General features: G+C 66.4%; 51 protein-coding genes (2 of these 51 only partly in view). 41 read left to right on the plus strand and 10 right to left on the minus strand.

What is annotated here, in order from left to right:
• The 19 genes from ACQR1D_RS20435 to ACQR1D_RS20525 all read left to right on the plus strand — a co-directional run.
• Positions 1–350, plus strand: partial view of a nickel-dependent hydrogenase large subunit gene (locus ACQR1D_RS20435; RefSeq protein ID WP_315802059.1) — the 3' portion only. Its footprint begins 1,090 nt before the window's first position; 350 of the gene's 1,440 nt are visible here — the last part of the coding sequence; its start codon lies beyond the left edge, outside the window; it ends in the stop codon at positions 348–350.
• A 234-nt stretch (positions 351–584) separates the two neighbouring features.
• Complete coding sequence (locus tag ACQR1D_RS20440; protein WP_315802060.1) at positions 585–1,688, plus strand: hydrogenase small subunit; 1,104 nt, start codon at positions 585–587, stop codon at positions 1,686–1,688.
• A 21-nt stretch (positions 1,689–1,709) separates the two neighbouring features.
• Positions 1,710–3,500, plus strand: coding sequence for a nickel-dependent hydrogenase large subunit (locus ACQR1D_RS20445; RefSeq protein WP_315802061.1), 1,791 nt, complete (start codon positions 1,710–1,712; stop codon positions 3,498–3,500).
• 16 nt (positions 3,501–3,516) lie between these two features.
• Entirely contained in the window at positions 3,517–4,260 is a 744-nt protein-coding gene (gene cybH, locus ACQR1D_RS20450) for a Ni/Fe-hydrogenase, b-type cytochrome subunit (protein ID WP_315802062.1), read from the plus strand.
• Between the two features lie 13 nt (positions 4,261–4,273).
• Entirely contained in the window at positions 4,274–4,861 is a 588-nt protein-coding gene (locus ACQR1D_RS20455; RefSeq protein ID WP_315802063.1) for a HyaD/HybD family hydrogenase maturation endopeptidase, read from the plus strand.
• Between the two features lie 22 nt (positions 4,862–4,883).
• Positions 4,884–5,174 carry a HypC/HybG/HupF family hydrogenase formation chaperone gene (locus tag ACQR1D_RS20460; RefSeq protein ID WP_434839337.1) on the plus strand — a complete coding sequence of 97 codons (291 nt, stop codon included), beginning with the start codon at positions 4,884–4,886 and terminating at the stop codon, positions 5,172–5,174.
• Between the two features lie 236 nt (positions 5,175–5,410).
• Positions 5,411–5,857: a hydrogenase accessory protein gene (locus tag ACQR1D_RS20465; protein ID WP_316181767.1), complete on the plus strand. Its 447-nt coding sequence runs from the start codon at positions 5,411–5,413 to the stop codon at positions 5,855–5,857.
• Positions 5,854–6,717 (plus strand): hydrogenase expression/formation protein, encoded by an 864-nt coding sequence (locus ACQR1D_RS20470; protein WP_315802065.1) that lies wholly within the window; start codon positions 5,854–5,856, stop codon positions 6,715–6,717. Before ACQR1D_RS20465 ends, ACQR1D_RS20470 begins: the two co-directional genes overlap by 4 nt.
• Positions 6,714–6,926, plus strand: a complete 213-nt coding sequence (locus ACQR1D_RS20475) for a rubredoxin (protein ID WP_315736715.1) — start codon at positions 6,714–6,716, stop codon at positions 6,924–6,926. Before ACQR1D_RS20470 ends, ACQR1D_RS20475 begins: the two co-directional genes overlap by 4 nt.
• A complete protein-coding gene (gene hybE, locus ACQR1D_RS20480) occupies positions 6,923–7,432 on the plus strand; it encodes a [NiFe]-hydrogenase assembly chaperone HybE (protein WP_434839336.1) in 510 nt (169 codons plus the stop codon). Before ACQR1D_RS20475 ends, hybE begins: the two co-directional genes overlap by 4 nt.
• Positions 7,429–8,535: a nickel-dependent hydrogenase large subunit gene (locus tag ACQR1D_RS20485; RefSeq protein ID WP_434839335.1), complete on the plus strand. Its 1,107-nt coding sequence runs from the start codon at positions 7,429–7,431 to the stop codon at positions 8,533–8,535. The genes hybE and ACQR1D_RS20485 overlap by 4 nt, the downstream gene beginning before the upstream one ends.
• Positions 8,528–8,869: a hydrogenase maturation nickel metallochaperone HypA gene (gene hypA, locus ACQR1D_RS20490; RefSeq protein ID WP_434839334.1), complete on the plus strand. Its 342-nt coding sequence runs from the start codon at positions 8,528–8,530 to the stop codon at positions 8,867–8,869. The genes ACQR1D_RS20485 and hypA overlap by 8 nt, the downstream gene beginning before the upstream one ends.
• The gene (gene hypB, locus ACQR1D_RS20495) at positions 8,869–9,834 is read left to right on the plus strand and encodes a hydrogenase nickel incorporation protein HypB (protein ID WP_316181649.1); all 966 of its coding nucleotides are present in this window, start codon (positions 8,869–8,871) and stop codon (positions 9,832–9,834) included. Before hypA ends, hypB begins: the two co-directional genes overlap by 1 nt.
• Positions 9,831–12,095 (plus strand): carbamoyltransferase HypF, encoded by a 2,265-nt coding sequence (hypF, locus tag ACQR1D_RS20500; RefSeq protein WP_434839333.1) that lies wholly within the window; start codon positions 9,831–9,833, stop codon positions 12,093–12,095. Before hypB ends, hypF begins: the two co-directional genes overlap by 4 nt.
• The gene (locus tag ACQR1D_RS20505) at positions 12,095–12,331 is read left to right on the plus strand and encodes a HypC/HybG/HupF family hydrogenase formation chaperone (protein WP_315802071.1); all 237 of its coding nucleotides are present in this window, start codon (positions 12,095–12,097) and stop codon (positions 12,329–12,331) included. Before hypF ends, ACQR1D_RS20505 begins: the two co-directional genes overlap by 1 nt.
• Positions 12,328–13,455, plus strand: a complete 1,128-nt coding sequence (gene hypD, locus ACQR1D_RS20510) for a hydrogenase formation protein HypD (protein WP_434839332.1) — start codon at positions 12,328–12,330, stop codon at positions 13,453–13,455. The genes ACQR1D_RS20505 and hypD overlap by 4 nt, the downstream gene beginning before the upstream one ends.
• The gene (hypE, locus tag ACQR1D_RS20515; RefSeq protein WP_315802073.1) at positions 13,452–14,492 is read left to right on the plus strand and encodes a hydrogenase expression/formation protein HypE; all 1,041 of its coding nucleotides are present in this window, start codon (positions 13,452–13,454) and stop codon (positions 14,490–14,492) included. Before hypD ends, hypE begins: the two co-directional genes overlap by 4 nt.
• A gap of 8 nt (positions 14,493–14,500) precedes the next feature.
• Positions 14,501–15,958 (plus strand): sigma-54-dependent transcriptional regulator, encoded by a 1,458-nt coding sequence (locus ACQR1D_RS20520; protein ID WP_434839331.1) that lies wholly within the window; start codon positions 14,501–14,503, stop codon positions 15,956–15,958.
• Entirely contained in the window at positions 15,933–17,300 is a 1,368-nt protein-coding gene (locus ACQR1D_RS20525; protein ID WP_315802075.1) for a sensor histidine kinase, read from the plus strand. Before ACQR1D_RS20520 ends, ACQR1D_RS20525 begins: the two co-directional genes overlap by 26 nt.
• A gap of 136 nt (positions 17,301–17,436) precedes the next feature.
• Here the strand turns inward: ACQR1D_RS20525 and ACQR1D_RS20530 are convergent, their stop codons facing one another.
• Both ACQR1D_RS20530 and ACQR1D_RS20535 read right to left on the minus strand, forming a co-directional pair.
• Complete coding sequence (locus ACQR1D_RS20530; protein WP_434839330.1) at positions 17,437–18,123, minus strand: GntR family transcriptional regulator; 687 nt, start codon at positions 18,121–18,123, stop codon at positions 17,437–17,439.
• Between the two features lie 100 nt (positions 18,124–18,223).
• Positions 18,224–18,937 (minus strand): GntR family transcriptional regulator, encoded by a 714-nt coding sequence (locus ACQR1D_RS20535; protein WP_316181657.1) that lies wholly within the window; start codon positions 18,935–18,937, stop codon positions 18,224–18,226.
• A gap of 54 nt (positions 18,938–18,991) precedes the next feature.
• Between ACQR1D_RS20535 and ACQR1D_RS20540 the strand changes: the two genes are divergently transcribed.
• From ACQR1D_RS20540 to ACQR1D_RS20570, 7 genes are all read left to right on the plus strand, one after another.
• Positions 18,992–19,600, plus strand: coding sequence for a copper chaperone PCu(A)C (locus tag ACQR1D_RS20540; RefSeq protein ID WP_434839329.1), 609 nt, complete (start codon positions 18,992–18,994; stop codon positions 19,598–19,600).
• Between the two features lie 89 nt (positions 19,601–19,689).
• A complete protein-coding gene (locus ACQR1D_RS20545; protein WP_316181659.1) occupies positions 19,690–21,468 on the plus strand; it encodes a PQQ-dependent dehydrogenase, methanol/ethanol family in 1,779 nt (592 codons plus the stop codon).
• 66 nt (positions 21,469–21,534) lie between these two features.
• Complete coding sequence (locus tag ACQR1D_RS20550; protein ID WP_434839328.1) at positions 21,535–22,065, plus strand: c-type cytochrome; 531 nt, start codon at positions 21,535–21,537, stop codon at positions 22,063–22,065.
• Positions 22,062–22,694: a hypothetical protein gene (locus ACQR1D_RS20555; protein ID WP_434839327.1), complete on the plus strand. Its 633-nt coding sequence runs from the start codon at positions 22,062–22,064 to the stop codon at positions 22,692–22,694. Before ACQR1D_RS20550 ends, ACQR1D_RS20555 begins: the two co-directional genes overlap by 4 nt.
• Before the next feature lie 81 nt (positions 22,695–22,775).
• Complete coding sequence (locus ACQR1D_RS20560) at positions 22,776–24,326, plus strand: AMP-binding protein (RefSeq protein ID WP_434839326.1); 1,551 nt, start codon at positions 22,776–22,778, stop codon at positions 24,324–24,326.
• Positions 24,327–24,368: 42 nt separating this feature from the next.
• Positions 24,369–25,307, plus strand: coding sequence for an AEC family transporter (locus ACQR1D_RS20565; RefSeq protein ID WP_434839325.1), 939 nt, complete (start codon positions 24,369–24,371; stop codon positions 25,305–25,307).
• A 28-nt stretch (positions 25,308–25,335) separates the two neighbouring features.
• Entirely contained in the window at positions 25,336–27,048 is a 1,713-nt protein-coding gene (locus ACQR1D_RS20570) for a thiamine pyrophosphate-binding protein (RefSeq protein WP_434839324.1), read from the plus strand.
• A gap of 4 nt (positions 27,049–27,052) precedes the next feature.
• On the opposite strand, the gene ACQR1D_RS20575 is transcribed toward ACQR1D_RS20570, so the two are convergent.
• Complete coding sequence (locus ACQR1D_RS20575) at positions 27,053–28,363, minus strand: MFS transporter (RefSeq protein ID WP_434839323.1); 1,311 nt, start codon at positions 28,361–28,363, stop codon at positions 27,053–27,055.
• 154 nt (positions 28,364–28,517) lie between these two features.
• Between ACQR1D_RS20575 and cyoA the strand changes: the two genes are divergently transcribed.
• The 7 genes from cyoA to ACQR1D_RS20610 are packed head-to-tail and all read left to right on the plus strand — an operon-like array spanning position 28,518 to position 35,448.
• Positions 28,518–29,693, plus strand: coding sequence for a ubiquinol oxidase subunit II (gene cyoA, locus ACQR1D_RS20580; protein WP_316236929.1), 1,176 nt, complete (start codon positions 28,518–28,520; stop codon positions 29,691–29,693).
• A 9-nt stretch (positions 29,694–29,702) separates the two neighbouring features.
• Positions 29,703–31,712 (plus strand): cytochrome o ubiquinol oxidase subunit I, encoded by a 2,010-nt coding sequence (cyoB, locus tag ACQR1D_RS20585; protein ID WP_316217749.1) that lies wholly within the window; start codon positions 29,703–29,705, stop codon positions 31,710–31,712.
• The gene (gene cyoC / locus ACQR1D_RS20590; RefSeq protein ID WP_434839322.1) at positions 31,709–32,338 is read left to right on the plus strand and encodes a cytochrome o ubiquinol oxidase subunit III; all 630 of its coding nucleotides are present in this window, start codon (positions 31,709–31,711) and stop codon (positions 32,336–32,338) included. Before cyoB ends, cyoC begins: the two co-directional genes overlap by 4 nt.
• Positions 32,335–32,694, plus strand: coding sequence for a cytochrome o ubiquinol oxidase subunit IV (cyoD, locus tag ACQR1D_RS20595; protein WP_434839321.1), 360 nt, complete (start codon positions 32,335–32,337; stop codon positions 32,692–32,694). Before cyoC ends, cyoD begins: the two co-directional genes overlap by 4 nt.
• Positions 32,694–33,518 (plus strand): SURF1 family protein, encoded by an 825-nt coding sequence (locus tag ACQR1D_RS20600; protein WP_434839320.1) that lies wholly within the window; start codon positions 32,694–32,696, stop codon positions 33,516–33,518. Before cyoD ends, ACQR1D_RS20600 begins: the two co-directional genes overlap by 1 nt.
• A 54-nt stretch (positions 33,519–33,572) precedes the next feature.
• Complete coding sequence (locus tag ACQR1D_RS20605; RefSeq protein WP_315802090.1) at positions 33,573–34,925, plus strand: ATP-binding protein; 1,353 nt, start codon at positions 33,573–33,575, stop codon at positions 34,923–34,925.
• Positions 34,915–35,448, plus strand: coding sequence for a response regulator transcription factor (locus ACQR1D_RS20610; RefSeq protein WP_315802091.1), 534 nt, complete (start codon positions 34,915–34,917; stop codon positions 35,446–35,448). Before ACQR1D_RS20605 ends, ACQR1D_RS20610 begins: the two co-directional genes overlap by 11 nt.
• A 146-nt stretch (positions 35,449–35,594) precedes the next feature.
• Here ACQR1D_RS20610 and ACQR1D_RS20615 read toward each other — a convergent pair whose 3' ends face one another.
• The 3 genes from ACQR1D_RS20615 to ACQR1D_RS20625 are packed head-to-tail and all read right to left on the minus strand — an operon-like array spanning position 35,595 to position 40,349.
• Entirely contained in the window at positions 35,595–37,556 is a 1,962-nt protein-coding gene (locus ACQR1D_RS20615) for a MacB family efflux pump subunit (protein ID WP_434839440.1), read from the minus strand.
• Entirely contained in the window at positions 37,556–38,845 is a 1,290-nt protein-coding gene (locus ACQR1D_RS20620; RefSeq protein WP_316236933.1) for an efflux RND transporter periplasmic adaptor subunit, read from the minus strand. The genes ACQR1D_RS20615 and ACQR1D_RS20620 overlap by 1 nt, the downstream gene beginning before the upstream one ends.
• A 28-nt stretch (positions 38,846–38,873) precedes the next feature.
• Positions 38,874–40,349 (minus strand): efflux transporter outer membrane subunit, encoded by a 1,476-nt coding sequence (locus ACQR1D_RS20625; protein ID WP_434839319.1) that lies wholly within the window; start codon positions 40,347–40,349, stop codon positions 38,874–38,876.
• Between the two features lie 230 nt (positions 40,350–40,579).
• On the opposite strand from ACQR1D_RS20625, the gene ACQR1D_RS20630 reads away from it, so the two are divergent.
• Positions 40,580–41,347 (plus strand): response regulator, encoded by a 768-nt coding sequence (locus ACQR1D_RS20630; RefSeq protein ID WP_315802094.1) that lies wholly within the window; start codon positions 40,580–40,582, stop codon positions 41,345–41,347.
• The gene (locus ACQR1D_RS20635) at positions 41,337–42,704 is read left to right on the plus strand and encodes an ATP-binding protein (protein ID WP_316217742.1); all 1,368 of its coding nucleotides are present in this window, start codon (positions 41,337–41,339) and stop codon (positions 42,702–42,704) included. The genes ACQR1D_RS20630 and ACQR1D_RS20635 overlap by 11 nt, the downstream gene beginning before the upstream one ends.
• Before the next feature lie 78 nt (positions 42,705–42,782).
• On the opposite strand, the gene ACQR1D_RS20640 is transcribed toward ACQR1D_RS20635, so the two are convergent.
• Positions 42,783–43,553 (minus strand): DUF2147 domain-containing protein, encoded by a 771-nt coding sequence (locus ACQR1D_RS20640; RefSeq protein ID WP_434839318.1) that lies wholly within the window; start codon positions 43,551–43,553, stop codon positions 42,783–42,785.
• Positions 43,554–44,016: 463 nt separating this feature from the next.
• Here ACQR1D_RS20640 and ACQR1D_RS20645 point away from each other — a divergent pair, with 463 nt between their 5' ends.
• Both ACQR1D_RS20645 and ACQR1D_RS20650 read left to right on the plus strand, forming a co-directional pair.
• Complete coding sequence (locus ACQR1D_RS20645; protein ID WP_316217741.1) at positions 44,017–45,207, plus strand: extensin family protein; 1,191 nt, start codon at positions 44,017–44,019, stop codon at positions 45,205–45,207.
• 280 nt (positions 45,208–45,487) lie between these two features.
• The gene (locus ACQR1D_RS20650) at positions 45,488–45,754 is read left to right on the plus strand and encodes a hypothetical protein (protein ID WP_315802098.1); all 267 of its coding nucleotides are present in this window, start codon (positions 45,488–45,490) and stop codon (positions 45,752–45,754) included.
• Positions 45,755–45,882: 128 nt separating this feature from the next.
• On the opposite strand, the gene ACQR1D_RS20655 is transcribed toward ACQR1D_RS20650, so the two are convergent.
• Both ACQR1D_RS20655 and ACQR1D_RS20660 read right to left on the minus strand, forming a co-directional pair.
• On the minus strand, positions 45,883–46,497 hold the full coding sequence (locus ACQR1D_RS20655) for a class I SAM-dependent methyltransferase (protein WP_434839317.1): 615 nt from the start codon (positions 46,495–46,497) through the stop codon (positions 45,883–45,885).
• 528 nt (positions 46,498–47,025) lie between these two features.
• Positions 47,026–49,329 carry a TonB-dependent receptor gene (locus ACQR1D_RS20660; RefSeq protein ID WP_434839439.1) on the minus strand — a complete coding sequence of 768 codons (2,304 nt, stop codon included), beginning with the start codon at positions 49,327–49,329 and terminating at the stop codon, positions 47,026–47,028.
• Between the two features lie 231 nt (positions 49,330–49,560).
• Here ACQR1D_RS20660 and nikR point away from each other — a divergent pair, with 231 nt between their 5' ends.
• Complete coding sequence (gene nikR, locus ACQR1D_RS20665) at positions 49,561–50,058, plus strand: nickel-responsive transcriptional regulator NikR (RefSeq protein WP_434839316.1); 498 nt, start codon at positions 49,561–49,563, stop codon at positions 50,056–50,058.
• A 1,151-nt stretch (positions 50,059–51,209) separates the two neighbouring features.
• Here nikR and ACQR1D_RS20670 read toward each other — a convergent pair.
• Positions 51,210–51,848, minus strand: a complete 639-nt coding sequence (locus tag ACQR1D_RS20670; protein ID WP_315802102.1) for a TetR/AcrR family transcriptional regulator — start codon at positions 51,846–51,848, stop codon at positions 51,210–51,212.
• Between the two features lie 187 nt (positions 51,849–52,035).
• On the opposite strand from ACQR1D_RS20670, the gene ACQR1D_RS20675 reads away from it, so the two are divergent.
• From ACQR1D_RS20675 to ACQR1D_RS20685, 3 genes are all read left to right on the plus strand, one after another.
• The gene (locus tag ACQR1D_RS20675) at positions 52,036–53,364 is read left to right on the plus strand and encodes an HlyD family efflux transporter periplasmic adaptor subunit (protein ID WP_434839315.1); all 1,329 of its coding nucleotides are present in this window, start codon (positions 52,036–52,038) and stop codon (positions 53,362–53,364) included.
• 214 nt (positions 53,365–53,578) lie between these two features.
• Positions 53,579–55,168: a DHA2 family efflux MFS transporter permease subunit gene (locus tag ACQR1D_RS20680; protein WP_315802104.1), complete on the plus strand. Its 1,590-nt coding sequence runs from the start codon at positions 53,579–53,581 to the stop codon at positions 55,166–55,168.
• A 272-nt stretch (positions 55,169–55,440) separates the two neighbouring features.
• Positions 55,441–56,922, plus strand: partial view of an ABC transporter ATP-binding protein gene (locus ACQR1D_RS20685; RefSeq protein WP_316217733.1) — the 5' portion only. The gene runs 336 nt beyond the window's last position; the window shows 1,482 of its 1,818 coding nt (coding positions 1–1,482); its start codon is at positions 55,441–55,443; the stop codon falls past the right edge of the window.

Here is a 56,922-nt window from a genome sequence, read left to right on the forward strand (position 1 = left end):
AGACCGCGCGCCTCGCGCTGGCGATCGAGCATTGGATCAAGGCACTGCGTCTCAACGAGCCGTTCTGCGACAACAGCGCCAGTACGGCCGACGGCAATTTCGTCGGGCTCGTGGAAGCTGCGCGCGGCAGCCTGGGCCACTGGCTCGCGGTGCGCTCCGGCCGCATCGAGCGCTATCAGATCATCGCGCCGACCAGCTGGAATTTCTCTCCGCGCGACGCGGATGGGATAGCCGGTCCGCTCGAACAGGCGCTGGTCGGCACCGAGGTCGGCGATGCCGGCGCTCGTGCGGTCGGCATCCAGCACGTCGTGCGGTCGTTCGATCCGTGCATGGTCTGCACGGCGCATTGAGCGCGCTGCACACAGGCAGGCAGCAAGCGGAAACAAGCTTGTCGGTGCAAAGCGCGTGATTTCCGATTATCGCGCGCGATCCGCTGTCGAAGCCTTAGCCGCTGCGGCCTCACTGCTTCAAGCATCTGGAATCATTATGATTCAAATCCAGGGATGATGCTGGCCCGCATCTTGCTGTCCTTCTCGCCAGAACGCGATCACACGATCGCCAACGCGATATCAGGGGGAGGACTCATGGGCGCGGCAACGGAAACTTTTTACAGCGTCATCCGGCGTCAGGGCATCACGCGGCGCAGCTTTCACAAATTCTGCAGCCTGACGGCGACGAGCCTCGGGCTCGGGCCGGTCGCGGCGAGCCGCATCGCCAATGCGCTGGAGACCAAGCCGCGCACGCCGGTCATCTGGATGCACGGGCTCGAATGCACCTGCTGCTCGGAGAGCTTCATCCGCTCGGCGCATCCGCTGGTGAAGGATGCCGTGCTGTCGATGATCTCGCTCGACTATGACGACACCATCATGGCGGCGGCCGGCCACCAGGCCGAGGCCATCCTCGAAGAGACGCGCGCGAAGTACAAGGGACAATACATTCTCGCGGTCGAGGGCAATCCGCCGCTGAACGAAGGTGGCATGTTCTGCATCGACGGCGGCAAGCCGTTCGTCGAGAAGCTGAAGATGATGGCCGAGGACGCGATGGCGATCATCGCCTGGGGCGCTTGCGCCTCCTGGGGCTGCGTGCAGGCGGCGAAGCCGAATCCGACGCAGGCGACGCCGATCGACAAGGTCATCACCAACAAGCCGATCATCAAGGTGCCGGGCTGCCCGCCGATCGCCGAGGTCATGACCGGCGTCGTCACCTTCATCACCACCTTCGGCAAGCTGCCAGAGCTCGACCGCCAGGGCCGGCCGAAGATGTTCTACTCACAGCGCATCCACGACAAGTGCTATCGCCGGCCGCATTTCGACGCCGGCCAGTTCGTCGAGGAGTGGGACGACGAGGCGGCGCGCAAGGGCTACTGCCTCTACAAGATGGGCTGCAAGGGCCCCACCACCTACAACGCCTGCTCGACGGTGCGATGGAATGGCGGCGTATCGTTCCCGATCCAGTCGGGTCATGGCTGCATCGGCTGCTCGGAGGACGGCTTCTGGGACAAGGGCTCGTTCTACGACCGCCTCACCAACATCAAGCAGTTCGGCATCGAGCACAACGCCGACCAGGTCGGCATGGTGGCCGCGGGCACGGTAGGTGCGGCGGTCGCAGCGCATGCGGCGGTCACGGCGGTCAAGCGTCTCGCGACCAAACGCGACGACGCCAAGGAAAACGCCAAGCAAGATCATTGATCGAATTCAGGACAGGCAACGATGGGCATCCAGACTCCCAACGGCTTCAATCTCGACAATTCCGGCAAGCGCATCGTCGTCGATCCGGTCACCCGCATCGAGGGACACATGCGGGTCGAGGTCAACGTCGATTCCGACAACGTGATCCGCAATGCGGTCTCCACCGGCACGATGTGGCGCGGTATCGAGGTGATCCTCAGGAACCGCGATCCGCGCGACGCCTGGGCCTTCACCGAGCGGATCTGCGGCGTCTGCACCGGAACGCACGCGCTCACATCGGTGCGCGCGGTCGAGAACGCGCTCGGCATCACCATTCCGGAGAATGCCAACTCCATTCGTAACCTCATGCAGCTTGCGCTGCAGGTGCACGACCACGTCGTGCACTTCTATCATCTGCACGCATTGGACTGGGTCGACGTGGTCTCGGCGCTCTCGGCCGATCCAAAGGCGACGTCGACCTTGGCGCAGTCGATCTCGAGCTGGCCGCTGTCGTCGCCCGGCTATTTCAGGGACCTGCAGACCCGTCTCAAGAAGTTCGTCGAGTCCGGCCAGCTCGGTCCGTTCAAGAACGGCTATTGGGGCAGCAAGGCCTACAAGCTGCCGCCTGAGGCCAATCTGATGGCCGTGGCACACTATCTGGAGGCACTCGATTTCCAGAAGGAGATCGTCAAGATCCACACCATCTTCGGCGGCAAGAATCCACATCCGAACTGGCTGGTGGGCGGCGTGCCGTGTCCGATCAACATCGACGGCACCGGCGCGGTCGGCGCCATCAACATCGAGCGGCTGAATCTCGTCTCGTCGATCATCGATCGCCTGATCGAGTTCAACGAGCTGGTCTATCTTCCCGACGTGGCCGCGATCGGCTCGTTCTACAAGGACTGGCTCTACGGCGGCGGCCTGTCCGGCAAGAGCGTGCTCGCCTATGGCGACGTGCCCGAGCATGCCAACGACTACTCGGCCAAGAGCCTGAAGCTGCCGCGCGGTGCGATCATCAACGGCAATCTGTCGGAGGTGTTTCCGGTCGATCATGCCAATCCGGACGAGATCCAGGAGTTCGTGGTTCACTCCTGGTACAAATATCCCGACGAGACCAAGGGGCTGCATCCCTGGGACGGCATCACCGAGCCGAACTACGTGCTTGGCCCCAACGCGAAGGGCACCAAGACCGACATCAAGGAGCTCGACGAGGGCGGCAAATATTCCTGGATCAAGGCGCCGCGTTGGCGCGGCCACGCCATGGAGGTCGGGCCGCTCGCACGCTGGGTCGTCGGCTATGCGCAGAACAAGGCGGAGTTCAAGGACCCGGTCGACAAGTTCCTGAAGGATCTCGACCTGCCTCTGACGGCGCTGTTCTCGACGCTCGGCCGCACTGCGGCGCGTGCGCTGGAATCGGTCTGGGCCGGACGGCAGATGCGCTACTTCCAGGACAAGCTGATCGCCAACATCAAGGCCGGCGACAGCTCGACGGCGAATGTCGACAAATGGAAGCCGGAGAGCTGGCCGAAGGAGGCCAAGGGCGTCGGCTTCACCGAGGCGCCGCGCGGCGCGCTCGCGCACTGGATCAAGATCAAGGACACCAAGATCGACAACTACCAGTGCGTCGTGCCGACGACCTGGAACGGCTCGCCGAGGGATCCCAAGGGCAACATCGGCGCCTTCGAGGCGTCGCTGATGAACACCCCGATGGCCAATCCCGAGCAGCCGCTGGAGATCCTGCGCACGATCCATTCCTTCGATCCGTGCCTGGCCTGCTCGACGCACGTCATGAGTCCGGATGGCCAGGAGCTGGCCAAGGTCAAGGTCAGGTAGCACGGGGAGCAGGGTCATGATGGATGCAGTTGCACGCCCGCCCGAGTCGGGGACGGACATCGCCGCGATCGCAGCCGACGCCGCCGGCGAGCATGCGGTCGGCCGGCCCACGGTCTATGTCTACGAAGCGCCCGTGCGCATCTGCCACTGGGTCAACGCGTTCGCGATCATCGTTCTGATGATCACCGGCTATCTGATCGGATCACCGCTGCCGACGGTGTCGGGGGAGGCGTCGGCGAATTTCGTGATGGGCTACATCCGCTTTGCCCATTTCGCGGCCGGACAGGTGCTGGCGGTGTTCTTCCTCGCCCGCATCTTCTGGGCTTTCGTCGGCAACCACCACTCCCGGCAGATCTTCTACATTCCGGTGCATCGCAAGCAATTTTGGAAGGAGGTGCTGCACGAGATCCGCTGGTACGCGTTCCTGGAGCGTGAGCCGAAGATGTATGTCGGCCACAATCCGCTGGCGCAGACGGCGATGTTCACCGGCTTCACGCTGTTCGTGACCTTCATGATCGTCACCGGCTTTGCGCTCTATTCGGAAGGCACCGGGATCGACAGCTGGCAGCACAAGCTGTTCGGCTGGGTATTCGCCATCTGGCCGAACAGCCAGGACGTCCATACCTGGCATCATCTCGGGATGTGGGCGCTGGTCACCTTCGTGATGGTGCACGTCTATGCTGCCATTCGCGAAGACATCATGTCGCGCCAGAGCATCATCTCCTCGATGATCTCGGGCGAGCGGCAGTTCCGCGACTGACAGGAGGGCCGGCATGGTCGATGAGCGCGGGCGCGACCGCATTCTGGTGCTCGGGATCGGCAACATTCTCTGGGCTGACGAAGGCTTCGGTGTGCGGGTGGTGGAGGAATTCCACCGCCGCTTCACCGTGCCCGACAACGTCACGATCCTCGATGGCGGCACGCAGGGGCTCTACCTCGTCAACTATGTCGAGGAAGCCGACAGTCTGATCGTGTTCGACGCCATCGACTACGGCCTCGTGCCGGGCGAGCTCAAGCTCGTCCGGGACGACGAGGTGCCGCGCTTCACCGGCGCCAAGAAGATGAGCCTGCACCAGACGGGCTTCCAGGAAGTGCTGAGCGCGGCCGACCTGCTCGGCCGTTATCCGCAACGGCTTGCGCTGATCGGCTGCCAGCCGCTCGACCTCGAGGATTGGGGCGGGCCGCTGACCGCGCCTGTCCTCGCGCAGATCGGGCCGTCGATCGAGCTGGCCTGCGCCCTGCTGGCGGAATGGGGCGCACCCGCCGTGCCGCGGCGTGAACCGCTCGCCGGCGACGAACGCCTGCTTGCGAACGACATCGACCATCACAGCTACGAGCTGCGGGCGCGCCCGGCCGAGTGACCGCGCCGCGAGGAAATCCGCCATGTGTCTTGGCCTGCCGATGACAATCCTCGAGACCGATGGCGTCTCGGCACTGTGCAGCTTCGACGGCGAGGAGCGCCGCGTCTCGGTGCTGTTGCTGTCGAGCCCGCCGGTGGGGGCCAAGGTGCTCGTCTATATCGACAACGCCGTTCGCCTGCTCGATGACGAAGAAGCGCGGCTGATCGGTGAGGCGCTGCGCGGCCTGCAGGCGGCCGTGAACGGCGAGAATTGCGATGACTTCTTCGCGGATCTGATCGGGCGCGAGCCGGAGCTGCCGGAGCATTTGCGGTAGCGGCGTGATGCCCTCGGGCAGCGCCGGATTGCTGATAACAAAATTTCCATAGATGAAGTAAGTTTGCAGGCTTTGTCTGGAAAGCACCTTTCCGATTTCTTGCGCAATCCTTAGTTGCAATAAAAACCGAATATGTTTCAATGTCTTGGATGCTACCGGCCCCGCGTGGGTGTCTGGCACGTCGATTGCTGGTCATGGGGAATATGGCAACGATAACTGGTCAGGGAGAAACACCGATGGAAATGCAGCAGCGTGACCCCGCGCGCGCGCGAGGCGGGTTGCCGGAGGTCGATACCGGCACCGTCGATGCCTTTCTCGCCGAGGCTGATTGCGCCGGGCTTGTCGCCGTGCTGCTGTCGGCCGGGGATCCCGCGCGATTTCCGGAGGCGCTGGACGTGGCCATCGTGCTGCCGGAGCTGATCACGGCGTTTCAGGGCCGGCTGCGTGGCGCCATCATCGCGCGCGACGCGGAGGCCGAGCTCGGGGCGCGATTTGGCGTGCGCGTGCAGCCGAGCCTGATCCTGTGCCGCGGCGCGGAGACGCTTGGCCTGATCGCCAAGATCCAGGACTGGTCTGTCTATGTCGACCGCATCTCGCGGCTGATCGACCGGCCGCAGGGCGCGACGGCGGCGGTCGTCGCCAGCATCGTCCCAGTCCATCAGCCTGCGGGAGTCGAGCGATGAAGCCGGGATTCTGGATCGCGCCTGAAGGAGCCGAGGAGCCGGTCAACATCTTTCCGATCGGCGAAGAGGCGCTCGATACCTCCCACAAGGGGCTGACCGCTTCCGGAGCGCTGGCCAAGCTGGCCTCGCTCGACTCGGAGGCGCTGGCGCGGAGCTGCCCGCGCGCGGTCGAATTGCTGTCGACGATTGCATCCGCCATCGCGGCGCAGACTGCCGGCGCACCGACGCAATTATTCCGTCTCGAAGGCCTCAACGATCTCGAGCGGCGGCTGATCGACGACGTGCTGGGCGAGGGCGAGGTCGCGGGCGTCGTGGCTCTTCCCGACGGGACGCTGGCTCAAATCCAGGAATCGGTGCTCGCCGGCATCTGGCGGGTGCGGCTGGAAGCGGATGAGCGCCACGACTACATCGAGGTCGGCGCCGTGCCGGAGATCGTGTCGCGCGCCGCCGCCGATCTGACCGCGGGTGACATCGTGATCGGCCCTGTGCCCGAGGGCACGATGAACGCGCTGCCGGTGCTCGCCGAGATCCGCGAGCGCGCGCTGTCCTGGCGACCGGGCCAGCGCTCGCAGACCATCAACTTCACGCTGCTGCCGATGAGCCCGGCCGACATGAGTTTCCTGCAGCAGACGCTCGGCAACGGCCCGATCCAGTTGATGTCGCGCGGCTACGGCACCTGCCGCGTGCTCGCGACCGGCATCCGCCATGTCTGGTCAGTGCAGTTCTTCAACGCCATGGATACGATCATTCTCGACACCCTCGAAGTCGGCGGCGTGCCGGTGGTCGCGCTCGCCGCGGCTGAGGATTTCGAGGATTCGGCCGAGCGCCTGACCCAGATCATCGAGGCCTATTTCACATGAGCGGCGGCTTCGAGAATTTCGGTGTCCGCAGCGATCTCGCTGATGACGTGTTGCTGGAGTGCGGCATCTGCTGGACGCGCTACGATCCGGCCGAAGGTGACGGCGTCGCGCAGATTCCGCCGGGGACGCCGTTCGCGGCGCTGCCCGACGACTGGCATTGCCCGAACTGCGATGCGCCGAAAGCCAAGTTCATGGTGGTCGAGCCATGAGCGCTGAGGCGGCCGGGCAGGGCACGTCTGACGTCACGCCGGTCGCGTGGGGCGAGCGTCTCGCCGGCTTCTATCGCGAGATCGGCGCGCGTGCGATGCGCGATCTGCCGATCTATCACGACGCGCTCGACGTCGAGGCGATTGGATTTTCGGTTGTCGAGGGCCGCATCCTCGGCATCGTCGTCACGCCCTGGTTCATGAACGTGGTCACTCCGGCCGCCCAGGGCTCCGCGGGATCCGTCGTCAAGATCGTGCTTCCGGCCGGCTCGTTCGAGTTCACGATCGGTGATATCGCCGGGATCGGGCGGATCGCGAGCTGCTCGCTGTTCTCGCCGATGTTCGAGTTCGCGGACATGGCCGCGGCGCGTGCGGCGGCGGAGGCCGCGCTGGCCGCGCTGATGGCGGCATCTGAGGACGAGCCGTTGTCCGAACGCGCCGAGAAGGCGTCGGGCACGATCGATCGCCGGGCGTTCCTGCGTGGGACCCTTTCCGAGGGCCGCGCATGACCCTCACGTTCCGCAACCGCATCGACGTGACGCTGTCGGTCGCCGATCGGCGGATCACAGGCGTCGACATTCAGCCGCGCACGCGGCCGCCGCTGGGACGGCTGTTCGCCGGCAAGCCGGCCGAGATGCTGCTTGCGGCCCTGCCGCGGCTGTTCTCGCTGTGCGCCGGCGCGCATCAGGTGGCGCTGCTCTCGGCGCTGGAAGCGGCGCGTGGTGAGCAGGCGACGCCGTCGACGTGTCATCGTCGGATCCAGGCCGTGCTGACGGAACGCTTCGCCGAACTCATGCGCGGTCTGCTGATTGCTTCAATGGCGGACAATCGCAGTGCCGCGCAGCCGGTGCAACGGCTCTTACAGGCGATCGCCTCGCTGCAGCCGCCTTCCGACGCTGATGCCCCGCAGCAATCTCGCGCTGCAACCTTGTCTCAAATCAAGATGGGCATGGTGGCTCTGGGCATAGGCTGGCCAGCGGAGCCGGTTCTGCCGGGAACTCCGCTTGCATCGATGATGGACGCGGCCCGGAAGGCCGCCGATGATGGAGGATGGAGCCACATGCCGGCCGAGCGCGACATCCTGTCGGCCGCCGATGATGGCGCCATCGTCACGCGATTGATCGACGTGGGATCTGCCTTTGCTGAGGCTCCCGAACTCGACGGCCGCGTTCCGGAGACCGGAGTCTGGGCCCGCTATGCGGAGCGCCATCAGTTGGCATCAGCCGGCCCCGTCGAACGCCTCTCAGCCAAGATCGCTGAGATTGCCGAGCTGCTCCGCTTGATCGAGGCGGGTGAGGCGGAGGCCGCCGCGGTCGACCCGCATGCCGTCGCAAGCTACGGGCTTGGCCCGCGGCGCGGCGCCGCCGCGGTCGAATGCGCGCGCGGCCGGCTGCATCACGCGATCGAGCTGGATGCGCTCGGCACGGTCTCGCGTTTCGAGTATCTAGCACCGACGGAATGGAATTTTCACCCGCGCGGTCCTGTCGTGAGGAGCCTCACGGGAGTTGCGCTGCGCGGCACCGCCGATCGCCACGCCGTCCATACGATGGTCGGATCGTTCGATCCCTGCGTCGGCTATCACCTGGCGTTCCGGGGGATGGCCGATGCATGAGATGGCGCTGTGCGAAGGCATCGTCGAGATCGTCGAGCAGGAGGCACGCAAGGGCGCCTTCTCCACGGTGAAGACCGTATGGTTGGAGATCGGTGCGCTCAGCCATGTCGCACCGGAGGCGCTGCGATTCTGTTTCGAGGCGGTGACCGCGAAGACCCTGTTGCAGGGGGCAGCGCTCGAGATCATCGAACAGCCGGGCACGGCATGGTGCCTGGGCTGCTCGCGCAGCGTCGAGATCGGCCAACGCTATCAGCCTTGTCCGGTCTGCGGCAGTCATCAGCTGCAGGTCACGGGCGGTGAGGACATGCGGGTCAAGGAGCTGGAGGTCGAGTAATGTGCACGGTGTGTGGCTGCAGTGACGGCAAGTCCTCCATCGAGACCGGTGATCATGATCACGATCACGGCGAGCATCATCATGCTCATGGACATGATCACAGCCATGATCAGTCCGGACATCATCACCATTACGGCCATCATGATCACGAGCATGGTCACCATCACGATGATCACCATCATGATCACGGTCGCGCGCATGATCATCATCATGATCATGCTGCCGACCACGTCGACTGTTCGGCCAATCCGGCCGGACAGGAGGTTGCCGGTCTCTCCAGCGGGCGCATCATCCAGATCGAACGCGACATTCTCGGCAAGAACAACCGGCTCGCGGCAGAAAACCGCGCGCGCTTCGCCGCGCATGACGTGCTGGCATTCAATTTCGTCTCCAGCCCAGGCGCCGGCAAGACCTCGCTGCTGGTGCGCGCCGTCTCCGATCTCAAGCAGAGCCGGCCCGTCGCGGTGATCGAGGGCGACCAGCAGACCTCCAACGATGCCGAGCGCATCCGCGCCACCGGCGTGCCGGCGATCCAGATCAACACCGGCAAGGGCTGTCATCTCGACGCGGCCATGGTCGGCGAAGCCTTTGGCCGGCTGCCGTCATTGCGCGGCGGGCTGCTGTTCATCGAGAATGTCGGCAACCTCGTCTGTCCGGCCGCCTTCGATCTCGGCGAAGCTTGCAAGATCGTCGTGTTCTCGACCACCGAGGGCGAAGACAAGCCGCTCAAATATCCCGACATGTTCGCGGCATCATCGCTGATGCTGATCAACAAGATCGATCTGGCGCCGGTGCTCGATTTCGATCTTGCGCAGACGATCGAATATGCCCGCCGCGTCAATCCGAAGATCGAGGTGCTGACGATCTCCGCGAAGACAGGCGAGGGCCTTTCTGCGTTCTACGCCTGGATCAGGAAGCAGTCTGAGCGGATGCGGGCGAGCGCAGCGAACGCGGTGCGGGGATGAGCACGCCCGGCCGGACATCGGCGGCGAACCATGCGCGCCTCAGGCTCCGCGTCCGCGGCGCCGTGCAGGGCGTCGGCTTTCGTCCCTATGTCCACGGCCTGGCCACGCGCCATCGGCTCGGCGGCTTCGTCGCCAATGACGCTGATGGCGTGCTGATCGAGGTCGAGGGCGACGAGGTCGCTGACTTCGTCGCGGCGCTGCCGCGGCAGGCGCCGCCGCTGGCCCGCATCGACGACATCGCTATCGAGCCGATCGTGGCCGATTGCAGCACGGGCTTCCGGATCGCCCAGAGCACGGGCGGGCGCGTCACGACGCGGATCGTGCCCGACGCCGCCACCTGTGACGCGTGCCTGGCCGAGCTGTTCGATCGCAATAGCCGCTTCCATCTCTATCCCTTCGTCAACTGCACCCATTGCGGCCCGCGCTTCACCATCGCCGAGCGCCTGCCTTACGATCGCGCGTCCACTTCGATGAAGCGCTTTCCGATGTGCGAGGCGTGCCGGTCCGACTACGAAGATCCCGCCGGGCGCCGCTTTCATGCCGAAGCGATCTCTTGTCCGCGCTGCGGTCCGCGGCTCAGCCATGGCATCGATGATATCGCAGCCGTGCTCGCGAATGGCAGGATCGTGGCCATCAAGGGTCTCGGTGGCTATCAGCTGCTGTGCGACGCCCGGGATGAGCAGGCCGTCCAGCGGCTGCGCGCGCGCAAGCAGCGCGATGGCAAGCCGTTCGCCGTGATGCTCGCTACGGTCGACGGTGCAACCGAGATTGCCGAGATTGATGCGCCTGCGCGCGCGCTGCTGAAGCAGGTGGCGCGACCGATCGTGCTGCTGCGCTCGCGCCAGCGCGTCGCGTCCTCGGTCGCACCGGGCCTTTCGAAGATCGGCGTGATGCTGCCGCTCGCACCGCTGCATCATCTGATCTTCCATGCGCTGGAGGCGCGCCGGCCGGCCGCTGATGGACCATGGGCGGTGGTCTGCACCAGCGCCAATCCAAGTGGCGAGCCGCTGCTGACCGACAATGACGAGGCGCGCGCGGACCTCGCCGACATTGCGGATCTGATCGTCACCCACGATCGCGACATCGTCATCCGCGCCGACGATTCCGTGCTTGCTGTCGTGGCCGGCGTTCCCCGCTTCGTCAGGCGCGCGCGCGGCTATGTTCCGGAGCCGATCCGGCTCGCGCGCGCCATGCCGCCGGTGCTCGCGGTCGGCGCTCAGCTGAAGGCGACGGTGACGGTGACGCGCGGCGACGAGGCATTCGTGTCGCAGCATCTCGGCGATCTCGACACCGGGGCTGCGATCCGCTTCTTCGAGGAGACGATCGCGCATCTCACCTCCATCCTGGACGTCGAGCCGGTCGCGATCGCGCATGACCTGCACCCCGACATGGCGTCGACGCGGTTCGCGCTGGCACACGGTCTGCCGACGCTGCCGGTGCAGCATCACCATGCGCATGCGGCCTCGGTCATGGCCGAGCATGGCGTGACCAGCCCCGCCCTCGCGCTGGTGCTGGATGGCTACGGCTATGGCAGCGATGGCGGCGCCTGGGGCGGTGAGCTGCTGTCGTGCGACGGAGCAGTCTTCCAGCGCCTCGGCCATCTCGCTCCATTGAAGATGCCGGGCGGCGACCGGGCCGCACGGGAGCCGTGGCGGATGGCGGCTTCCGTGCTGCACGATATTGGTCGCGGTGACGAAATCGGGTGGCGTTTTGCGACCCAGCCGCAGGCGCGAAACATGCCGATGCTGCTGGATCGTGCCGATGCCGCGGTCACCAGCAGTGCCGGCCGGTTGTTCGATGCCGTGGCCGGCCTGCTCGGTGTCAACACGGTGCAGAGCTACGAAGGCGAGGCGGCGATGAAGCTGGAGGCGCTGGTGCGGGAACCGGCGACGCTGGAGCGCGGCTGGACCATTGCCGATGGCGTGCTGTCGCTGCGGCCGCTGCTCGCGCATCTGATCGCGGGTGATCCCGGCGCCGTCGAAGCGGCGGGGCTGTTTCACGGCACGTTGGCCGAAGCCTGCGTCGAATGGATCACGAGCGCGTCGCGCGCGACCGGCATCGGCACGATCGTGCTGAGCGGCGGCTGCTTCCTCAATGCGCATCTGGCCGAACAGATCGTGCGCGGCTGCCGTTCCGCAGGCCTCGACCCGCTGCTGCCGCTGCGGCTGCCGCCCAATGATGGCGGCCTCAGCCTCGGGCAGGCCTGGGTGGCCGGCCTGCATCTCACGCAAAACAATATGGTGTCTGGAGGGACCGTCTGATGTGCCTGGCCATTCCTGCCGAGGTGATCAAGCTCTTGCCTGACGACATGGCGATCGTCTCGATCGACGGCGTCAGCAAGGAGGTCTCGATCGCGCTGATCGAGGAGATCGCCGTCGGCGACTACGTCATTCTTCATGTCGGCCATGCGCTGGCCAGGATCGATCCGGAGGAGGCGCGCGAGACGCTCGACCTGCTCCGGCAGATGGGCGAGGTTGTGGCGGAGGTCAGACCATGAAATATGCCGACGAGTTTCGCGACAAGGAACTGGCGACCGGGCTTGCGCGCGCCATCCGCGCCAAGGCCGATCCGGCGCGCGCCTATCGCTTCATGGAGTTCTGCGGCGGCCATACCCATGCGATCGCGCGCTATGGCCTCGAGGACATGTTGCCGGACAATGTGCGCATGATCCACGGCCCGGGATGTCCGGTCTGCGTGCTGCCGGCCGGGCGCATCGACATGGCGATCGCGCTCGCCGAACGCCCCGAGGTCATCCTCTGCGTCTATGGCGACCTGATGCGCGTGCCGGGCTCGCGCGGGTCCTCGCTGCTCAAGGCGAAAGCGCGCGGCGCCGACATCCGCATGGTATACTCGACGCTGGATGCGATCGCGCTGGCCGAGCAGAATCCTGGTCGCGAGGTGGTGTTCTTCGCCATCGGCTTCGAGACGACGACGCCGCCGACCGCCGTGATGATCCGGGCCGCCGAGAAGAAGCAATTGTCGAACTTCACGGTGTTCTGCAACCACGTGCTGACCCCGCCGGCGATGCGCGCGATCCTCGACAGCGACACGCCGATCGAGATCGACGGCTTCGTCGGACCGGCGCATGTCTCGACCGTGATCGGTACCGAGCCCTACGCGCCGTTCGCGCGCGATGACGGCAAGCCGGTCGTGATCGCGGGCTTCGAGCCGCTCGACATGATGCAGGCGATCCTGATGCTGATCGAGCAGGTCAATGACGGCCGTCACGAGGTCGAGAACCAGTATCGCCGCGCGGTGACCGGCAGCGGCAACCAGCGCGCCATCCGCGAGGTCGCCGAGATCTTCGAGTTGCGCGATCAGTTCGAATGGCGCGGGCTCGGCAGCATTCCGGCGAGCGCATTGAAATTGCGGCCCGCCTTTGCGCATCTCGACGCCGAGCTGCGCTTCGCGATGTCCGAGCTGGTCGTCGCCGACAATCCGGCCTGCGAATGTCCGGCCATTTTGCGTGGCCTGAAGAAGCCGGTGGACTGCAAGTTGTTCGGCACCGCCTGCACGCCGGAGACGCCGATCGGCTCCTGCATGGTGTCGTCGGAAGGCGCCTGCGCGGCGCATTGGACCTATGGCCGCTTCCGCGACCATCAGCGGAGGCTCGCATCATGAGCATTCACCAGCGCCGGCTCGACATCAAGAGCGGCTGCATCGACCTCTCGCACGGCGCCGGCGGCCGCGCGATGGCGCAACTGATTGCCGGCCTGTTCCACGAGGCGTTCGGCAACGAATGGCTGGCGCGCGGCAACGACCAGTCGGCGTTCGACGTCGCGGCCGGCCGCATGGTGATGACGACCGACGGCTATGTCGTCTCGCCGCTGTTCTTCCCCGGCGGCAATATCGGCTCGCTCGCGGTGCACGGCACGGTCAACGACATCGCCATGGCCGGCGCCAGGCCGCTGTATCTGTCGGCCAGCTTCATCATCGAGGAGGGGTTTCCGTTTTCCGACCTGAAGCGGATCGCCGATGCGATGGGCGAGGCGGCGCGCGAGGCCGGCATCGCGATCATCACCGGCGATACCAAGGTGGTCGAGCGCGGCAAGGCGGATGGCGTGTTCATTTCGACGGCCGGTGTCGGCGTGCTGCCGCAAGGCCTCGATCTCTCTGCCGACAAGGCCAGGCCCGGTGACCGCGTGCTGCTGTCCGGCAGCCTCGGCGACCACGGCGTGGCGATCATGTCGCGGCGGCAGAACCTCACCTTCGACACCGAGATCGTCTCCGACTCGGCCTCGCTGCACGGTCTCGTCGCCGACATGGTCGCAGCCGGCGGCGCCGGCATCCGGCTGATGCGCGATCCCACGCGCGGCGGGGTTGCGGCCACGATGAACGAGATCGCCCAGCAGTCGAATCTGGGCTTCCGTCTGCAGGAGGAAGCGATTCCGGTGAAGCCGGCGGTCGCGGCCGCCTGCGAGCTGCTCGGGCTCGATCCACTCCACGTCGCCAATGAGGGCAAGCTGGTCGCGATCGTCGCGCCTGAGCTGGCCGGCGCCGTTCTCGCCGCCATGAGGGCGCATCCGCTCGGCCGCGATGCGGCTGAGATCGGCGAAGCTGTGGCCGATGATCATCGCTTCGTCCAGATGGCGACGAGCTTCGGCGGCGGCCGCATCGTCGACTGGCTGTCGGGCGAGCAGCTGCCGCGGATCTGCTGAGACGCGCGATGGGCATCCAGGGAACGATACTGGTCGTGGACGACGAGGTCCGGTCACAGGAGGCGCTGCGGCGCGTCCTCAACCAGGATTTCGAGGTCTTGTGTGCGGGCAACACCAACGATGCCGAGAAGCTGCTCGAAGGCGAGATCGTGCATGCGGTGATCTGCGACCAGCGCATGCCGCAGGAATCCGGCGTCAGCTTCCTGAAGCGCGTGCGCGAGATGTGGCCCGACCCTGTCAGGATGATCATCTCGGGCTATTCGGATTCCGAGGACATCATCGCCGGCCTCAACGAGGCCGGCATCTATCAGTACATCACGAAGCCCTGGCAGCCGGACCGCCTGATCGAGATCGTCCGCGAGGCCGTGCAGCTCTACCGGCTGCAGAAGGAGACGGAGACCGCCGGCGTCGACGTGAAGGCCACGCCGGCCCATATCAAGAAGGTCGTGTCGGTCAAGCGCGGCGCCGCCAAACAGCTCTATGATTTCGACCGCATCGTGCATTCGGCCGCGAGCCCGATGCGCAACGTGATCGAGCTCGGCCGGCGCGCTGCCGACTACGACATCTCGGTCTTGATCACCGGCGAATCCGGCACCGGCAAGGAGCTGCTCGCACGTGCGATTCATTATGGCTCTGCGCGCGCCACCAAGGCCTTCGTGGTCGAGAATTGCGGCGCGCTGCCGGATGAGCTGCTCGAAAGCGAGCTGTTCGGCTGCAAGAAGGGCGCGTTCACCGGCGCCTATCAGGACCGCATCGGCCTGTTCGAGGTCGCCGACGGCGGCACCATCTTTCTCGACGAGATCGGCGAGACATCCCCCGCCTTTCAGGTCAAGCTGCTGCGCGTGCTGCAGGAGAGCGAGATCCGGCCGCTCGGCGCGCAGCGCGTGCGCCAGGTCGATGTGCGCGTGGTCGCCGCGACCAACCGGGATCTCGAGGCCGAAGTCGAGGCGGGCCGCTTCCGGCGCGATCTGTACTACCGGCTCGCCGCGTTTCCGGTGCACATGCCGTCCTTGCGCGAACGGCCGATGGACATTCCGCTGATCGCCGAGGGCGTGCTATCGGCGGTGAAGACATCGTTCAACCGGCCGCATCTGCGGTTCGCACCGGCGGCGCTTGACGAATTCTCCCGCTATCACTGGCCCGGCAACGTTCGCGAGTTGCAGAACGAGATCCAGCGCATGGCCGTGCTGGCCGATGCCGACGAACTGCGCTGTCCGCCGTTTGCCGGCCGGCGCGGCGGCCGCCGCGCCGCGCCCGCGATCGCCAATGGCAAGCTCAATGGTTCCGGGAGCCTGAAGGACAAGGTCGAGGATCTCGAAAAGACCATCATCGTTCACTGTCTGGAGAAATATGATGGTAACATCAGTCGCGTCGCCAGCGAGCTCGGCCTGTCCCGGGTGGGGCTCCGGAACAAACTGTCGAGATACGATCTGAAGAAACATGGCAAAGGCCACTCACTCTCCTGAGTCCGGGGCTGACACGCTGCTCAAGCTGATCGCGAGCAGCAGCACGCTCGAACTCGACAGCGAGCGCGAAGGCGTGTGGATCGAAGTGATCCGCAAGATGGACGAGGTCTATTCCGACCTGCTGCGCTACGAGGTCGATCTCGAGCACAAGAACGCCGAGCTCGAGGAAGCCCAGGCGTTCGTCACCAACGTCATCGAGTCCGTCTCCGACATCCTGGTCGTCTGTGACGCCAGGGGCACGGTACAGCAGGCCAACTCCGCCTTTCTGCAGACATCGGGACGGGCTTTGGCCGACATCGCAGGTCGCAACATCGCCGAGATGATCGATCCCGATCATCGGCCCAAGCTCGCTGCGCTGCTGACGCCGCGCAGCAGCGCCGATGTGGTCGACGGTGAATTGCGCTTTGCCGCGGCCGCCGGCGTCAGCTCCGACCTGTTCGCGATCAACAGCTCGCCGCGGCATGACCATCGCGGCCGCTTCATCGGCGTGGTGCTGACGGGGCGCCCGATCGGCGAGCTGCGCCGCGCCTATGAGGCCCTGCACAAGGCGCATCAGGAGCTGCAGCGGGCGCAGCGGCAATTGGTCGAGCAGGAGAAGATGGCGAGCCTCGGCCGCCTCGTCGCCGGCGTGGCCCACGAGCTGAACAATCCGATCAGCTTCGTCTACGGCAACATCCACACCCTGATGCGCTACCGCACCTCGCTGGTCGGCTATCTCGATGCCATCCACGAGCAGCCGGTCGCGGATGATGTCGCTGCGCTTCGCAAAGATCTCAGGATCGATGCCATCCTGGAGGATTTTGGCCCGCTGATCGATGGCACGCTGGAAGGCGCGGTGCGCATCAGCGAGATCGTCAAGAACCTACGCCGCCTGTCGTTCTCGAAGCTCGGCGAGGTCGAGCGCGTCAACATCGAGCGACTGATCAATACCGCCGTGCTGTGGGCGGGGCGCACCAAGCAGCATCGTGTCGACATCCAGATCGAGGTCGAGCCGGATCTGTGGATCTCCGGCAACGAAGGCCAGCTGCATCAGGTGATCGTCAACCTCGTGGAGAACGCGATCGACGCGATGCGATCGACCGACCTGCCGCGCCTTCTGGTCGCGGTGGCGCGCCAGGGCAGCGAGATCGCCTTTCGCATCACCGACAACGGCCCCGGCATCGACAAGGATCATCTGACCCACATCTTCGAGCCGTTCTTCACGACCAAGCGCGTCGGGGAGGGGACGGGGCTCGGGCTGTGGATCAGCTACGGCATCGTTCGCGAGCACGGCGGCGAACTGCTGGCCAGCAACGAGCCGCAGGGCGGCGCCACGTTCTCTTTCACCTTGCCGGCGGCTTGACGATGCGCGCAGGGGCTGCCGCCGACGCCGACATGGGATGCTGAGCGTCCTCATCTCCCTTGAACGTCCGAGGCGATGCCGGGATTCCTGACGCGGGGTTGCCGGACGTCGCCGGCAAAGGCCAAGTCCGACGTGATCAGGACGCCGTCGCGACCGGCACGGGCTCGCGCTGCTTCGACAGCCGCGCCAGCAGCACCGTGGCGGTCCGCGTGATGTGCTGCCGGGCAAGATCCTCGGCTGTCTGCGCATCGCCTGCGATCACCGCCCGCAGGATGTCCTCGTGCTGGTCCCAGATCCGCCGCGGAGTCTCGTCGCGCATCAGCACCTCGCCCATCAGGCGCCTCAGATGCAGCCAATGCGGCAGGGTGGTGTCCTGGATGACGGAGTTGCCGGAGATCTCGTAGAGGAATTCATGAAACCTGACGTCGGCCTCGATCAGCTTCTCGACCGAATGCTCGCGCTCGGCGCGCCGGCCCTGCTCGATCAGCTTCGGGCCCTCCTCGGCCGCGCGCTCGGCGCCGCGCGTCGCCGCGAGCCGGCAGGCGAGGCCCTCGGCGACCGCGCGTATTTCATAGAGGTTGCGGATGAAGTCGGTGTCGATCGGCGCGACTTCCAGGCCGCGGCCCGGCGCCTCGCGCACAAAGCCCTGATTGCGCAGCAGCAGCAGGGCCTGCTGCACCGGCTGGCGCGAGACGCCGAGGTCGCGGGCGAGATCGTCCTGGATGAGGCGGGCGGATTCCGGCAGCTCGCCGCCGACGATGTCGGAGAGAATGCGCTCGTAGACGCGTTCGGTCAGGCTCGGCTGTGTCTTCAGCGGTGGCACACGGCCTCCACGGGATCAGGTGTGATGTCCGGTCGCGCGTGTGAGACTGCCGTCCCGGAGCCCGGCGCTCGCATGGCGGACGAGGTCGGTCTGAATGGGGTCATACCGAGAGTTTCCGCGCGGCGAGCGTCCGCCGCTGCTTGGAGTTGCTGTCCTGCTGGATTTTGAGGTGATGGATGAACACACTGGCCGCGCGCGAAATGTGCTCGCGGCTCAGCCGTTCGGCCTCGGCGCTGCGGCCCTCGATCACGGCTGCAAGAATGTCCTCGTGCTCGTCCCAGACCATCCGGGACATGCTCTGCTCCTTCTGCAGCACGTCGGACATCACCCGCTTCAGGCATGGCCAATGCGGCGCCATCGTCTCGCCGATCAGCGCGTTGCCGGAGAGGTCGCCGAGGAATTGATGGAAGGCGATGTCGGTCTCGATCTTGCGGTTGACGAGCCCGCTCTTCACCGCCTCGTGGCCGGCCGCGATGTAGGCCGGGCCTTCGCGCGCGGCACGCTCGCTCGCGCGCTCGGCGGCCAGCCGCGCCGCGAGGCCTTCGAGAACGGCGCGCATCTCATAGAGATCCCGGACGAAGGCGGGGTCCAGCGGCGCCACGATCAGGCCGCGGCCCGGCGCGCTCTGCACCAGCCCGCAGCCGCGCAACAGGATCAGCGCCTGCTGAACCGGCTGGCGCGACACCCCGTAAGCCTGAGCCAGATCATCTTGGATCAGCCGCGAGCCCGGCGTGAGAACGCCACTGACGATCTCGTCAGTGATCGCCTCGACGACCTGGTCGACCAGAGAGGGAGCGGCGGGCACGATTCGCATGGGCCATCACATTTTGCCGGACATTAGCATGTCAAGTCCGAAAATCGATTTGCGATGCATTCGAATTCAGAGTACGAATTCAGAAAAGGCGCCGCACTAAGGCAAGTTAAAAAGCGGCCAAACAGGGGAGGGACTCCGTTGTCGGAAGATCCGACCAGTCGGGAGTGCGGTCAGGTCTGGTCCGTGCGCCCGGAGGGCAGCGTGCGCGCCGGTCTGATGTCGGCGGTGTCGCGCGCATTGCTGGTGGCGTCGGTTACGTCGTTCGGCGCGATGACGCCTGCGCTCGCCGCGGCCGGAGAAGGGTTGACCTTGTCCGATGCCTGGGTGCCCGCGGCGCCCGAGGTGGGACGCGACATCCCGTTGCTGATCACGATCAAGAACGACACGACCGCGCCGGAAGCCTTGATGCGCGTGCGCTGTCCGATCGCCAATTTCTCTGAGCGGCACACCGTCGATCGCGGCGAAGGCGCTCCGGCGATGCGCTCCATTCCCAACATTCCCATCGCTGCAGGCAGCACGCTGGTGCTGCTGCCGACCGCCTATCACGTCATGCTGCTGCAGACGCGGGAGCCGCTCGAGCCAGGCAGGCGCTTCACCTGCACGATCGTGTTCCAGAAAGCAGGATCCATCGAAACGGAGGTCGAGGTTCGCAAGTCCCCTTGAAGCGTGTTTGTCGCCTGCTGCTCTCCGCCTTCGGGCTCGGCGGAGCGGTATTCGCTCCAACTCATAATCAATAATGGGAGAAGGAAACGATGAGGATAAACGTCAGGTCAACCTTGCGGGCGGTGCTGCTGGCCAGCGCAGCCTTCGCCTGTTTCCAGCTTGCGTCGCCGGCGCAGGCCGCCGACGAGATGACCCCCGAGCGGCTGCTCAACGCCGACAAGGAGGCCGGCAACTGGCTCCACCATCATAAGAACTACTCGGGCACGCGGTTCTCGGTGCTGAAGGAGATCAACAAGGACAACGTCAAGAACCTGAAGGTCGCCTGGACCATGCATCTCGGCGGCGTCGAGGGCGGCGGCATCTGGAGCCACGGCGGTCTCGAAGGCACGCCGATCGTCGAGAACGGCATGATCTATGTCACCGACGGCTGGGGCTCGGTGTACAAGATCGATGCGCGCGGTGGCAAAGGCCAGATGGTCTGGAAGATGGATCCGAAGACGGATCACGACTGGGCCGGCGCGATCGCCTGTTGCGGCGTCGACAATCGCGGTGTCGCGCTGTGGGGCAACCTCGTCGTGTCGCACACGCTCGACGGCCGCCTGGTCGCGACCAACAAGGAAACCGGGCAGGTTGCCTGGCAGCGTCAGGTCGCCGATCCCGACAAGGGCGAGGTGATCACCGGCGCGCCGCTGATCGTGAAGAACATGGCGATCTCGGGCGTCGCCGGCGCCGAATACGGCATCCGCGGATGGATCGCGGCGACCGACCTCACCACGCAGAAGGAGGTCTGGCGCACCCACACCATTCCGGCCAAGGGCGAGCCCGGCAGCGAGACCTGGAAGGACAGCAACGACGCGGCGGCGGCCGGCGGCGGTTCGACCTGGGTCACGGGCACCTATGATCCGGCGACCGACACCATCATCTGGGGCGTCGGCAATCCCGGCCCGGACTGGGACAACGCCTATCGTCCCGGCGACAACCTCTACACCGACAGCTCGCTGGCGCTCGACGCGAACACCGGCAAGATCAAGTGGCACTATCAGCACACGCCGAACGATCCCTTCGACTATGACAGCGTCGCCGAGAACGTCCTGGTCGATGTGCCCGCGCCGAACGGCTCCACCCTGAAGCTCGCGCTCGAGGCCGACCGCAACGGCTTTGCCTATGCGATCGACCGCACCAGCGGCAAGTTCATTTGGGGGCTGCCCTTCGTCAAGAAGGTCACCTGGACCAAGGGGCTCGATGCCGAGACCGGCAAGCCGATCGAGTATGATCCGAAGAACCCGGTGCAGCGCTACAATGCGTCGGTGTCGCCGCATCGTGAGAACAAGGTCGCGGACATCTGCCCGGGCAACATGGGCGGCAAGAACTGGCCGCCGACCTCGTACAATCCGGACCTGAAGCTCTGGTACATCCCTGTCATCGAGAGCTGCAACCGGATCACCGTGGAAGAAGCGACCAAGGACAAGCTGAAGCCGCGTGAGTTCTGGACCGGCGGCGGACCGAGCCAGCCGTTCAAGATCACGGGCAGCGTGACCGCGATCGACGTCACCACCGGCAAGATCGCCGGCAAGATGGAGACGCCGTTCCCGAATCTCGGCGGCATGCTGTCGACGCCTGATCTCGTCTTCACCGGCCAGCCCTCGGGCGAGGTGATGGCGCTCGATGCCAAGACCCTGCAGAAGCTGTGGGAGTTCAACACCGGCGGCGGCGTCAATGCGCCTCCCGTGACGTTCTCGGTCGACGGCAAACAATACGTCGCGATCCTGGTCGGTCTCGGCGGCGCCTGGGACAAGTGGTTCATCGAATCCACGCCCGAGCTGAAGAAGATCCAGCCCGGCTCGATGCTCTACGTCTTCTCGCTGTGAAGTCGACAGCGGAGCGGAGGCATGTCCTCCGCTCCGCCCCTATCCCCTGTTCGACAAGAAGATCAGATGAAATTCAGTGCGATCACGTTCGCTGTGGCGTCGGCTGTCGTCCTCGGCTCCGCTTCGCTCGCGTCGGCGCAGTCCGCGGCGCCGACGGATCCGACCGAGGCCGGCAAGGCCGTGTTCAAGCGCGCGAACTGCGTCGGCTGCCACAAATGGCACGGCAATGGCGGTGGCGGCTATGGCGGCGACGCGCTGTCGCTGCGCAAGACGCAGCTCACCCGTGACCAGATCATCGAGACCGTGACCTGCGGCCGGCCCGGGACGGGCATGCCGTACTTTGCGCGCGACTCCTATGACACGGCGAAGTGCTACGACATGAGCCGCCAGGATGTCGGCGAGCGCATGCCGCCCGAGGGCGGCGTGTTCCTGCGGCCCAACGATATCCAGGCGGTCGCGGATTACGTGCTCGCGCACATCAAGGGCCGCGGCGAGCCGAACTACGACGAGTGTACCGCGTTCTTCGGGAACACGTCGCGGGTCTGCGACATCTACAAGACGAATGCCGCCAAGCCTGCAAGCGAGCCATCGAAATGAAGCGGTCAACCTGCGCTGCGATCTTCGCCACGTTCGTGCTGTCGTTCGTGATGCATGCGGCCTCGGCGCAGGCCGTACCGAACTACGATTTGCGCGACATCACCGTCGGCATGCCCGTCGGCGACCTGCCCAATGAGGGCTATGTCAATCTGACTTGCGCCAAGGATCCGAATCGCAAGCTCAATGCGTGGTCGGCGTGGCGCGACTGTCCAGCGGACGAGCAGGCGCGGCACGCGGTGCGCTTCGATTTCGATCCGGAGACCAGCCAGGACGGCACCAAGGTGGCCGGTCATCCCGTGCTGCTGACGGTCCTGGTCGACGACAAGGGCACCGTCACCGGCCTGACGATCGAGACCGATCCGAAGGCGCGGCTCTATATTCGCAAGAAGGCCTTCCTGCTCGGCAACCAGGTGAAGTCGCGCTATGGCGCCGAGGGCTGGGAGTGCAAGGAGCAGCAGCCGACAGCAGGCGAGCAGCCGGTCGGGGGCGTGTTCCTGCGCGAGGTCTGCAAGAAGACGGTGCCCGGCCGGACGCTGACGGTCGAGCGCGAGCTGTTCCGCAAGCCGGACCAGGACATCAAGAGCTTCGTCGATCAGACGCTGGTGCGGATCACGAAGGATATCAACTAGTCCGTCGCCGATCTTCATCGCGCTCCGCTGGAGGCGCGCGCCAGTCGGCGTCGTGAACCCGGCTGCCGGGAGGAAACGACGATGAGGGATCTCTTGAATTTCGGGCAGATGCTGTCGGCCCATGCGCGCATGTCGCCGGAGCGCACCGGTGCCCGCGATCTCGAACGTGCGATGAGCTTTGCGCTGTGGAACGAGCGCGCGTGCCGGCTCGCCAACGCGCTGCTCGGGCTCGGCCTTGCCAAGGGCGATCGCGTTGCGATCCTTGCCTACAATTGTGTCGAATGGTGCGAGATCTATGCGGCCACGGCCAAAGCCGGACTGGTGGCGCTGCCGATCAATTTCCGCCTCACCGCGCCCGAGATGCAGTTCATCGTGCAGAATGCCGAAGCGGCCGCCGTCATCGTGCAGGACGAACTCGTGGGCCTGGTCGAGGAGGCGCGCAAGGATCTCGGCATCGCCGACGACCGCTTCATCCACTTTGGCACCAAGCCGCGTCCGGCAGGCTATCGCGGCTACGAGGACATCATCGCCGCGGCTGCGGACCGCGAGCCGGATCAGCAGGTCGCGCTGTCCGATCCCTGGACCCTGATGTACACCTCGGGCACCACCGGCAAGCCGAAGGGCGTGCTGCGCAGCCATCGCAGCGCCGTCCTCCTGTCGATGGTCACCGAGATCGAGCTGAAGCTGAGCCGCAACGACGGCGCGCTGCTGGTGATGCCGATGTGCCATGCCAATTCGCTGAACTTCTTCGGCGCGTTCGGCTATATCGGCGGCGTCAATTCGATCTATTCGCGCAAGAGCTTCGATCCCGAGCACGCGGTGACGACGCTCGCCGATGGCGGCTCCACCTTCACCTCGCTGGTCCCCACGCACTACATCATGATGCTCGATCTGCCGCGAGGGGTGCGCGCGGAGCACGATTTCAGCGCGGTCACCAAGCTGATGATCTCCTCGGCGCCGGCGCGCCCCGAGACCAAGCGCGAAGTGATGGAGATGTTTCCGAAGTCCGGCCTCTACGAGCTCTACGGCGCGACCGAGACCGGCTGGGTCACCATGCTGCATCCGCACGAGCAGTTCACCAAGCTGGGTTCGGTCGGGCGCGAATGCGTCGGCGCCGCGCCGATCCGCATCCTCGACGAGGCAGGCCGCGAGGTGCCGGACGGCGAGGCGGGTGAGCTCTATTCGAGCAACGCGCACACGTTCGACTGCTACTGGCGCCTGCCGGAGAAGACCGCGGAGGCGTTCCGCGGCGACTATTGCTCGGTCGGCGACATGGCCCGCCGCGATGCCGACGGCTATATCCATCTCGCCGACCGCAAGAGCAACATGATCATCTCCGGCGGCGAGAACATCTATCCCTCCGAGGTCGAAGCGCAGGTCGGGGCCCATCCGGCCGTCAAGGACATCGCCGTGATCGGCCTGCCCGACGACAAATGGGGCGAGCGCGTCCACGCCGTGATCGTGCCGCGCGACGGCGTGACGGTGAAGGAGCACGAGCTGGTCGATTGGGCCAAGGAGCGTCTGGCCGGTTTCAAGCGGCCGCGGTCCTATGCTTTCATCACCGACGCCGAGATGCCGCGCAACGCCACCGGTAAGATCCTGCATCGCGAGCTGAAGAAGAGATTTTCGTGAGTTGGTCGCTGCAATGCGCGGCGCGTCTGATATGTAGCTGCGATGCAGGCTGTCCTCAATTCCGCTCTTCCCATCTTCGCGTTGATCCTCACGGGGTTCCTGTGCGGCTGGTTCAATGTGTTCGACCGCACCGCGACCGACAATCTGAATCGTTTCGCCGTGTACCTGGCGCTGCCTGCGCTGATCTTCACCGCGATGTCCAAGATCGGCGTCGAGCAGGTCAGCCAGTTCGGCTTCATCGGCGCGTTCTGCGGTGGCATCGCCGCGACCTTCGCGACCGGCTTCGTGATCAGCCGTCTGCGCGGCCGCCGCGCCGCCAATGCCAGCATCGAGGGGCTCGATGCCGGCTACAGCAATGTCGGCTTCATGGGCATTCCGACGTGCCTGCTGGTGTTCGGCCCGGACAGCGCGCCGGCCTCGATCATCGCCACCCTGTTCACGGCCTGTGTGCTGTTCCTGTTCGCGATCGTCGTCGTCGAGATGGATCTGCAGAAGGGCGCCACCCTGGGCGCAACGATCGCCAAGGTGGCGCGTTCGCTGCTGACAAGTCCGTTGTTCATCGCGCCCGTCGCCGGACTCGCGGTCGGCCTCAGCGGCTTCGCATTGCCGGCGCCGTTCATGAGCTTCACCAGCCTGCTCGGCGGCGCGGCCTCGCCGGCCGCTCTGGTCTGCATCGGCCTGTTCCTGGCGCAGGAGCGCGTCGTCACGCACGATGCGACATCAATCGCGATCCTGGTGTCGCTGAAGCTGCTGATGCAGCCCGCGGTGACCGCGCTGCTCGCCTTCCACGTCTTTTCGATGCCGCCTCTCTGGTCGCATTCGGCCGTCATCCTCAGCGCGTTGCCGATCGGCTCGGGGCCGTTCACGATCGCCAAACTGTATGGGCTCGAGGCGGGTGTCACGTCGGGCTCGATCCTCGTCTCGCACATCTTCGCCGTCCTCACCGTCTCGCTGCTCGTGGCCTGGCTCGCGCCGGGCTGATCGCAACTTCGTTCGCTGGAGTGGTCCGATGAAGATCTCCCCCGACAGTGCCGCCGACCTGATCGCCCGCCTGCTCAAGCGCCGCGGCGTTGCCCGCGTGTTCGCGCTGTGCGGCGGCCATATCATGCCGATCTGGATGCGGCTCGATGCCGAGGGCATCCGCATCATCGACGTGCGCGACGAGCGCGCGGCCGTGCATATGGCGCAGGCGCATGCGGAGCTGACTGGTGAGCTCGGCGTCGCCCTGGTCACGGCCGGGCCCGGCATGACCAACGCGATCACCGGCATCGCCAACGCCCACGTCTCGCGCGCGCCGGTGCTGGTGATCTCGGGCGGCAACCCGCGGCCGCAGGAGAACCGCGGCGGCCTGCAGGACATGGACCACACCCAGCTCGTGCGTTCGATCACGCGCTACGCGCGCACCGTGCGCGAGCCGTCGCTGGTGCTGCAGGAGCTCGACGAGGCGATCGCGCGCGCGTTCGGCGACGGCGGCGAGCCAGGACCTGCGTTCATCGATTTCCCGGTCGACACCTTGCGCGGCATCGTGCCCAAGGCGCTGCAACTGGAGGAGCATCTCGCGCCGAAGCCGCGGGCGGCGCCGCGGCCGGACCAGGCCGAGGTCGAGAAGGCGGTCGAGCTGTTGTGGTCGGCGCGGCGCGTGCTCGTCATCTCCGGCCGCGGCGCGCGCGGCGCCGGCCCTGAGCTGATCGCGCTGCTCAACCGGCTCGGCGCCGTCTATCTCGACACCGGCGAGAGCAGGGGGCTCGTGCCCGACGATCACCCCTCGGTGGTCGGCGCGATGCGCGGCGCTGTCATGGGCGATGCCGACGTGGTGCTGACGGTCGGCCGCCGGCTCGACTTCCAGCTCGCCTACGGCTCGCCGGCCGTGTTCAAGGACGCCAAATTCGTCCGCATCAGCGACACCGCGAGCGAGCTGCGCGACAATCGCCGCGGCGCAGCCGAAATCCTCGCATCACCTGCGGAAACTCTCCGGGCAATGGTTGCGCTCGCGGGCAATCGCGAGTCGGCTGTCGACAAGCAATGGGCCGGCAAGCTCCGCTCCGCGCATCAGGAGCGCGCGGCCAAGCTGCGCCAGAGCATGGCGACAGCGCCGGCCGGCAGCGACGGACGGTTGCATCCGAACCGCGTGCTGTCGGCCCTGCAGGAGGCGATCGGCAATGATGCCGTGGTCATCACCGACGGCGGCGATTTTCTCTCGTTCGCCCGCGTCGGCCTGAGCGCGCCGCTGATGCTCGATCCCGGCCCGTTCGGCTGCATCGGCATCGGCGTGCCCTATGGCATCGCCGCGAGCCTCGCCTTTCCCGACAAGCCCGTGGTGGTCGCGACCGGCGACGGCGCCTTCGGCTTCAACGCGATCGAGGTCGACACGGCCGTGCGCCACAAGGCGCCGGTGCTGATCGTCGTCGCCAACAACGGCGCCTGGCAGATCGAGGTGCACGACCAAACCGTGACCCATGGCAAGGTGGTCGGCACCAGGCTGCAATTCGCCGATCACGCCGCGATGGCGCGCGCCTTCGGCATGCATGCCGAGCGCGTCGAGACCGCGGAGCAACTCGGCCCCGCCATCCAGCGCGCGCTCGCGAATCGCCCGGCGCTGCTCGATGTGGTGGTGACGCCGGAAGCGGTGTCGTCGGATGCCAAGACCGGGCTCGCATGGGTGCCGGATCTGCAGCCGCTGGCGGCGTGGGACGAGGCGGAGCGCAAGTGGCGCGGCGCGTGAGGCCTCACACCTGCTGCAGCTGCCGCGGCGCGCTGAGCCACAGCGCGAGCAGGGTGCAGACTGCGCCGGACAGCAGGTAGCCGCCGGCCGAGAGCAGGCCGAGATGGGCGGCCAGCACGAGTGCCGCCAGCGGCGCGAAGCCGGCGCCGAACAGCCAGGCGAGGTCCGCCGTGAGCGCCGATGCCGTATAGCGATAGGTGCGCGCGAAATTGGCGGCGATCGCGCCGGAGGACTGGCCGAACGACAGGCCGAGCAGGATGAAGCCGAGCACCATGTAGATGGTCTCGCCGATCGGGCCGGCATCGAGCAGTTGCGGCGCGAAGCCCGAGAACACCGCGATCGCGATCGCCGAGCCGATCAGGAGCGACTTGCGGCCGATGCGGTCGGCCAGCATGCCGGACCCGACAATGGCGACGACGCCGAACACCGCGCCGACCGCCTCGATGACCAGGAAGCGCGCCGGCGTCTCCTTGGTGAACAGGAACACCCAGGACAGCGGAAACACCGTCACCATGTGGAACAGCGCGAAGCTCGCCAGCGGCGCGAACGCGCCGATCACGATGTTGCGGCCCTCGTGCCGGATCGTGGTCATGACGCGCGCCGGCTGCAATTCGCGCGACTGGAACAGCTCGTCATATTCAGGCGTCACCACCATGCGCAGCCGCGCGAACAGCGCCACGACGTTGATGGCGAACGCCACGAAGAACGGGTAGCGCCAGCCCCAGTCGAAGAAGTCGGCCGCGGAGAGATAGCCGACGAAGAAAGCGAACAGCACGCTGGCGACGATCAGCCCGAGCGGCGCGCCGAGCTGCGGGATCATCGCATACCAGCCGCGCTGGTGCTCCGGCGCATTCATGGCAAGCAGCGACGCCAGCCCGTCCCAGGCACCGCCCCAGGCGAGGCCCTGGCCGATCCGCGCCAGCGCCAGCAGCCAGATCGCGGCCGCACCGACGGTGTGATAGCTCGGCAGGAAGGCGATCGCGACCGTCGAGGTGCCCAGCAGGAACAATGCGGTGATCAGCTTGGCGCTCTTGCCGTAGCGGCGGTCGATCGCCATGAAGATCACGCTGCCGAACGGGCGGGCGATGAAGGCGAGCGCGAACAGCGCGAACGAATACAGCGTCTGCGTCAGCTCGTCGGCGAACGGAAACACGAGGCGCGGAAACACGATCACCGAGGCGATGGCGTAGACGAAGAAGTCGAAGAACTCCGACGTGCGCCCGACGATCACGCCGATCGCGATCTCGCCCGGATGCGCCTCATGCGTGCGGGAGAGATGGGTTTCGCCGTCGGCGGTCGCCGCTGCCTGTGTCATCGCGCTGCCTGCAGTCCTCTCGTACTCTATTTTCGCCACGTAATTGTCGTCCTCGGCGCCGCTCCGGTATTGGACAAATTGTCCAATACCGGCCGTGTCGTCCGATCGCTAGGTGAGGCCTCGTTCAGAGATCCGCCGTGCGACGAGGTTGAGCGTGCGTTACTGGAAATTCTTAGGCATGCTGCCGCTGGGGCTCGCGCTCGGAGGCTGCAATCTGGTCGTGCTCGCGCCCTCCGGCGACGTCGCCGCCCAGCAGCGCGATCTCGTGATCATCGCCACCGTACTGATGCTGCTGATCGTGATCCCGGTGATGGCGGCCACGGCCATGATCGCATGGCGCTACCGCCAGTCCAATAAGGCGGCGACCTACACGCCGGACTGGGACCACTCCACCCAGCTCGAGCTTCTGATCTGGGCGGCGCCGCTGCTGATCATCATCTGCCTGGGCGCGGTGACGTGGATGGGCACGCATCTGCTCGATCCCTATCGAACGCTCGGACGCATCTCCGCCGAGCGCGCGGTGACGCCGCAGGACAAGCCGCTCGAGGTCGACGTCGTCGCGCTCGATTGGAAGTGGCTGTTCATCTATCCCGAATACGGCATCGCCAGCCTCAACGAGCTCGCAGCTCCCGTGAACCGGCCGCTCGATTTCAGGATCACCTCGTCCTCGGTAATGAACTCGTTCTATATTCCGGCACTCGCCGGCCAGATCTATGCGATGCCGGGCATGCAGAGCCGGCTGCACGCCGTCATCAACAAGCCCGGCGTCTATCGCGGTTTCTCGGCCAACTACAGCGGCTCCGGCTTCTCCGGCATGCGCTTCGCTTTCCGTGGCCTGTCGGATGCGGACTTCGCCGGATGGGTCGACAAGGCCAAGGCGAGTGGGCAGGAGCTCAACAAGCAGGATTATCTTGCGCTCGAGCGTCCGAGCGCCAATGAACCGGTTCGCCACTATGCCTCGGTTGACAGCGACCTGTTCCGCGCCATCCTCAACATGTGCGTCGAGCCCGGCAAGATGTGCATGAGCGAGATGATGGCGATCGACGCGCAGGGCGGCATGGGCATGGCCGGCGTGCGCAACACGCTGCCGCTCGCCTATGACAAGTTCGCCGGCCGCGGCGCCGTGTTCGGCACCGAGCCGAGCTTCGTTGCCGGCGGCGTCTGCCTGCCGGGCGATCAGGTCACGCGGATGGCCGAGGACTCTTCGCCGACCGTGCTGGCGCCGCTGGACTGGACGCCATTGCAGGGGCGCGGGCTGGCGCGGCCCGGCCTGCTGCGGCCGTCCAAGGCATCCTTCATCACGGGGCCAACCTCAAAGTCGGATTCGTGAGGGTCCATCATGTTCGATACAGCAGAGCTCACAAAGATCATCTTCGGCCGGCTGACGCTGGAGTCGCTGCCGCTGCACGAGCCGATCATCGTCGGCACCTTCGCCATGGTCGCGCTCGGCGGTCTCGCGCTGTTTGGCGCGATCACCTATTTCCGGCTGTGGGGCTATCTCTGGAAAGAGTGGTTCACCACCGTCGACCACAAGCGCATCGGCATCATGTACATGGTGCTCGGCATCGTCATGCTGCTGCGCGGCTTCGCCGATGCGCTGATGATGCGCCTGCAGCAGGCGATCGCCTTCAATGGCTCCGAAGGCTACCTGAACTCGCACCACTATGATCAGGTGTTCACGGCGCACGGCGTGATCATGATCTTCTTCGTGGCGATGCCGCTGGTCACCGGCCTGATGAACTACGTCGTGCCGCTGCAGATCGGCGCCCGCGACGTGTCGTTCCCGTTCCTCAACAATTTCAGCTTCTGGATGACCACGTCCGGCGCCGTGCTGGTGATGTGCTCGCTGTTCGTCGGCGAGTTCGCGCGCACCGGCTGGCTGGCCTATCCGCCGCTGTCGAACCTGTCCTACAGTCCGGATGTCGGCGTCGACTATTACATCTGGGCGCTGCAGGTTGCCGGCGTGGGAACGTTGTTATCCGGCGTCAACCTGATCTGCACCATCGTCAAGATGCGCGCCCCCGGCATGACCATGATGAAGATGCCGGTCTTCACCTGGACGTCACTGTGCACCAACGTCCTGATCGTCGCCTCCTTCCCGGTGCTGACAGCGGTGCTGGCGCTGCTGTCGCTCGACCGCTACGTCGGCACCAACTTCTTTACCAATGATTTCGGCGGCGATCCGATGATGTATGTCAACCTCATCTGGATCTGGGGCCATCCCGAGGTCTACATCCTCATCCTGCCGGCGTTCGGCATCTTCTCCGAGGTGACCTCGACCTTCTCGGGCAAGCGGCTGTTCGGCTACACCTCGATGGTCTACGCCACCGTCGTCATCACCATCCTGTCCTATCTGGTCTGGCTGCACCACTTCTTCACCATGGGGTCGGGGGCCAGCGTCAACTCCTTCTTTGGCATCACCACGATGATCATCTCGATCCCGACGGGCGCGAAGATGTTCAACTGGCTGTTCACGATGTATCGCGGCCGCATCCGCTTCGAGCTGCCGATGATGTGGACGGTCGCCTTCATGCTGACCTTCGTGATCGGCGGCATGACCGGCGTGCTGCTCGCGGTGCCGCCGGCCGACTTCGTGCTGCACAACAGCCTGTTCCTGGTCGCGCATTTCCACAACGTGATCATCGGCGGCGTGCTGTTCGGCCTGTTCGCCGGCATCGCCTACTGGTTCCCGAAGGCGTTCGGCTTCAGGCTCGATCCGTTCTGGGGCAAGCTGTCGTTCTGGTTCTGGACGGTGGGCTTCTACTTTGCCTTCATGCCGCTCTATGTGCTCGGCCTGATGGGCGTGACGCGTCGCCTGCGCACCTTCGACGATCCGAGCCTGCAGATCTGGTTCGTGATCGCCGGCATCGGCGCGTTCCTGATCCTGCTGGGCATCGCGAGCTTCCTGATCCAGATCGCGGTCAGCATCCTGCGCCGCGAGCAGCTCGCCGACGTCTCCGGCGATCCCTGGAATGCGCGCACCCTGGAGTGGGCGACGTCGTCGCCGCCGCCGGCCTACAACTTCGCCTTCACGCCCGTCGTCCACGACAACGACGCATGGTGGGACATGAAGCGCCGTGGCTACACCCGTCCGCTCGCCGGCTTCAAGGCGATCCACATGCCGAGCAACACCGGCACCGGCGTGATCCTGGCAGCGCTGAGCACCACCATGGCGTTTGGCCTGATCTGGTACATGTGGTGGATGGCGGCGGGCAGCTTCGTCGCGCTGCTCGCGGTCGCGATTGGCCACACCTTCAACTATCACCGCAGCTTCCACATCCCGGCCGATGAGGTCGTCAGCGCCGAGCGTGCGCGCACCGAGCTGCTCGCGGCAGGAGCCAAGTCATGACGGTCGCGATGGGCACATTGAAGGCCGGCGAGCCGGTCTTCTACGTCGTCGACGAGCACGAGCACGCCGAAGGCAGCAGCACGATGCTCGGCTTCTGGATCTATCTGATGAGCGACTGTCTCATCTTTGCGATCCTGTTCGCCGTCTATGGCGTGCTCGGCGCCAAATATGCCGCCGGTCCGGCGCCGAAGGACCTGTTCGACCTGTCGCTGGTCGCGGTCAACACCTCGTTCCTGCTGCTGTCCTCGCTTACCTACGGCTTCGCGATGCTGTCGATGCAGCAGAATCGCGTCGGCGCGATGCAGGCCTGGCTCGTGGTGACCGGGCTGTTCGGCCTCGCCTTCCTCGGCATCGAGCTGACCGAGTTCGCGCACATGATCCATGAGGGCGCGACGCCGCAACGCAGCGCCTTTCTGTCGTCGTTCTTCACGCTCGTTGGAACCCACGGCCTGCATGTGACGTTCGGTCTGGTCTGGCTGGTCACGCTGATGGTGCAGGTCAGGACCCACGGCCTGATCGAGGCCAACCGCCGCCGGCTGGTCTGCCTCAGCATGTTCTGGCACTTCCTCGACGTGATCTGGATCGGTGTCTTCACCTTCGTTTATCTGATGGGAATGCTGCGATGAGCTCTGATGCACGCGCGCACGGCTCGGCCGACGACCATGCCGGCACGCGCTCCGGCCAGCTGATCGGCTTCGGCGCCTCCGTCGTCCTCACTGCGATTCCGTTTCTGCTGGTGATGAACGGCTCGCTCGACAGGCAGGCCACCGCGCTGATCATCATGGCGTTCGCGGCCGTGCAGGTCGTCGTTCACATGATCTTCTTCCTGCACATGAACACCAAGGCCGAGGGCGGCTGGACCATGATGGCGCTGATCTTCACCATCATCATGGTGGTGATCGCGCTCTCGGGCTCGCTCTGGGTCATGCATCACCTGACCACCAACATGATGCCGGTGCATGAGATGGGCCAGACGCCGTGATGTCGGCTCCTGCCGACGGGGCAGGGGAACGCGATGAGGCCGGCCGCGGGCGATCCGGCGCGCTGCGGCTCGCGATCGGCGCGGCGTGGGTTGCGTGCGTCGCGATTCTGCTGGCGCTGGGCGTCTGGCAGATCGAGCGGCGGGCCTGGAAACTCGACCTGATCGATCGTGTCGAGCGCCGCGTTCATGCCGAACCTGTGCCGGCGCCGGGCCCGGCGGATTGGCCGGCGATCAATCGCAGCGATGACGAGTACAAGCGGGTCACACTGAGCGGCCGCTTTCTCAACGATCGCGAGACGCTGGTGCAGGCGCTGACGGTCGAGGGCTCCGGCTATTGGGTGGTGACGCCGCTGCGGACCGTCGGCGGCACCGTGCTCGTCAATCGTGGCTTCGTGCCCGCGGATCGCCGCGCCCGCGCAAGCCGCAGCGCCGGGAACCCGGATGGCACGGTCAGCGTGACGGGATTGCTGCGGCTCTCCGAGCCGGGCGGCGGCTTCCTGCGCCACAACGATCCCGCGGGGAATCGCTGGTATTCACGTGACGTCGGGGCGATCGCGGCGGCGCGCGGTCTGTCCGACGTCGCGCCATTCTTCGTCGATGCCGATGCGACCCCGAATCCCGGCGGGCTTCCGATCGGCGGACTCACCGTGATCTCGTTTCCGAACAACCATCTGGTTTACGCGCTCACCTGGTTTACATTGGCTCTCATGCTGGCCGGCGCCGGGCTGCAGCGGCTCCGCCGCGCGCAGCGTGATCCGAAGCGCCGGCGGCGCAGGATGTGGAATGGGATCAGCGGCGGCAGGACATGGGTGGATGCGGGGTGACGTGTTGAGGGATCGAAGCTTCCCGTTCTGGCGGCGGAGACCGGACGTGGCCTCATGAGAAGCGAGGCGCCCAACCTGCCGTTCGGAGCCGTGGCCGCGATCGCCACACCCGAGATCAACGCGCCGCTGCCGACCAGGGACGCGACCAACCGCAAGAACATGGTGCTGCTGATCCAGCTGCGCTGGATCGCCGTGGTCGGCCAGATCGTCACCATCGGCTTCGTGACCACCTGGTTCGGCATCGCGCTGCCGGTGCTGCCGATGGTGGCGATCATCTGCGCGCTGGTGGCGCTCAACGTCGCCAGCCACATCTGGCTGCGCAGGCGCGACGACGTCGGCAATCGCCATTTGCTGATCGCCCTGATGCTGGACGTGGTGGCGTTGACATCGGAGCTCTATCTCACCGGCGGCGCGTCGAATCCGTTCACGTGCCTCTATCTGCTGCAGGTCACGCTGGGGGCCGTGCTGCTCGATGCGCGCTCGTCCTGGTCGCTGGTCGCACTGACGGTGCTCAGCTTCATCTGGCTCACCATCGAGTACCGCCCGCTGCAACTGCCGCAGCATCACGTCAGCGATGCCTTCACCCTGCACATCACCGGCATGTTCGTCGGCTTCGTGCTCGACGCCGTGCTGCTCGTCGTGTTCGTCACCCGGATCAACCGGAACCTGCGCGAGCGCGACGCCAAGCTCGCCGATCTGCGCCAGCACGCCGTCGAGCAGGATCACATCATCCGCATGGGCCTGCTCGCCTCAGGTGCCGCGCATGAGCTCGGGACCCCGCTGGCGTCGATCTCGGTGATCCTGAACGATTGGCGGCGCATGACCGCGATCTCTGCCGATCCGACGCTCGCGGAGGATTTCACCGAAATGGAAGCGGCGGTGCAGCGCTGCAAGTCGATCGTGACTGACATCCTGGTCTCGGCCGGCCAGGCGCGGGGCGAAGGCTCGGCGCCCACGACGTTGAAGGCGTTCCTGACGACGCTGGTCGCCGAATGGAGCGCGGCGCGCTCGGCGCGCAATCTGACGTTCCGCAACGAGTTCGGCTCGGATCCGACGATCGTCTCCGACGTCGCGCTGAAGCAGGCGATCGTCAACGTGCTCGACAACGCGTTCGAAGTCTCGCGCGAGTGGGTGGAGTTCGTCGCCGAACGGGACGGCGATCAGCTGCTGCTCAGCGTCAGCGATCGCGGGCCGGGTTTTGATCCGGCGATGCTGGGCCAGCTCGGACGTCCCTATCAGTCGAGCAAGGGCCGCCCGGGGCGCGGTCTGGGCCTGTTCCTGGTGGTCAACGTGATCCGCAAGCTGGGCGGCAGCGTTTCGGCCTGGAACCACCGGGGACGTGGGGCGACCGTACGGCTGTCGCTGCCGTTGTCGACGCTTGTGATTGGAGAGCGCGATGGCGAATGACATGTCTCTCCTGATCGTCGAGGACGATGACGGTTTTGCACGCACCCTGAAGCGCTCGTTCGAGCGGCGCGGCTACGAGGCCGTGATCGCGGCGTCGCTCGAGGACGTCGACCAGGCCGTCAAGGAGAAGACGTTCGGCTATGCCGTCGTCGATCTCAAGCTCGGCGGCGCCTCAGGCCTCGTCTGCGTCGAGAAGCTGCACGCGCATGATCCGGAGATGCTGATCGTGGTGCTCACGGGCTTTGCCAGCATCGCCACTGCGGTGGAGGCGATCAAGCTCGGCGCCTGCCATTATCTCGCCAAGCCGTCGAACACCGACGATATCGAGGAAGCGTTCCGCAAGGCGCAGGGCAATGCGCAAGTGGCGCTGGCCGAGCGTTCCACCTCGATCAAGACGCTGGAGTGGGAGCGTATCCACCAGACCCTGATCGAGACAGACTTCAACATCTCCGAAGCCGCAAGAAGGCTCGGCATGCATCGCCGGACTCTGGCGCGCAAGCTGGAGAAGCGCCCGGTGAAGTAGGATGGTCTGCTGTCGTTCGCAGCGATGGAAAGCAGCTAGTTCGGCAGAGCGTGGCAGGCTCCCTCTCCCCGTGAAGAACGGGGAGAGGGAGCGCACTACCGTCGTGGCGAGCACCTACTCTGCCGGTCGCTCATGCGCGCCTCAACCTACTCCCTCGCCAGCGCCGTTGCCGGATCGAGCCGCGAGGCGCCGCGGGCGGGCATGTAGCCGAAGCCGATGCCGATCGCCATCGACGTGACCGCGGCGCCGACCATGGCCAGCGGCGAATAGATCAGCTGGAAGCCGACGTCGAGCGCGTTGAAGACCGTGCCGAAGCCGACCGCGAGCGCCAGGCCCAGCGCACCGCCAAGCAGGCAGACCAGCACGGCCTCGATCAGGAACTGCATCAGGATGTCGCTGCGCCGCGCGCCGACCGCCATGCGCACGCCGATCTCGCCGACGCGCTCGGACACCGATACCAGCATGATGTTCATGACGCCGATGCCGCCGACCAAGAGCGAGATCACGGCGATGGCCGCCACCAGCAGGGTCAGAACCTGCGTCGTGCTCTCGACGGTCTTGCGGATGTCGTCGGTGTTGAGCACGAAGAAGTCCTTGGCGTTGTGCCGTGCCGTCAGCAGCGCCGTCGCGGCGCGCTCGGCCGCCGCCATCGGCGTCGCCTCGTCGACGCGGACGCTGATGCTGCGCAGCACCTGGTTGCCGAGGAAGCGCGCCTGCACCGTGGTGTAGGGCAGATAGACGATCGGCGTGGAGCTGGAGCCGAACCCGGCCTGCTGCTGCTTGGTGACGCCGACGACGCGGCAGGGCACCTTGCCGATCAGGATGACGCTGCCGAGCGGACTGACGTCGGAATCCGGAAACAGCGCCTTGCGCGCATTGTCGTCGATCACGGCGTCCTGGGCGTAGGATCGCACGGTGTCGGCATCGAGATAGCTGCCTTCCGCGAGCTCGGTGTTCTTGACGCGGAAATACTGCTCGCCGACGCCCGAGATCTGGGCGCTGACCTCGACGGCGCCGAACCGCAAGGTGCTGGTGGTCGAGACCGTCGGCGAGATCGCATCCACGTAAGGCTGCTCAGCCATGACCTTGGCATCCGCGAGCACCAGCGTCCTGATCTTGCTGGAACGGGTGTCGCCGAAATCCTTGCCGGGAAAGAATTCCAGCGTGTTGGTGCCGAGCCGGTTGATGTTCTCCAGCACCCGCGCCTGCGAGCCGCGGCCGAGCGCCAGCACCATGACGACGGAGGCGACGCCGATGATGATGCCGAGCATGGTGAGGAAGGCGCGCAGCCGGTGCGCATTCATGGCGAGCAGCGCCATCCGTGCCGCCTCGCGGAAGCGGTCGAGATGACTGCGCCACCATGACGGCGCCGGCGATCCGGCGTCCTCGGCCGCGGCGGCAGCCGCCGGCCCGGGCGAAAGTGGATTGGGCTTGTCCGAGATGACGCGGCCGTCCTGCAGCTCGATGATGCGGCGCGCGCGCTGCGCGACGCCGGCATCATGCGTGACGATGATGACCGTGCGGCCGGAGGCGCTGATCTCGTCGAGGATGCGCAGCACCTCCTCGCCGCTGGCGCGGTCGAGCGCACCGGTCGGCTCGTCGGCGAGGATCACGTCGGGATCGTTGACCAGCGCGCGGGCAATCGAGACGCGCTGCTGCTGCCCGCCGGAGAGCTGTCCCGGCCTGTGATCGGTGCGGCTGCCCATGCCGAGCCGCTGCAGCAGCGCCTCGGCCTTGCGGCGCCGGGCCGACGGGCCAAGCCCCGCATAGACGGCGGGCACCTCGGCATTCTCGGTGGCAGTGAGCTCGCCGAGCAAATGATAGCGCTGGAAGATGAAGCCGAAATGCTCGCGCCGCAGCGCCGCCAGCTCATCCGGATCGAGCGAGCTCATTTCACGTCCGGCGATCCGGTAGCTGCCGGACGTCGGACGGTCCAGACAGCCGAGGATGTTCATTAGCGTCGACTTGCCGGAGCCCGACTGGCCGATGATCGCCACCATCTCGCCGCGCGCGATCCGGAGGTCGACGCCGCGCAAAGCGTGGACCGTGCCTTCGCCGGACGCGTAGCACCGTCCGACATTCTGCAGGTCGATCAGGACCTCGGTCATCATGCGCCTCCGGGCGGCGGCGGCATCACGGTTTGCTTCGTGCCCTGCTCGGGCGCCGAGATCACGACCCGCTCGCCCTCGCGCAGGCCGGACTGCACCTCGGCCCTGATCTTGTTGTTGAGGCCGATCCGCACCGCGCGTTTCTCCAGCGCGCCTGCGCCATTGAGCACGCGGACGTTGTAGCTGCCGTCCGGATTGGCATTGCCCAGGGCCGACGAGGCGATCGTCAGCACGTTGCGCGCTTCGCCGAGCAGGATGTGGACCTCGGCCGTCATGTAGGTCATCAGCCGCCCCTCAGGATTGGCGACGTCGAACACGCCGTTGTAGTAGATCGCCGACGATGTGGATGATGACGACGTGCTGCTGCTGCTCGATGTCGTGGTCGAGCTCGAGGAGAAGCTCGAATCGCTCTTGATCGATTCCGGCGCCGGCTCGATCGTGCCGAGCGTGGCCTCGTAGCGGCGGTCGGGATCGCCGAGGATGGTGAAGTAGATGTTCTGTCCCGGCCGGACCCGGACGACGTCGGCCTCCGAGATTTCGACGCGCACCGTCATGGTCTCGACCTGGCCGAGCACGACGATGGTCGGCGCCGACTGCACCGCATTGACGGTCTGGCCCTGCTGGGTGACGATCGACAGCACGGTGCCGTCGATCGGGGCCGTGATCTTGGTGTAGCCGAGATTGACGCGCGCGGTTTCGATCGCGACCTCGGCCTCGACGATCTGTGCGTCCAACTGCGCGATCTGGGCCTGGGTCTGCTTCGCGGTCGCCTCGGCGCTGTCGTAGTCGGCGCGCGACGAGGCCTTCTGCGCCAGCGTGACCTGCTGCCGCGCCAGGTTCGCCTCGGCGAGCGCCAGGGTGGCGACTTTCTCGTCGCGTTGCGCCCGGACGTTGCGCAGACTCGCCTCGTTGGTGCGCAGCGTATTCTGTTGCGTCAGCGAGTCGATTTCCGCGATCAGATCGCCGGCCTTGACCTTCTGTCCCAGCTTGACGTTGAGCGCGACCAGCCGTCCCGACGCCTGGGCGCCGACCGCCACCAGCTTGACCGGTTTCAGCGTGCCGGTGGCGAGCACGGTCTGCTCGATATCGCCGAGGGTGACCGGCGCCGTCACCAGGTTGGCGTTCGGATTGCGTGTGAACCGGGTAACGAACAGGAGGGCCAGCGCGAGCGCGACGAGCAGGCTGATGATCAGCACAGCCCGGCGGCGCGGACGCTTCGGCTTCAGCACCGGCGGGACGCCGTCTTCCGTAGCGGACGGTCGGGGCATGTGGGGCAGGGGTGCGTTCATCGCCTTGACTTCGAAAGGGCTGCGGAAATTACCTGGGCGCGCCGACCTGTGCGAGATGCGGGCCGGTGCCGCCGTCGACGATTTCGGGAACCGAGCTGTCGACTGCGCCGGTCCAGCCGCCGCCGAGCGCCTTGGCCAGCGCCACGTAGTTCTTCGCCAGAGTGGCGCGACTCGCGAGCAGGCTGTCCTCGGCAGTGAATTGCGAGCGCTCGGCATCGAGCACGTCGAGGAACGTGCTGGAGCCGGTCTGGTAGAGCGAGCGCGACAGCCGTGCGGCCTCGCCATAGCGCCGCGCCGACTCGCTCAGGCTGCGGATGCGGATGCGCTCCTGGCCGAGGCTCACGATGGCGTTCTCGACGTCCTCGAGCGCGCTCAGCACCGCGCTGCGCCAGGCGACGTGGTATTCGTCGCGCTGCGCTTCCGCGACCTCGACGGCGGCCTGCAGCTTGCCGCCGTTGAAGATCGGCACCGACAGGCTCGGACCGATCGACCAGCCGATCGTCGAGCTCTTGCCGAGATCACCGAGCTTCAATGCCGTGGTCGAGACCGTGCCGGTCAGGCTGACATCCGGGTACAGCGCAGCCGTCGCCTGTCCGATCTTGGCGGTGAACTGCGCGAGCTGCCGCTCCGCCTTGCGCACATCGGGGCGCATGACCAGCACGTCGGCCGGGATGCCCTTGGGCAGCGGCAGGCGCGGCGACGGGATCGGAGTCACCAGCGACAGGCGGAGGTTCAGCGCCGTCGGGTCGCGGCCGAGCAGCACGCCGAGCCGATGCACAGCCTGCTGATAGCTGCTCTCATAGGTCGGGATGGTTGCTTCCGTGCTGGCGGCCAGCGCGCTCGCCTTGGCGGTGTCGACGGCCGAGGCCGAACCGGCATTCTGCTTGCGCTCGGTCAGCGCCGCGGTCTCGCGCTGCGAGGCCGCGGTGCGCCGCGCCAGCGCCGCGCGCGCCTGATAGGCGCGCGCATCGATGTAGTTGGAGGCGACGTCGCCGACCAGCGTCAGCAGGGTCGCGCGCAGATCGTCCTCGGCGGCGTCGACGCCGTAGCCGGCGGCTTCGACGGCGCGGCGGTTGGCGCCGAACAGATCCAGCTCCCAGCTCGAATCGAAGCCGGCCTGGTACTGGCTATAGGCGGTCGGAGCGATCGCGATGCCATTCGTGGTGCTGCCGGCGCTGCGGGTCTCCGTCGCCGTGCCGGTGCCGCTCACGGTGGGGAACAGCGCGCCGACGGCCTGGCGCTGCGTCGCCCGCGCCTCGCGGATGCGCGCCTTGGCGGCGGCGACGTCGAGATTGCCGTCGACCGCTTCGCTGATCAGCTGATCAAGCAGCCCATCGTGGAGGTTGCGCCACCACTGCGCGAGCTTCAGCGTCTGCGCCGGCTGGTTGCGGTCGCTGCTCCAACGTTGTGGCACGCCGAACTCCGGCGTCACGTAGTCGGGGCCGACGGCGCAGCCGGCGAGCAGCGGCGTGGCGAGGCAGAGTGCGAGCAGGACGGGCTTCACGGCGGCTGATACGATCGCGGTTCGACAGGAGGCCGCGCAGGCTGGTCGGCCACGCCGCAGGACTTCCCCGTTGATGTTTGTTTGATGCACAGAGCCTAGGCAGGTTAACGATTGCGCAGGGTTAAGTCGCGTGAAGAAATGTTTCCGCCTTAACAATACAGCTTACTTTCGCCACGATCGCGCGTCGCTTCGGGCTGTTCTTTTTGGCCAAAATCGACCATGTTCCGCGCATGATGTCGTCACACAATACCGTCGTGGCCGCAGACGCAAACATGCCGGCCGCCGCGCGGATCCTCTGCGTCGAGGATGATCGCGAGATCGCGGCGCTGCTCACCGAGCTCCTGCAGGAGCACGGCTTCGCGCCGCGCTTCGTGTCGTCGGCGGCCGCGATGAACGACCTCCTGCAGCGCGAGCAGGTCGACCTCATCATGCTCGACGTGATGCTGCCGGACGACGACGGCATGAGCATCTGCCGCCGCCTGCGCCAGATCTCGACGGTGCCGATCATCATGGTGACGGCGAAGGGCGAGGACATCGATCGCATCCTCGGCCTCGAGCTCGGCGCCGACGACTACGTCGTCAAGCCGTTCAATCCGCGCGAGCTGGTGGCGCGCATCCGCGCGCTGCTGCGCCGGTCGCAATTGCACCCCGCCGTGATCGCGGCGCGGCAGGCGCCGATGACCTTCGACGGCTGGCGCATCGAGCCGGCGACGCGCACGCTGTTCGATCCCGACCGCGTCAAGATCACCTTGACCAGCGCGGAGTTCGACATCCTGCTGGCGTTCTGCCGCAACGCCGGCCGCGTGCTGTCGCGCGAGCAGCTGATCGAGCTGGCGCATGGCGGGCAGGCCGGGCCGGTCGAGCGCAGCATCGACGTTCACATCAGCCGCATCCGCCAGAAGATCGAGCCCGGCGCCAGGAGCTGGACCCTGATCAAGACCGTGCGCCTCGGCGGCTACGTCTTCACGCCAAGAGTCGAGACCATTGATGACGCCTGATAGCAAGCCGTGCCCGCGCCTCGGCCTCACCACGCAGATCGTGACCCTGGCGTCGCTGTCGGTGCTGTTCGGCATGGTGCTGATGATCGCGGCGGCGCTGCTGTTTCTCGATCCGCCCGATGAGCAGGAATCGCCGGCCTACGGCATCGCGCGCGTCGCCGAGGCGGTGCACTTCGTCCGCGCCGCGAACGACCCCGTGGCTGTCGAGAGCAGCCTGTCGAGCCTGCGCAGCTCCGGCATCCAGGTCGAGCTGGTGCCGCTGAGCTCGCTGACGCTGCTCGCCAAGCCGGTCAGGGACGTGCCATGGACCTCGCGGCTGGCGCGCCGCCAGCTCAGCGTGCTGCGCGATGTCACCTTGCTCCACGGCGTCGGCTATGGCGCGGCGCCGCCGACCCAGATCATCGTCCAGGTCGACGGCGAGCGCGCGCTGGTGTTCGACGACGTGCCGCGGCTCGAATTCTGGTCGATGGTGCTGAAGCCGGCGGCGGTGTTCCTGTTCCTCATCCTGATCCTGGGCGTGCTGCTGTCGATCTACGCGGCGCGGGCGATCATCCGGCCGCTGTCGGAGATGGCGCGCGCGGCCGCCGCGTTCGGCCGCTCGCCGGGTGCGCAGGAGCCGCTGAGCCGGCGTGGCCCGCGGGAGATCGCCCAGGTCGCCGAGGCGCTGAACGAGATGCAGGCGCGCATCCGCGCGCTGCTCGACGACCGCACGCGGATGCTGGCGGCGATCAGCCACGACCTGCGGACGCCGCTGACGCGGCTTCGGCTGCGCTCGGAGCGCATCGCCCAGGGCGAGATGCGCGGCGCGATGCTGCGTGACATCGACCAGGTCAGTCGTATGCTCGACGAGACGCTGGACTATCTGCGCGACGACACCAAGGCCGAGCAGCCGGCGCGGATCGAGCTGTCGAGCCTGCTCGAGACGATCTGCTGCGACTTCGCCGATGTCGGCCACGCCGTCAGCTTCGATGGACCGTCGCGGCTGGTCTGCGAGGGCCGGGCCCGGGCGCTGTCGCGCGCCGTCACCAACGTGGTCGAGAACGCCGTCAAGCACGGCAGCGAGGTCGTGGTCAGCCTGTCGACCCTGGCCGACGGCATGATCGCGATCGAGGTCGCCGATGACGGTCCCGGCATTCCGCAGGCGCTGCAGGCGCGCGCGCTGGAGCCATTCGTCAAGCTCGACCAGGCGCGCTCCGCCGGCGGCTTCGGCCTTGGCCTGTCGATCGCGCAGGAGATCATGAAGAAGCATGACGGTGGCATCGCGCTGATGCCCAACGCGCCGCGCGGCCTGCGGGTGCGGCTGTCGCTGCCGCTGCGCGTCGCGATGCCCGCGGCGATCCCCGCCAAGGTGGCGTAGCAGGCGCCACGCGCCGGAAACCCCGCCGGCGCTGATCCCGGCGGGGCCTTTGCGCTTGCCGACGTCGAGGGATGGCGATCAGCTCACGCGCTTCCAGGTCTGGCCGCCGCAGAACAGGCCGCCGAAGGCGCAACCCTGGACCCGCAGCGTGTTCGGATTCTTCAGCACGACGGTGGAGTCGTAGTTGCCACCGCCGTCCGGATCGTGGATGCGGCCGACCCACTTGCTGTTCTTCGGCTTCATGTTGATCAGGATCTTCTCGCGCGTCTTCTCGGCAAAGCCGCAGATGTTGGCGCCGCACGGCTCGATCACGACGTTGCCCTTGCCGCCCTCGGTGGCCCACAGGCCGAGCGGCGAGTTCGGATCGGCTGCCGGCACCGGAGCCGGCTGAACTGCGGCAGGCGCCGCGGCAACCGTGACCGGCGCGGGTGCTGGCGCCGGCTGTGGAGCAGGCGCGGTCGTAGCGACCGGAGCCGGCGGCACCGGCATCTGCACCGTCGTGGATGGCGCGGCGGCAGCGGGCGCTGCGGGGGCCGGCTCGGCCGCGGCTGGCGTGGCGGCGACGGGCGTCGGCGCGTTGACGACCGGCGGAGCCGCCACGGGCGCCGCTGCGGCCGGAGCGCCGGTCGCAGGCGCGCCGCTCGCCTGCGCATCGTCATCGTCGAGCTTGGAGGATTTCAGCCCGCTGAGGTCGATGCCGGACACCTGCAGGCAGGACAGTGACTGGCAGTTGCGCGGCACGGTGACGCGGATCTTGTGCCCGTCGAAATTGAACGCGATCGAGCTGCCGGCCTGCGCGGCGCTGCTCGCGATCAGAACGGCTGCTGCGGCCAGATACACGGTCTTCATGAATGAGCTCCCTCGGACGGCGTCGTGAACCTGGGGGAACTCTTAGACGCGGGCGACCGCGCGATCTGTGACGAGGGTCACAGCCGGAGAGCCGAAGAGACGATGGGGCCGGGGCCGCACGCGGCCCGCCAATTGATCGATCGGATCGCGGCGATCAGATCATCCCGACGATGATCGCGCCGACAAATGCAAACACGACATACGTGACCACCATGCTCAGCCGATCGGCAAGGCTCATGGGACGGCTCCCGTTTTCGCATCGCTCGCGCACCTGGCGTGCGCTGGCTCTTGACGCCTGCGCTCCGCAGAGCGCGCGCCACACATACAAGATCGGCATCGGCAAAAAAGACAGCGCGGCTGTCGCTTCCCCGTAAAACGACTGCCTTTCACGTCGCGATGGTTTGCGTGCCGTAAAGGGACGGCATTGACAGGTCCTTAAGCAAATTGCCGCAAACCTCTGCATATGACGCGCGGAGTTCGTTTGTATCTCGTCGGCTCCATCGTCCTTGTCTCGCTTGCGGGTTGCGGCCGTGGATTTTTCCAGGAGCGCGAGCCGTGGCGGGCCGAGGCCGAGATCGCCTGCCTGAAATCGGGCGCGGTGAAGGAGAGCGCGGACATCGTCCGCATCGACCCGATCACCGGCCCCGGCATGTGCGGCGCCGACTATCCGCTGAAGGTGGCGGCGCTCGGCGAATCGACCGCGAGCTATGGCTTCGCCGACGAAAGCCTGCGTCCGCCGGCCGCGATCGGCGGCCAGCCGCGCTGGCCGATCAACCCGCCGCCGCAACGCTATGCCCCGCCTGCAACCTATCAGCCGCAGGCCGCGCCGCAGCCGGCATATCCGTCGTCGAACGCGGCCTATCCTGGTCCGGCATCGCCGTCCTACGGCGCCCCGCCCGGCGCGCCGCTGCAACTCGAGCCACCGGCCGGCGAGGACGACGTCGACCAGCCGGCCGACGCGTCCTATCCCGCCGCGCCCTATCGCGGGCAGCCTGCCGGGCGCACCGCCTATCCGCAGCAGGAAGCACCGCCGCGGCTCGGACCGTCGCGCGATCCGGTCGGCACCGTCGGCCCCGTCGCGGTGAAGCCGACCGCGACGCTCGCCTGTCCGATCGTCTCGGCGCTGGACCGCTGGATCGCTGAATCGGTGCAGCCGGCGGCGCAGCGCTGGTTCGGCACCAAGGTCGTCGAGATCAAGCAGATCTCGGCCTATTCCTGCCGCGGCATGAACGGCAATCCGAGTGCGCACATCTCGGAGCACGCCTTCGGCAACGCGCTCGACATCTCCGCCTTCATGCTCGCCGACGGTCGCCGCATCACCGTCAAGGACGGCTGGATCGGCCTGCCGGAGGAGCAGGGCTTTCTGCGCGATGTCCAGGGCGGCGCGTGCCAGCAGTTCACCACGGTGCTGGCGCCGGGCTCCAACGTCTATCACTACGACCACATCCATGTGGACCTGATGCGCCGCGCCAGCCGCCGCCTGATCTGTCAGCCGGCCGCGCAATCCGGCGAGGCGGTGGCGGCGCGCGCGCAGCAGCGGCGCTACGGCTACGGCCAGCGCGGGCCGGACGTCACCAGCTCGATCCCGCCGCGCAAGCAAGCCAAGTCGATTGGTCAGTTGATCAACGAGGAAGACGAATTCCGGGACGATTGAGTGGCAATGGCGAATAGCGCGTCGCATCTCCCGGCCCGACCATCTCCTCACTCTTTGCCATTCGCTTCGCGCTGTGCGCGGCTGTGGATTTCTTTCGCCGTCAGCCGCGCCTGAAGGCGCTCTGTCCCGCCCCGAAACGGAAATGCCGATGTCGCGCGCTGCGCATTAGGAGTCCGTTGACCAGTTTTGCCGTCCGCCATTGGCCGACACTAGACCTGCCACAGTCGCCAGGAACAAGGCGCGCGGGGTTCTGGTTGCTGCCGGATTGGGAGAGGCGGAGATGGCATCGTATCGCATCAAGGCGATTGGGGCGGGCTTCGAGGTCGGCACCGCCGAGCAGGCTGTGCTGGTCTGCCGCTCGCTGAAGACCGCACGCCGCGCCGTCGCCGATGCGCAGCGCCTGGAGCGGATGCCGCCGAAGCCGATCCCCTGGCGTGTGCCGCCGGAGCCGGCGACCGCCGCTGGCGGCGCGGACGATGCCGCGCGCAGCGAGGACAAGGACATCGAGATTCCCGTCGTGTCGGATGGCCCGCCTCTGTGCTGCTGACTGGATCATGATGCGATTCCACGGAATCGCATCATGATCTCATCTCCTTGTTTGAGCATGATCTCCGCGCAAACGCCTTCGGCGTTTGTCGCGAGGGAAAACCGGTTTCCACTTTTCCGGATCATGCTCTAACCGGCGCGGAAGCGGCAGAAATGGAACTGCTGCGTCGTGCCCCACGGCGTGCGATGCGCCTCGGTGCAACTGTTCTCGAGCGTGAAGGCAGGACCCAGCGTTGCGGCCAGGCTGTGGGCGTCGTAGCGCACGATCGGCAGCCCGCTGCACTTCTCCGGACCATCGGGCGCGAACGTGCCGATGATGACGGCCCCGCCGGGCACCACCGCCGCGCGCAGGCGGTCGACATAGGCGGCGCGGTCTTCAGGTGCGGTGAGAAAATGGAAGGCGGCCCGATCGTGCCAGACGTCGTAGCGCGCGTCCGGCGTCCAGGTGGTGACGTCGGACGCGATCCACGTCACCCCGGCCGCCGCGGCGCCGAGCCGGCCGCGCGCCGTCGCCAGTGCCGCGTCGGAGATGTCGAGCACGGCGAGCGCGCCGTAGCCGGCCGCGAGCAGCGCATCGACCAGCCGCGAGGCGCCGCCGCCGATATCGATGATCCGCGACGCCGCCGTCGCACCGGCCTCGCGGATCATCCGCAGCGACGTCGCCGGATCGTCCTGGTACCAACTCACCTCGGTCTCGGACTTGGTGGTGTAGACGTTCTGCCAATGGCTGGCGCGGTCGGGCATGGTATGGCCGTTTGGTGCAGAGGAGGCTCATCCTATCATGAGTTCGCAATATCGTCGCAGGCTGCGAATGCTGCACGAAGAAATCCGAGCGGTCTGAGATGTAACGCAGGCTCTTGCGGCGAGGACGGTGGGCTCCCTCTCCCCGTTCTTTACGGGGAGAGGGTTGGGGTGAGGGGCAGACGCACGGGAAGCGCAGGTGGATAGACCTGTACCCCCCTCACCCGGATTGCATCTGACGGATGCAATCCGACCTCTCCCCGCTTGCGGCAGGGCGATCGCATATGGTTTTCCCGGGCGGACCTTTCATGGCCTCATGGTTCGAGACGCGTCGCAAGAGCGACGCTCCTCACCATGAGGATCAACAGCTTTGCGGCGGAGAAAGGCCCTCATCCTGAGGAGCCCGCCGAAGGCGGGCGTCTCGAAGGATGGTCGCGGAAAGACTGCGCGCCCGGCCTCTTTCACCATGTGCGATCGCCCTGCCCGCAAGGGGAGGGGAGTCGACCGCTGTTGCGGCGATAGCGGTCGGCCTCAAAACGTCCCCGCCACCGTCACCCGGAACGTCAGCGGCTCGATCGGGTGCAGGACGCGGTCCATGACGCCGGTCTGGCAGACCTGGGCCGGCACCCCTGTCGGCGCGTTGCCGTAGCACGCCTGGTACAGCTGGTCGGTCGGCAGCAGCGAGCCGTAGCCGTAGGAGATCTGGTTGGCCCTGGTGTTGAGCAGGTTCAGCACGTCGAGCTGGATGCGCCAGCCATTGGCGTCGCGGAAGCCGATGCGGCCGTTGAACACGCTGGTCGCGGTCGAGCGGAAATAGTTGTCCTCGGTCAGCGGCGTCGCGCCGAGATAGCGCCAGCGCAAGGACCCGAACCAGCCGGTCTTCTCGCCGAGCGTGATGCCGGCGGAGGCGATCATCGACGGCGCATTGGGGATGTAGTTGCCCGGCGCATTGCCGAGCTGGGCCTGCGGGTAGCCGGCGAGCGAGGCGTAGACCGCCGCCTGGTCGGCATTGTCACCGACGAAGCGGGCGTGGGTCATCGCCAGATCGGCGTCGATGTCGATCCAAGATGCCGGGCGATAGTGGTTGGTGAGCTCGAAGCCGTAGCGCCGGCTCGGCCGGCTCGCCTCGGTGTCGCCGGCGTCGCCGGAGAACAGGATCTCGGAATCCTGGTTGAGCATGAACACGCTCAGCGACGAATCGAGTCCCGGAATGATGCGCGTACGCACGCCGACCTCGGCGCCCTTGGTGCGTACCAGCAGCGGCGAGGAGGCGAGCTTGTTGGTCGGATCGGCGGGATCCTCGGTCGTGGTCGCGCCACGGGCGTCGTTGCTGTGCATGCCGTAGCCGGCGCCAAGGAAGAACTCGGTCTTGTCGAACGGCCCGATCACCATGCGGAACTTCGGGCTGCCGAGGCTGGCTGCGGCATCGCCGGTGTTGTTGCCATTGGTCAGCGAATACACGTGGGTCTGATAATAGTCGCCGCGATAGCCGACCGTGGTGCGCAGCCAGTCGGTCCAGCGCACCGTGTTTTCGACATACAGCCCGACGCTGCCTTCGCCGACCTTGTCGGCGCGAACGACGCCGGTGCTCAAGGGATCGATGTCGGAGAGCAGCACCCGCTGGCGGGTGTTGGTCAACGCCAGCGCGATGTCATCGTAGCGCGTCTGGACGCCGAACGTCGTCTCCATTGGCCGGCCGGCAAAGCTGCCGTTCAAGGTGCGCGATGCGTTGGCGCCGAGCATCAGCCGGTCGTCATGCTGGTGAAACTGGTCGCCGTAGGTCGGGTTGCTGAGCGCGTAGGTGAAGTTGTTGTAGAGATCGAGCTGGCTCTTCACCGCATAGGCGTTGGCCTTCCAGGAGCCGGCCTCGTCGGTGCCGGCGATGCGGCCCGACAGCGCGAAGCGGTTGGTCTTGCCGCCGTCGGTCGGGTCTTCGGAATCGTAGCGCCCGAGTGTTCCCGAGGTGATGGCGCGCTCCGGCACCTGGTCGGTCGAGGTCCAGCGGTTCGCATAGGCCATGCCGGTGATCGAGAAGCCGTCAGTCGCCGTGCCCTGCGAGTAGCGCACCAGGCTGTTCAGCTTCTTGGCGTCGTCGGGCGTGGTCCAGGGACCGTCATAGCGGCCGGCCTCGCCGGCGATCAGCAGATGGCCGTCGCCGACATGCACCGAGTCCATGCCGAAGAAGCGGCGATAGCCGAAGCTGCCGGCCGTCATCTGTGCGATCGCCTTCGGCACGCTGTCCACCAGGCCGATATGGACGCTGCCGACCGAGGCGAAATCGCCTTCGTCGGCGAAGTAGGGGCCCTTTCGGACGTCGACCCGGCCGATCGTCTCCGGCATCAGCCAGTTGAGATCGGCATAGCCCTGGCCATGCGCATGGGTGCGCATGTTCACCGGCACGTCATCGACGAACAACGCGAGATCGGTGCCGTGATCGAGATTATAGCCGCGCAGAAAATACTGGTTGGCTTTGCCTTCGCCGGAGTGCTGCGTGACGATCAGGCCGGGCACGGCTTCGAGCACCTCGCCGGGCCGCGTGGCTGGGCGGGCGTTGATCTCCTCGCCTGATATGACGACCTCGCTCGCCATGCCCTGCGGGTGCGGCGCACCGGAGCCGGCACTGGGCGTGCCGGATGGGGGCGTCGCTGCCGCGGCTGTCGCGGCCGGCGTCGCTCCGATGCGCGGGCGTAGTGCATCCGAAACCGGCCGCTGTGCCGTGCGTCGCGCCTGCGGCTTGGGCTTGGCGGTCCGTTTGGGCGCATCCACATCGACTGTCGGCAGCTCTGCGGGGGGCCGTTCCGGATGTGCCTGTGCCTGATGCGCCAAGGCCGCCATCAGCACGCCAACACTCGCCCCACACCACCGCATCGTCACGCCCCTAGAACTCGCCACAGGGCATGCATCATCAACTGCCGCGCGCCTTCGATGGCCCGCGACATGCTCGCTTGGATCGCCCCACTGTCGAATGTTAAAGAACGCTAAGGTGACACCGGTATGATGTCAACGTGAATACATCATACTCATGCGGTGGATAGGCGCTTGCCGCGCAGCTCAGGGAGACGGGACATGCAGCGCCTGACGATCACGATCGACGACGACCTGCTCGCCGAGGTCGACGCCTTCATGGCCCGGCGCGGCTACGACAACCGCTCGGAAGCGTTTCGCGATCTGCTGCGCAGCGGCCTCGAAACCGCCGATACCGGCGCCAGTGACGGCCGTTCCTGCATCGCGACCCTCAGCTACGTCTACGACCATGCCGCGCGCGAGCTGCCGAAGCGGCTGACCCAGGAGGCGCATGACCATTCCGGCCTCGCCCAGGCGACCCTGCACGTCCACATCGACCAGGAGAGCTGCCTCGAGGTCACCGTGCTCAAGGGCGAGCGCCGCGAGGTCAAGGCCTTCGCCGACCACGTCATCGCCGAACGCGGCGTCCGCCACGGCCACGTCGCGATGATGCCGATCGAGGCGGCGCATGATCATGGACACGCGCACAGCCATTCGCACAGCCACAGCAGCAGCCACAGTCATTCGCATTCCCAAGCGACGAAGAGCGGGAAGAAGTAGGAGCGGGTTCAGCGAGTTTCCTGGCGATCAGAACACCTGGGCGTCGGTGCCAACACCGCCAGTCCCAACGGGATCCATAACCACAAGGGGGAGTTCGAGGAACGATGGCCGCTCCATCCCGCCTAGCCACATCCGCCACGGCGTATGGATCCCGGGTCGGCGTCCGCCAACGCTGCCACGTTGGCGGCCTTGCCCGGGATGACACTGTTTATTTGGTGGCAGCGCGGGCAACCCGGGACGACGCGGAGTTTGGAGCGGACGGCCCTCCGCACCCTCCGCCGTCATGGCCGCGCAGGCGGGGATGCAGTAAGCCGCGGCCTATCGGCCCCATCACGTCCGCCTCGGCGTGCTGGATCGCCCGGTCAAGGCGGGGCGATGACGGCGCGTGTGTGGCGTGGCGCCCGCTCCATCGTCATTGCGAGGAGCGAAGCGACGAAGCAATCCAGAGTCGCGCGTGACGCCCTGGATTGCGTCGCTTCGCTCGCAATGACGCTGGAGCTACGTTCGCGAACTCCAGAAACGGCGTGCGCGTGGATACTGATTTCTTCAACCACATCAAGCTGATTTGCCCTGTCCAGTCCCACACTCAAAAATATTCTGCTTCCATTTTTCCGAATTTCATGGTTGTCTCCCTCCATCCCGCCTCGATCGAAGAGGGACGTTTCGCGGTCGTCACGAGCGTTGGAGGCGGGGAGCGGTGGCCTGTCGGCGCGCAGCGCGCTGGAATCGCGAGCGGACGAACGCGACCGACAGGACGGTGAAGTCGTATGGTCCTGGCGCCCCGATGCTGGCGTCAAGTTGGCGACGATGCGTGAGCATCGCGCTGATGACGGTGGCTACAAGCCCGGACACCGGGGAGAGTACGTATAAATCGTAAGCCCATCGCGCAGGGAGGGCCGGGTGATCTCGGCTGAACCTGTGGTACCTGCCGCCTGCATTTTTTTCCGCAGGCGGGCCACGGGCGCGGCCAGCGCCCGGCCTTCCCTGCACCCTCCGATCGATCAGAGGGTGATCCGATTGCAGAGCTCGGGCGTCACCAGCCGCGAGAAGGAGAGCGCATGTCTCATGCTGACATATCTCGGGCTGACATGTCTGGCGCCGATATCTGTCGTGCCGACATCGGCGCGCGCATGGATGCGGTCAGCGGCGTCTCAACTCTTGATGCTGTAGGTCGCGAGGAACATGCGGACAGCGCTCGCCACCACCTTGTGCGTCTCGTCGGGCGAGGGGGCGGGGGCTCCCTGAAAGATGAAGGGCAGGAACAGCGTCGCCTGGCACATCAGCTGGAATTGCGATGCGGCGAGGTGGCAATCGTCGATGGCGAGCTCCCCGGCATCGACGCGGGCCTGCAGATAGGCGGCGAGCCGGCCGATCGTGCCCTCGATGACGCAATCATAGTAGCGCCGTCCCACCTCAGGCATGCGTTCGGCGATCGCCATCACGGTGCGGATCGCCGATCCGCCGCCGGGGCGGCAGACGACCGCGATCCAGGCGGTGCCGAACTCGTACAGCACGGTCGCGGCATCGCGGGCGGGATCGAAGCTGAAGTTCGAGGCACCTCGATGCACGCTCTCTTCTTCGACGATCGCCTCGAACAGGCGGAACTTGTCGGCGAAGTAGACGTAGAGGGTGCCTTTGGAGACGCCGGCGACGCGCGCGATCTCGCCCATGCTGGCGCCGTCGAAACCCAGGTCCATGAACACTTTGCGGGCGCCCTGGAGGATCTGCCGGCGCTTCGAGGAATCGTCGTCCGACGTCGCATGGGTGGTGGTGTGGTCCGGCTCAATCATTGGTTTAGGCTGTTCCCGAAGATTTGGCCGGTGCCAACGTCACAAAAGCATCTGCGCGGATATGTTGCGGTAGCGAAGATATAGATTGACCGAACGGTTCGGTCAATGGTAGATGTGGATTGACCGAACGGTTCGGTCGGAATTTTCGGGGCCTGGGCGGCCCCGCTGTCATGGGTGGGAGTCTCTGATGGCCGCTGCGAGAGATCAGGCTGTACGGGCGCGCCGTCCGGACGCTGATGAGGCGCCGGAACAGACGAGTTCTGAGCCGGTCCGGCCGCAGGCCAGCGACACGGCGCAGCGCAAGCCTGCTGATGCCAAGCCGGCCGACCTGAAGGCCGACGTCAGCACCGAGGCTCCGCCCGAACGGCCCGCGCCGGCCGGCGCTCCCGCCGACGCGAAGCCGCAGGCCGTAGCCGCCGCGGCTCCGAAATCCGGCAAGCGCAAGCGGGTGCTGGCCAGCATCGGCGTGCTGCTCGCGCTCGCCGCCGCCGGCTATGCCACGCACTATTATCTGGTCGGCCGCTTCATGGTCTCGACCGACGATTCCTACGTCCGCGCCAACAACACCATGCTGGGCGCGCGCGTCTCCGGGCACATCCAGGAGATCGTGCCGCGGGACAATTCCGTGGTTCGCAAGGGCGACGTGATCTTCCGCATCGACGACGGCGACTACAAGATCGCGGTCGACGCCGCCCGCAGCAAGATCGCCACGCAGGAGGCGACCATCGCGCGCATCGGCCGCCAGGTCGCCGCGCAGCAGAGCGCCGCCGAGCAGGCGCAGGCCAATCTCACCTCATCCGAAGCCGCGATGAAGCGGGCCGGGCTCGACTATGAGCGCCAGCAGGCGCTGAGCAGCAAGGGTTTTGCCTCGCACGCGACCTTCGAGCAGTCGGAAGCCGCGCGCGACCAGGGCATGGCGGCGGTCCGCGCCGCCCGTGCCGCGTACGACGCCGCGCGCGACAATGTCGAGGTGACGAAGGCGCAGCAGGTGGAGGCCCAGGCGCAGCTCGCCGAGCTCAAGACATCGCTCGCCAAGGCCGAGCGCGATCTCGAATTCGCCACCGTGCGCGCGCCGGTCGACGGCACCTTCTCCAACCGCCTCGTCAACACCGGCGACTTCATCGCGGTCGGCCAGCGGCTCGGCAACGTCGTGCCGCTCGACGAGGTCTTCATCGACGCGAACTTCAAGGAAACCCAGCTCCGGCGCATCCGTCCGGGCCAGCCGGTCACGATCAAGGTCGACGCCTATGGCGCGCGCGGCTTCAAGGGCGTGGTCGACAGCATCTCGCCGGCCTCGGGCTCGGTGTTCACCCTGCTGCCGCCGGATAACGCCACCGGCAACTTCACCAAGATCGTGCAGCGCCTGCCCGTGCGCATCCGCGTGCCGAAGGATGTGGCGCGGCAGAACCTGCTGCGCGCCGGCATGTCGGTCTACGTCACCGTCGACACCACCGACGCCAAGGATGCCGACACCGACGCCGACCTCGACGCATCGGCGACGGTGCAGGGGAAGTAGTTGGACAGGGAAAGTATTTTGAACTGATGCGAGGGCACGAGCTGTCGCGTCATCGGAAGTCAGCTCCCTCCCTCCTTGTGGGGGAGGGCTGGGGAGGGGGGTACTCCGGGCGAGACCGCCGTTGTGGGCCCCCTCCCCCAGCCCCTCCCCACAAGGGGGAGGGGAGCGCACCGGGAATGCGGCGCGGTCCTCGATCCAAGCGGACTAACTGACCATGGCCACCGCCACCACAGCCAACCCCACCATGAGCGCGCCGGCGGCGCCGTCCGACCGCATCGCGCCGCGGCGTCTGATCGCGTTCCTGATCATGGTGTTCGGCATGTTCATGTCGATCCTGGACATCCAGATCGTGTCGGCGTCGCTGACCGAGATCCAGGCGGGTTTGTCGGCAAGCTCCAGCGAAGTGTCATGGGTGCAGACCGCCTATCTGATCGCCGAGGTGATCGCGATCCCGCTGTCCGGTTTCCTGTCGCGCGCGCTCGGCACGCGGCTGCTGTTCGCGATCTCGGCGGCGGGCTTCACCATCTCCAGCTTCCTGTGCGGCTTCGCCTCCTCGATCGAGCAGATGATCCTGTGGCGCGCGCTGCAGGGCTTCCTCGGCGCCGGCATGATTCCGACCGTGTTCGCCTCGGCCTACACGGTGTTTCCGCGCACCAAATTCCACATCGTCGGTCCGATCATCGGCCTCGTCGCCACGCTCGCGCCCACCGTGGGCCCGACCGTCGGCGGCTACATCACCGACGCGATGTCCTGGCACTGGCTGTTCTTCGTCAACATCCCGCCGGGCATCCTGATCACGATCGGCGTGCTGGCGCTGGTCGATTTCGACGAGCCGCATTTCGAGCTGCTCGACCGGTTCGACTGGTGGGGCCTGTTGTTCATGGCCGGCTTCCTCGGCTCGCTCGAATACGTGCTGGAGGAGGGGCCGCAATATGAATGGCTGCAGGACACCTCGGTCGCGATCTTCGCCGCGGTCTGCGCGGTCTCGGCGGTGTGCTTCTTCTGGCGGGTGCTCACGGCGGACGAGCCGATCGTCGACCTCTTCGCGTTCGGCAACCGCAACTTCGCGGTCGGCTGCCTGCTGCAATTCTGCATCGGCATCGGCCTCTATGGCCTGACCTACATCTATCCGCGCTATCTCGCCGAGGTCCGCGGCTACAGCGCGCTGATGATCGGCGAGACCATGTTCGTCTCCGGCGTCACCATGTTCCTGATGGCGCCGGTGGTCGGACGCCTGATGCTGAAGATCGACATGCGCCTGATGATCGCGTTCGGCCTCGTGATCTTCGCGATCGGCTCCTACCAGATGACCGGCATCACCCGCGACTACGATTTCTGGGAGCTGTTCCTGCCGCAGGTTCTGCGCGGCGTCGGCATGATGTTCGCGATGGTGCCGACCAACAACATCGCGCTCGGCACGCTCGCGCCCGACCGGGTCAAGAACGCCTCCGGCCTGTTCAACCTGATGCGCAATCTCGGCGGCGCCGTCGGCCTTGCCGTGATCAACCAGGTGCTGAACGATCGCACCGACCTGCACATCTCCCGCCTGCACGAGCGCGTCAACTGGGGCAACGCCACTGCGGTGGAGACGCTCAACATGCTGCAGCAGAAGCTGCAGGGCATGGGTGACTCGGCGCTGATGGCGATGAAGCAGCTCTCGCAGATCGTGCACCGCCAGGCCGTGGTGATGGGCTATGGCGATGCGTTCTTCATGCTGACCTGCTTCTACATCGCGCTGAGCTTCATGGTGATGCTGCTCAACAAGCCGAGCTCGCCGATGGCCGGCGGCGGCGACGCACATTGACGTGAGCGGCCCCGCGCGCGCCGCGGGTTGCCAAATCATACCCTCGATGGTATGGAACAAGAATTGTCGCTCGAACCGGGGAGATTTGCATGACCACATCGCATCTGCAGATCGCGTGCACCCGTTCGATGCCTGTCCTGGTGTTCGGCCGCTCGCTTTGAGCACCACCGCCTAACTTCCCAACGCCTGATTACTCATCCGCAGACCGCGCGCCGCGTCACGTCTGCATTATTTGGAGCCGGCTGGCGCTGCGCGCGCGGCCGGATGATGCCATGACCGTCGACGTCTCCGGCCTGAAGGCCGACAAGCGTCCCGCCGCCATCCGCGTCGTGATGCCGTTCGTGTTCCGCCACTGGCGGAAGCAGCCGCGCATGACCCTCGGCATTGCATGCGCGCTGCTGGGCGCCACCGCCGCCGACCTGTTCATGCCGGTGTTCTCCGGCAAGCTCGTCGATGCGCTGACGCTCGGCCCGGCAAACGGCGATGCGCGACATGCCGCGCTGGTGGCGTTCGCCGGCATCGTCGCGCTGGGCTTCGCCTCGATCGTGCTGCGATTGTCGGGCCTGCAACTGATCGTGCCGTTCACCCTGCGCATCATGTCCGACGTGGCGCGCGACGCCTTCGTGCGCGTGCAGCGGTTCTCGACCGACTGGCACGCCAACAGCTTCGCCGGCTCCACGGTGCGCAAGATCACCAGGGGCATGTGGGCGCTCGATCTCTACAACGACACCATCCTGCTGGCCCTGCTGCCGTCGCTGTCGGTGCTGCTGGGCTCGATGGTGCTGCTCGGCCTGCATTGGGGCGCGCTGGGTGGGGTCATCGCCGTCGGCGCGGTGCTGTACGTCGCGATGACGGTGGCGTTCTCGACCCGCTACATCGCGCCCGCGGCGCGCATCTCCAATGCCTGGGACACCAAGGTCGGCGGCACCCTGGCGGACGCGCTGAGCTGCAATGCGGTGGTGAAGTCGTTCGGCGCCGAGGCGCGCGAGGACTCCAGGCTGATGCGCGTCGTCAGCCGCTGGTCCCGGCGCGTCAACCGTACCTGGCTGCGCTACAACACCACGGCTGCGACGCAACTCGGCGTGCTCTTGTGCCTGCGCTCCTCGGTGATCGGCGGCGCCGTCCTGCTGTGGATGGCGGGCAGGGCCTCGCCGGGCGACGTCACCTATGTGCTGACCAGCTACTATGTGATCCATGCCTATCTGCGCGACGTCGGCATGCACATCAACAACTTGCAGCGTGCGGTCAACGACATGGACGAGCTGGTGGCGATCCATGGCGAGCCGATCGGCATCGTCGATGCCGCCGATGCCAGGCCGATCGCCGTGACGGGCGGCCACATCGTGTTTGATGCGGTGACGTTCCATTATGGCGGCCATCGTGCGCCGCTGTACGATCGGCTGTCGGTGGACATCCGGCCGGGCGAACGGATCGGCCTCGTCGGGCGCTCCGGCTCCGGCAAGACGACCTTCGTCAAGCTGGTACAGCGGCTGTACGACGTGAGCGGCGGCCGGATCCTGATCGACGGGCAGGACATCGCCCATGCGAAGCAGGACTCGCTGCGCAGCCAGATCGCGATCGTGCAGCAGGAGCCGATCCTGTTCCACCGCTCGCTGGCCGAGAACATCGCCTATGGCCGGCCGGGCGCCAGCCAGGCGGAGATCGAGCAGGCGGCGCGGCTTGCGAACGCGCATGAGTTCATCACGCGGCTGCCGAAGGGCTACGGTACGCTCGTCGGCGAGCGCGGCGTCAAG

The sequence above is a fragment of the Bradyrhizobium sp. HKCCYLRH2047 genome, assembly GCF_051168175.1.
Classification (GTDB): Bacteria; Pseudomonadota; Alphaproteobacteria; order Rhizobiales; family Xanthobacteraceae; genus Bradyrhizobium.

Bases quoted from the DNA above. Each gene is read 5' to 3' on its own strand.
- ACQR1D_RS20440 (WP_315802060.1), top strand. From the start codon at position 585: ATGGGCGCGGCAACGGAAACTTTTTACAGCGTCATCCGGCGTCAGGGC.
- ACQR1D_RS20445 (WP_315802061.1), top strand. From the start codon at position 1,710: ATGGGCATCCAGACTCCCAACGGCTTCAATCTCGACAATTCCGGCAAG.
- cybH (WP_315802062.1), top strand. From the start codon at position 3,517: ATGATGGATGCAGTTGCACGCCCGCCCGAGTCGGGGACGGACATCGCC.
- ACQR1D_RS20455 (WP_315802063.1), top strand. From the start codon at position 4,274: ATGGTCGATGAGCGCGGGCGCGACCGCATTCTGGTGCTCGGGATCGGC.
- ACQR1D_RS20460 (WP_434839337.1), top strand. From the start codon at position 4,884: ATGTGTCTTGGCCTGCCGATGACAATCCTCGAGACCGATGGCGTCTCG.
- ACQR1D_RS20465 (WP_316181767.1), top strand. From the start codon at position 5,411: ATGGAAATGCAGCAGCGTGACCCCGCGCGCGCGCGAGGCGGGTTGCCG.
- ACQR1D_RS20470 (WP_315802065.1), top strand. From the start codon at position 5,854: ATGAAGCCGGGATTCTGGATCGCGCCTGAAGGAGCCGAGGAGCCGGTC.
- ACQR1D_RS20475 (WP_315736715.1), top strand. From the start codon at position 6,714: ATGAGCGGCGGCTTCGAGAATTTCGGTGTCCGCAGCGATCTCGCTGAT.
- hybE (WP_434839336.1), top strand. From the start codon at position 6,923: ATGAGCGCTGAGGCGGCCGGGCAGGGCACGTCTGACGTCACGCCGGTC.
- ACQR1D_RS20485 (WP_434839335.1), top strand. From the start codon at position 7,429: ATGACCCTCACGTTCCGCAACCGCATCGACGTGACGCTGTCGGTCGCC.
- hypA (WP_434839334.1), top strand. From the start codon at position 8,528: ATGCATGAGATGGCGCTGTGCGAAGGCATCGTCGAGATCGTCGAGCAG.
- hypB (WP_316181649.1), top strand. From the start codon at position 8,869: ATGTGCACGGTGTGTGGCTGCAGTGACGGCAAGTCCTCCATCGAGACC.
- hypF (WP_434839333.1), top strand. From the start codon at position 9,831: ATGAGCACGCCCGGCCGGACATCGGCGGCGAACCATGCGCGCCTCAGG.
- ACQR1D_RS20505 (WP_315802071.1), top strand. From the start codon at position 12,095: ATGTGCCTGGCCATTCCTGCCGAGGTGATCAAGCTCTTGCCTGACGAC.
- hypD (WP_434839332.1), top strand. From the start codon at position 12,328: ATGAAATATGCCGACGAGTTTCGCGACAAGGAACTGGCGACCGGGCTT.
- hypE (WP_315802073.1), top strand. From the start codon at position 13,452: ATGAGCATTCACCAGCGCCGGCTCGACATCAAGAGCGGCTGCATCGAC.
- ACQR1D_RS20520 (WP_434839331.1), top strand. From the start codon at position 14,501: ATGGGCATCCAGGGAACGATACTGGTCGTGGACGACGAGGTCCGGTCA.
- ACQR1D_RS20525 (WP_315802075.1), top strand. From the start codon at position 15,933: ATGGCAAAGGCCACTCACTCTCCTGAGTCCGGGGCTGACACGCTGCTC.
- ACQR1D_RS20535 (WP_316181657.1), bottom strand. From the start codon at position 18,937: ATGCGAATCGTGCCCGCCGCTCCCTCTCTGGTCGACCAGGTCGTCGAG.
- ACQR1D_RS20540 (WP_434839329.1), top strand. From the start codon at position 18,992: ATGCATTCGAATTCAGAGTACGAATTCAGAAAAGGCGCCGCACTAAGG.
- ACQR1D_RS20545 (WP_316181659.1), top strand. From the start codon at position 19,690: ATGAGGATAAACGTCAGGTCAACCTTGCGGGCGGTGCTGCTGGCCAGC.
- ACQR1D_RS20550 (WP_434839328.1), top strand. From the start codon at position 21,535: ATGAAATTCAGTGCGATCACGTTCGCTGTGGCGTCGGCTGTCGTCCTC.
- ACQR1D_RS20555 (WP_434839327.1), top strand. From the start codon at position 22,062: ATGAAGCGGTCAACCTGCGCTGCGATCTTCGCCACGTTCGTGCTGTCG.
- ACQR1D_RS20560 (WP_434839326.1), top strand. From the start codon at position 22,776: ATGAGGGATCTCTTGAATTTCGGGCAGATGCTGTCGGCCCATGCGCGC.
- ACQR1D_RS20565 (WP_434839325.1), top strand. From the start codon at position 24,369: ATGCAGGCTGTCCTCAATTCCGCTCTTCCCATCTTCGCGTTGATCCTC.
- ACQR1D_RS20570 (WP_434839324.1), top strand. From the start codon at position 25,336: ATGAAGATCTCCCCCGACAGTGCCGCCGACCTGATCGCCCGCCTGCTC.
- ACQR1D_RS20575 (WP_434839323.1), bottom strand. From the start codon at position 28,363: ATGACACAGGCAGCGGCGACCGCCGACGGCGAAACCCATCTCTCCCGC.
- cyoB (WP_316217749.1), top strand. From the start codon at position 29,703: ATGTTCGATACAGCAGAGCTCACAAAGATCATCTTCGGCCGGCTGACG.
- cyoC (WP_434839322.1), top strand. From the start codon at position 31,709: ATGACGGTCGCGATGGGCACATTGAAGGCCGGCGAGCCGGTCTTCTAC.
- cyoD (WP_434839321.1), top strand. From the start codon at position 32,335: ATGAGCTCTGATGCACGCGCGCACGGCTCGGCCGACGACCATGCCGGC.
- ACQR1D_RS20600 (WP_434839320.1), top strand. From the start codon at position 32,694: ATGTCGGCTCCTGCCGACGGGGCAGGGGAACGCGATGAGGCCGGCCGC.
- ACQR1D_RS20605 (WP_315802090.1), top strand. From the start codon at position 33,573: ATGAGAAGCGAGGCGCCCAACCTGCCGTTCGGAGCCGTGGCCGCGATC.
- ACQR1D_RS20610 (WP_315802091.1), top strand. From the start codon at position 34,915: ATGGCGAATGACATGTCTCTCCTGATCGTCGAGGACGATGACGGTTTT.
- ACQR1D_RS20615 (WP_434839440.1), bottom strand. From the start codon at position 37,556: ATGACCGAGGTCCTGATCGACCTGCAGAATGTCGGACGGTGCTACGCG.
- ACQR1D_RS20620 (WP_316236933.1), bottom strand. From the start codon at position 38,845: ATGAACGCACCCCTGCCCCACATGCCCCGACCGTCCGCTACGGAAGAC.
- ACQR1D_RS20630 (WP_315802094.1), top strand. From the start codon at position 40,580: ATGATGTCGTCACACAATACCGTCGTGGCCGCAGACGCAAACATGCCG.
- ACQR1D_RS20635 (WP_316217742.1), top strand. From the start codon at position 41,337: ATGACGCCTGATAGCAAGCCGTGCCCGCGCCTCGGCCTCACCACGCAG.
- ACQR1D_RS20640 (WP_434839318.1), bottom strand. From the start codon at position 43,553: ATGAAGACCGTGTATCTGGCCGCAGCAGCCGTTCTGATCGCGAGCAGC.
- ACQR1D_RS20645 (WP_316217741.1), top strand. From the start codon at position 44,017: ATGACGCGCGGAGTTCGTTTGTATCTCGTCGGCTCCATCGTCCTTGTC.
- ACQR1D_RS20650 (WP_315802098.1), top strand. From the start codon at position 45,488: ATGGCATCGTATCGCATCAAGGCGATTGGGGCGGGCTTCGAGGTCGGC.
- ACQR1D_RS20655 (WP_434839317.1), bottom strand. From the start codon at position 46,497: ATGCCCGACCGCGCCAGCCATTGGCAGAACGTCTACACCACCAAGTCC.
- ACQR1D_RS20660 (WP_434839439.1), bottom strand. From the start codon at position 49,329: ATGGCGGCCTTGGCGCATCAGGCACAGGCACATCCGGAACGGCCCCCC.
- nikR (WP_434839316.1), top strand. From the start codon at position 49,561: ATGCAGCGCCTGACGATCACGATCGACGACGACCTGCTCGCCGAGGTC.
- ACQR1D_RS20670 (WP_315802102.1), bottom strand. From the start codon at position 51,848: ATGATTGAGCCGGACCACACCACCACCCATGCGACGTCGGACGACGAT.
- ACQR1D_RS20675 (WP_434839315.1), top strand. From the start codon at position 52,036: ATGGCCGCTGCGAGAGATCAGGCTGTACGGGCGCGCCGTCCGGACGCT.
- ACQR1D_RS20680 (WP_315802104.1), top strand. From the start codon at position 53,579: ATGGCCACCGCCACCACAGCCAACCCCACCATGAGCGCGCCGGCGGCG.